At 63.0% G+C, this 57,671-nt stretch carries 47 protein-coding genes, 1 tRNA gene and 1 other RNA gene (2 of these 49 running past the window's edge); 22 read left to right on the forward strand and 27 right to left on the reverse strand.

The window, feature by feature from the left end; translation table 11 throughout:
• The 3 genes from AYX22_RS03800 to AYX22_RS03810 all read right to left on the reverse strand — a co-directional run.
• Positions 1 to 3,036, reverse strand: the 5' portion of a protein-coding gene (locus AYX22_RS03800) for a DNA polymerase III subunit gamma and tau (protein WP_207596184.1). The gene continues 213 nt to the left of window position 1, outside the view; the window shows 3,036 of its 3,249 coding nt (coding positions 1-3,036); its start codon is at positions 3,034 to 3,036; the stop codon falls past the left edge of the window.
• A gap of 33 nt (positions 3,037 to 3,069) precedes the next feature.
• Positions 3,070 to 3,166, reverse strand: an RNA gene (gene ffs / locus AYX22_RS03805) — signal recognition particle sRNA small type.
• 88 nt (positions 3,167 to 3,254) lie between these two features.
• A complete protein-coding gene (locus AYX22_RS03810) occupies positions 3,255 to 3,578 on the reverse strand; it encodes a hypothetical protein (protein ID WP_207596185.1) in 324 nt (107 codons plus the stop codon).
• A 304-nt stretch (positions 3,579 to 3,882) separates the two neighbouring features.
• On the opposite strand from AYX22_RS03810, the gene AYX22_RS03815 reads away from it, so the two are divergent.
• Positions 3,883 to 3,967, forward strand: a tRNA-Ser gene (locus tag AYX22_RS03815).
• A gap of 59 nt (positions 3,968 to 4,026) precedes the next feature.
• Here AYX22_RS03815 and AYX22_RS03820 read toward each other — a convergent pair.
• On the reverse strand, positions 4,027 to 4,956 hold the full coding sequence (locus tag AYX22_RS03820) for a LysR family transcriptional regulator (protein WP_207596186.1): 930 nt from the start codon (positions 4,954 to 4,956) through the stop codon (positions 4,027 to 4,029).
• A 123-nt stretch (positions 4,957 to 5,079) separates the two neighbouring features.
• Between AYX22_RS03820 and AYX22_RS03825 the strand changes: the two genes are divergently transcribed.
• Positions 5,080 to 8,553, forward strand: coding sequence for a bifunctional proline dehydrogenase/L-glutamate gamma-semialdehyde dehydrogenase (locus AYX22_RS03825; protein ID WP_207596187.1), 3,474 nt, complete (start codon positions 5,080 to 5,082; stop codon positions 8,551 to 8,553).
• 196 nt (positions 8,554 to 8,749) lie between these two features.
• Here the strand turns inward: AYX22_RS03825 and AYX22_RS03830 are convergent, their stop codons facing one another.
• Both AYX22_RS03830 and AYX22_RS03835 read right to left on the reverse strand, forming a co-directional pair.
• On the reverse strand, positions 8,750 to 9,673 hold the full coding sequence (locus AYX22_RS03830) for an oxygenase MpaB family protein (RefSeq protein ID WP_207596188.1): 924 nt from the start codon (positions 9,671 to 9,673) through the stop codon (positions 8,750 to 8,752).
• 98 nt (positions 9,674 to 9,771) lie between these two features.
• On the reverse strand, positions 9,772 to 11,214 hold the full coding sequence (locus AYX22_RS03835; protein ID WP_207596189.1) for an MFS transporter: 1,443 nt from the start codon (positions 11,212 to 11,214) through the stop codon (positions 9,772 to 9,774).
• A gap of 115 nt (positions 11,215 to 11,329) precedes the next feature.
• Between AYX22_RS03835 and AYX22_RS03840 the strand changes: the two genes are divergently transcribed.
• Both AYX22_RS03840 and AYX22_RS03845 read left to right on the forward strand, forming a co-directional pair.
• Positions 11,330 to 11,707, forward strand: a complete 378-nt coding sequence (locus AYX22_RS03840) for a MarR family transcriptional regulator (protein WP_172324606.1) — start codon at positions 11,330 to 11,332, stop codon at positions 11,705 to 11,707.
• Positions 11,708 to 11,964: 257 nt separating this feature from the next.
• On the forward strand, positions 11,965 to 13,617 hold the full coding sequence (locus tag AYX22_RS03845) for an ABC-F family ATP-binding cassette domain-containing protein (protein WP_207596190.1): 1,653 nt from the start codon (positions 11,965 to 11,967) through the stop codon (positions 13,615 to 13,617).
• Here AYX22_RS03845 and AYX22_RS03850 read toward each other — a convergent pair.
• On the reverse strand, positions 13,600 to 15,030 hold the full coding sequence (locus AYX22_RS03850; RefSeq protein WP_242703514.1) for an MFS transporter: 1,431 nt from the start codon (positions 15,028 to 15,030) through the stop codon (positions 13,600 to 13,602). The genes AYX22_RS03845 and AYX22_RS03850 overlap by 18 nt on opposite strands.
• A gap of 95 nt (positions 15,031 to 15,125) precedes the next feature.
• Here AYX22_RS03850 and AYX22_RS03855 point away from each other — a divergent pair, with 95 nt between their 5' ends.
• The 4 genes from AYX22_RS03855 to AYX22_RS03870 all read left to right on the forward strand — a co-directional run bounded on the left by AYX22_RS03855 (position 15,126) and on the right by AYX22_RS03870 (position 19,292).
• Positions 15,126 to 15,683, forward strand: a complete 558-nt coding sequence (locus AYX22_RS03855; protein WP_207596191.1) for a TetR family transcriptional regulator — start codon at positions 15,126 to 15,128, stop codon at positions 15,681 to 15,683.
• Between the two features lie 270 nt (positions 15,684 to 15,953).
• Positions 15,954 to 17,564: a M23 family metallopeptidase gene (locus AYX22_RS03860; RefSeq protein WP_242703515.1), complete on the forward strand. Its 1,611-nt coding sequence runs from the start codon at positions 15,954 to 15,956 to the stop codon at positions 17,562 to 17,564.
• A 120-nt stretch (positions 17,565 to 17,684) separates the two neighbouring features.
• Positions 17,685 to 18,167, forward strand: coding sequence for a glutathione peroxidase (locus tag AYX22_RS03865; protein ID WP_207596193.1), 483 nt, complete (start codon positions 17,685 to 17,687; stop codon positions 18,165 to 18,167).
• Between the two features lie 141 nt (positions 18,168 to 18,308).
• Positions 18,309 to 19,292: a phosphodiesterase gene (locus AYX22_RS03870; protein WP_207596194.1), complete on the forward strand. Its 984-nt coding sequence runs from the start codon at positions 18,309 to 18,311 to the stop codon at positions 19,290 to 19,292.
• On the opposite strand, the gene AYX22_RS03875 is transcribed toward AYX22_RS03870, so the two are convergent.
• The 3 genes from AYX22_RS03875 to AYX22_RS03885 all read right to left on the reverse strand — a co-directional run bounded on the left by AYX22_RS03875 (position 19,270) and on the right by AYX22_RS03885 (position 22,279).
• On the reverse strand, positions 19,270 to 20,814 hold the full coding sequence (locus tag AYX22_RS03875; protein ID WP_242703609.1) for a stealth family protein: 1,545 nt from the start codon (positions 20,812 to 20,814) through the stop codon (positions 19,270 to 19,272). The two genes, AYX22_RS03870 and AYX22_RS03875, sit on opposite strands and share 23 nt — an antisense overlap.
• Positions 20,815 to 20,907: 93 nt before the next feature.
• A complete protein-coding gene (locus AYX22_RS03880; protein WP_207596195.1) occupies positions 20,908 to 21,828 on the reverse strand; it encodes a hypothetical protein in 921 nt (306 codons plus the stop codon).
• 127 nt (positions 21,829 to 21,955) lie between these two features.
• Positions 21,956 to 22,279: a hypothetical protein gene (locus AYX22_RS03885; protein ID WP_207596196.1), complete on the reverse strand. Its 324-nt coding sequence runs from the start codon at positions 22,277 to 22,279 to the stop codon at positions 21,956 to 21,958.
• A gap of 355 nt (positions 22,280 to 22,634) precedes the next feature.
• Between AYX22_RS03885 and AYX22_RS03890 the strand changes: the two genes are divergently transcribed.
• Both AYX22_RS03890 and AYX22_RS03895 read left to right on the forward strand, forming a co-directional pair.
• A complete protein-coding gene (locus AYX22_RS03890) occupies positions 22,635 to 22,934 on the forward strand; it encodes a type II toxin-antitoxin system VapB family antitoxin (RefSeq protein ID WP_011773432.1) in 300 nt (99 codons plus the stop codon).
• Positions 22,935 to 22,995: 61 nt separating this feature from the next.
• Positions 22,996 to 23,643, forward strand: coding sequence for a LytR C-terminal domain-containing protein (locus tag AYX22_RS03895; protein WP_026541840.1), 648 nt, complete (start codon positions 22,996 to 22,998; stop codon positions 23,641 to 23,643).
• A 33-nt stretch (positions 23,644 to 23,676) separates the two neighbouring features.
• On the opposite strand, the gene AYX22_RS03900 is transcribed toward AYX22_RS03895, so the two are convergent.
• Both AYX22_RS03900 and AYX22_RS03905 read right to left on the reverse strand, forming a co-directional pair.
• Positions 23,677 to 24,414 (reverse strand): TetR/AcrR family transcriptional regulator, encoded by a 738-nt coding sequence (locus AYX22_RS03900; protein ID WP_207596197.1) that lies wholly within the window; start codon positions 24,412 to 24,414, stop codon positions 23,677 to 23,679.
• Between the two features lie 43 nt (positions 24,415 to 24,457).
• Positions 24,458 to 25,465 carry a LacI family DNA-binding transcriptional regulator gene (locus AYX22_RS03905; RefSeq protein WP_207596198.1) on the reverse strand — a complete coding sequence of 336 codons (1,008 nt, stop codon included), beginning with the start codon at positions 25,463 to 25,465 and terminating at the stop codon, positions 24,458 to 24,460.
• A gap of 107 nt (positions 25,466 to 25,572) precedes the next feature.
• Here AYX22_RS03905 and AYX22_RS03910 point away from each other — a divergent pair, with 107 nt between their 5' ends.
• The 7 genes from AYX22_RS03910 (at position 25,573) to AYX22_RS03940 (ending at position 33,654) form a co-directional block, all read left to right on the forward strand.
• The gene (locus tag AYX22_RS03910) at positions 25,573 to 26,694 is read left to right on the forward strand and encodes a Gfo/Idh/MocA family oxidoreductase (RefSeq protein WP_207596199.1); all 1,122 of its coding nucleotides are present in this window, start codon (positions 25,573 to 25,575) and stop codon (positions 26,692 to 26,694) included.
• Entirely contained in the window at positions 26,691 to 27,482 is a 792-nt protein-coding gene (locus tag AYX22_RS03915; RefSeq protein ID WP_207596200.1) for a TIM barrel protein, read from the forward strand. The genes AYX22_RS03910 and AYX22_RS03915 overlap by 4 nt, the downstream gene beginning before the upstream one ends.
• Positions 27,483 to 27,639: 157 nt before the next feature.
• Entirely contained in the window at positions 27,640 to 28,641 is a 1,002-nt protein-coding gene (locus AYX22_RS03920) for a LacI family DNA-binding transcriptional regulator (RefSeq protein WP_207596201.1), read from the forward strand.
• A gap of 230 nt (positions 28,642 to 28,871) precedes the next feature.
• Positions 28,872 to 30,206, forward strand: a complete 1,335-nt coding sequence (locus tag AYX22_RS03925; RefSeq protein ID WP_207596202.1) for an extracellular solute-binding protein — start codon at positions 28,872 to 28,874, stop codon at positions 30,204 to 30,206.
• Between the two features lie 36 nt (positions 30,207 to 30,242).
• Positions 30,243 to 31,163, forward strand: a complete 921-nt coding sequence (locus AYX22_RS03930) for a sugar ABC transporter permease (RefSeq protein ID WP_089593642.1) — start codon at positions 30,243 to 30,245, stop codon at positions 31,161 to 31,163.
• Between the two features lie 3 nt (positions 31,164 to 31,166).
• Positions 31,167 to 32,066 (forward strand): carbohydrate ABC transporter permease, encoded by a 900-nt coding sequence (locus AYX22_RS03935; protein ID WP_207596203.1) that lies wholly within the window; start codon positions 31,167 to 31,169, stop codon positions 32,064 to 32,066.
• 49 nt (positions 32,067 to 32,115) lie between these two features.
• On the forward strand, positions 32,116 to 33,654 hold the full coding sequence (locus tag AYX22_RS03940) for an alpha-N-arabinofuranosidase (protein ID WP_207596204.1): 1,539 nt from the start codon (positions 32,116 to 32,118) through the stop codon (positions 33,652 to 33,654).
• A gap of 98 nt (positions 33,655 to 33,752) precedes the next feature.
• Here AYX22_RS03940 and AYX22_RS03945 read toward each other — a convergent pair whose 3' ends face one another.
• Positions 33,753 to 34,451 carry a DsbA family oxidoreductase gene (locus AYX22_RS03945; protein WP_207596205.1) on the reverse strand — a complete coding sequence of 233 codons (699 nt, stop codon included), beginning with the start codon at positions 34,449 to 34,451 and terminating at the stop codon, positions 33,753 to 33,755.
• Positions 34,452 to 34,598: 147 nt separating this feature from the next.
• On the opposite strand from AYX22_RS03945, the gene AYX22_RS03950 reads away from it, so the two are divergent.
• Positions 34,599 to 35,672, forward strand: coding sequence for a glycosyltransferase family 4 protein (locus tag AYX22_RS03950; RefSeq protein WP_207596206.1), 1,074 nt, complete (start codon positions 34,599 to 34,601; stop codon positions 35,670 to 35,672).
• A 41-nt stretch (positions 35,673 to 35,713) separates the two neighbouring features.
• Entirely contained in the window at positions 35,714 to 37,849 is a 2,136-nt protein-coding gene (locus tag AYX22_RS03955) for a glycogen debranching N-terminal domain-containing protein (protein ID WP_207596207.1), read from the forward strand.
• Positions 37,850 to 37,853: 4 nt separating this feature from the next.
• On the opposite strand, the gene AYX22_RS03960 is transcribed toward AYX22_RS03955, so the two are convergent.
• The 5 genes from AYX22_RS03960 to AYX22_RS03980 form a co-directional block, all read right to left on the reverse strand.
• The gene (locus AYX22_RS03960; RefSeq protein WP_207596208.1) at positions 37,854 to 38,384 is read right to left on the reverse strand and encodes a GNAT family N-acetyltransferase; all 531 of its coding nucleotides are present in this window, start codon (positions 38,382 to 38,384) and stop codon (positions 37,854 to 37,856) included.
• Between the two features lie 77 nt (positions 38,385 to 38,461).
• Complete coding sequence (locus AYX22_RS03965) at positions 38,462 to 38,854, reverse strand: universal stress protein (RefSeq protein ID WP_207596209.1); 393 nt, start codon at positions 38,852 to 38,854, stop codon at positions 38,462 to 38,464.
• Positions 38,851 to 40,440, reverse strand: coding sequence for a tripartite tricarboxylate transporter permease (locus AYX22_RS03970; protein ID WP_207596210.1), 1,590 nt, complete (start codon positions 40,438 to 40,440; stop codon positions 38,851 to 38,853). The genes AYX22_RS03965 and AYX22_RS03970 overlap by 4 nt, the downstream gene beginning before the upstream one ends.
• Positions 40,440 to 40,943, reverse strand: coding sequence for a tripartite tricarboxylate transporter TctB family protein (locus AYX22_RS03975; protein ID WP_207596211.1), 504 nt, complete (start codon positions 40,941 to 40,943; stop codon positions 40,440 to 40,442). The genes AYX22_RS03970 and AYX22_RS03975 overlap by 1 nt, the downstream gene beginning before the upstream one ends.
• Positions 40,940 to 41,947 carry a tripartite tricarboxylate transporter substrate-binding protein gene (locus AYX22_RS03980; RefSeq protein WP_089593660.1) on the reverse strand — a complete coding sequence of 336 codons (1,008 nt, stop codon included), beginning with the start codon at positions 41,945 to 41,947 and terminating at the stop codon, positions 40,940 to 40,942. Before AYX22_RS03980 ends, AYX22_RS03975 begins: the two co-directional genes overlap by 4 nt.
• Positions 41,948 to 42,221: 274 nt before the next feature.
• On the opposite strand from AYX22_RS03980, the gene AYX22_RS03985 reads away from it, so the two are divergent.
• Positions 42,222 to 43,820, forward strand: coding sequence for a sensor histidine kinase (locus tag AYX22_RS03985; RefSeq protein WP_207597459.1), 1,599 nt, complete (start codon positions 42,222 to 42,224; stop codon positions 43,818 to 43,820).
• On the forward strand, positions 43,817 to 44,485 hold the full coding sequence (locus AYX22_RS03990) for a response regulator (protein ID WP_207596212.1): 669 nt from the start codon (positions 43,817 to 43,819) through the stop codon (positions 44,483 to 44,485). The genes AYX22_RS03985 and AYX22_RS03990 overlap by 4 nt, the downstream gene beginning before the upstream one ends.
• A 54-nt stretch (positions 44,486 to 44,539) precedes the next feature.
• Here AYX22_RS03990 and AYX22_RS03995 read toward each other — a convergent pair whose 3' ends face one another.
• Both AYX22_RS03995 and AYX22_RS04000 read right to left on the reverse strand, forming a co-directional pair.
• Complete coding sequence (locus AYX22_RS03995; RefSeq protein WP_207596213.1) at positions 44,540 to 47,065, reverse strand: hypothetical protein; 2,526 nt, start codon at positions 47,063 to 47,065, stop codon at positions 44,540 to 44,542.
• A gap of 96 nt (positions 47,066 to 47,161) precedes the next feature.
• On the reverse strand, positions 47,162 to 48,451 hold the full coding sequence (locus AYX22_RS04000) for an MFS transporter (protein ID WP_207596214.1): 1,290 nt from the start codon (positions 48,449 to 48,451) through the stop codon (positions 47,162 to 47,164).
• 228 nt (positions 48,452 to 48,679) lie between these two features.
• Between AYX22_RS04000 and AYX22_RS04005 the strand changes: the two genes are divergently transcribed.
• Entirely contained in the window at positions 48,680 to 49,684 is a 1,005-nt protein-coding gene (locus tag AYX22_RS04005; protein WP_207596215.1) for a LacI family DNA-binding transcriptional regulator, read from the forward strand.
• A 112-nt stretch (positions 49,685 to 49,796) separates the two neighbouring features.
• Here AYX22_RS04005 and AYX22_RS04010 read toward each other — a convergent pair whose 3' ends face one another.
• The 7 genes from AYX22_RS04010 to AYX22_RS04040 all read right to left on the reverse strand — a co-directional run.
• Positions 49,797 to 51,284, reverse strand: a complete 1,488-nt coding sequence (locus AYX22_RS04010) for an aldehyde dehydrogenase family protein (RefSeq protein WP_207596216.1) — start codon at positions 51,282 to 51,284, stop codon at positions 49,797 to 49,799.
• Between the two features lie 33 nt (positions 51,285 to 51,317).
• On the reverse strand, positions 51,318 to 52,682 hold the full coding sequence (locus AYX22_RS04015; RefSeq protein WP_207596217.1) for an aromatic acid/H+ symport family MFS transporter: 1,365 nt from the start codon (positions 52,680 to 52,682) through the stop codon (positions 51,318 to 51,320).
• A gap of 100 nt (positions 52,683 to 52,782) precedes the next feature.
• Positions 52,783 to 54,387 carry a benzoylformate decarboxylase gene (mdlC, locus tag AYX22_RS04020; protein WP_242703516.1) on the reverse strand — a complete coding sequence of 535 codons (1,605 nt, stop codon included), beginning with the start codon at positions 54,385 to 54,387 and terminating at the stop codon, positions 52,783 to 52,785.
• A gap of 192 nt (positions 54,388 to 54,579) precedes the next feature.
• Positions 54,580 to 55,473, reverse strand: coding sequence for a LysR family transcriptional regulator (locus AYX22_RS04025; protein ID WP_207596218.1), 894 nt, complete (start codon positions 55,471 to 55,473; stop codon positions 54,580 to 54,582).
• A 4-nt stretch (positions 55,474 to 55,477) separates the two neighbouring features.
• Complete coding sequence (locus AYX22_RS04030) at positions 55,478 to 56,380, reverse strand: LysR family transcriptional regulator (protein WP_207596219.1); 903 nt, start codon at positions 56,378 to 56,380, stop codon at positions 55,478 to 55,480.
• Positions 56,381 to 56,425: 45 nt separating this feature from the next.
• Positions 56,426 to 57,403 carry a hypothetical protein gene (locus tag AYX22_RS04035; RefSeq protein ID WP_207596220.1) on the reverse strand — a complete coding sequence of 326 codons (978 nt, stop codon included), beginning with the start codon at positions 57,401 to 57,403 and terminating at the stop codon, positions 56,426 to 56,428.
• A gap of 109 nt (positions 57,404 to 57,512) precedes the next feature.
• Positions 57,513 to 57,671: the end of an MFS transporter gene (locus AYX22_RS04040; RefSeq protein WP_207596221.1), read on the reverse strand. The gene runs 1,188 nt beyond the window's last position; the window shows 159 of its 1,347 coding nt (coding positions 1,189-1,347); its start codon lies beyond the right edge, outside the window; it ends in the stop codon at positions 57,513 to 57,515.

The following is a 57,671-nucleotide window of genomic DNA, read 5'->3' on the forward strand; positions in this document are numbered from 1 at the left end:
CCGCTGGTACAGGCTCTGGCGGCCATTCGGATTGCCCGACGGCGCGGCCTCCTCCAGCGTCGCGACCGAACCATGCGCTTCCTCTGGTTGGGTCGCCAAGGAGGGCCAGGTCGGCGCGGCGGCGTTGCTGCTTCCTGCGGGGGCGCCGCTGCTGACGGGCTCGGGCATCGATTGTGTTGCGGGCCAGCTCGACGCCGGTGCGACGTCCCAGCTTGAACTTGGGTTCTGTTCCGCGTTGGTCGGGTGGCCGTAGGTGCCGGTGGTTGCTTCCGGAACCTGGGCTGCGGCCGGCTCGTAGTCGGGAGCGTCCGGCGCCGTTGCGGTTTCTTCGGCCGCTTCGGCGGGTTTCTTGCCCACGTTGGACTCTGTGCCCACGACCCAAGTACCGGGCGCTTGCTCGACGGCCCTGGACCACGGGTCGTCGGACGATGCTGTGGGCTTGGCGGTGCCCGCTGATGGCGAAGATGCAGCCGTAGTTGCGCTGCGTGCTGGGGCCGACGTGGTGGCCGCTGACGGCGCCGAGGCACTCGAAGGGGAAGCGGGGACACTGGGTGTCGGTGCCGCAGTTGCAGGCGCCGCGGGTGCAGTACTCGGTTGGCCATAACCCGACGGGGGCTCCCAATCCGCAGGTGGCTCTTCGTCCAGGGGCGGAGCGTCCTCGTCGAGCGGCGGACCCCAATCGTCGTCAGGGTACGAGTAGTCGCCGGAGGGCTCGGGAGTCGGCGCTGAGGCGGGAGTCGGCGTGGTCGGTGCTTGCGTTGAAACAGCCGGTTCCCGAATGTGGGCAGCCGGCGTTGGGACTGTGGGTGCCGGTGCTGTGGGTTCTGCCTGGGCAGGGGTGGCCCTCGCTGGCACGGATGCTGCTGCCGGAACAGATGCTGTTGGTGCGGCAGCAGGTGCCAGACCCCACGCGGAGTCGACAGCTGACACCGGTGCCGGCACCGAGGCTGTTTCCGCAGGCGACGACGTGACGTTTGCGGCTGCTGCCTCGGGGGATTCAGCACGCGCCGACGCCAGGGCGCCCGCTGGTGCTGCAGCAGCCGGAGATTCCCGGCTAGTAGGCGCTTTTGGGTTTGGCTCAGAGCTCGCTGAGCTGTTGCCGCCAGCGACTGCCACGATCTGGCAGTCGATGCCAAGGGTCTTGTGGATCGCTTGGCGAAGGTTCTCGGCGTGGTCTGCGCGGCCGAAGGCGCCCGCAAGGCCGCCCGTTGTGAATGCCAGAGTCAGGACCTGGCCGTCGAACTGGGCAACCTGGGCGTTAGGCTCCACCAGCGCCCACGTGCTGCGCTTGATCTTGGTCAGGGTCTGCAAGACGTCGGGCCATGCGCGACGCAGAGCCTCCACATCTCCGCTTCCTCCAGAACCAGCAGGTCCTCCCGCGGTAGCGGGCCGCGGAGCTTGGGGCGCCGATTGCGCTGGGGCTGCCTGCGGTGGGGCTTGAACAGGTGGTGCTGCCGGGGACTGTTCTGGCGCCGGCGCTTGAACAGGACTGGGCTGCGAGGTGGGGGCCTGGACGCGATCAGCCGGGGCGGGGGCAGCCTGAGGTGCAGCAGCCTGCGGAGCACGACCGGAAGCCTGGCGGTCCTCAACAGGCCAGTCGCTGGTGGACACTCGTGGTGCTGTGATGGCGTCGCGCGACCCGGCGTCAGCGGCCGGCGCGGGAGCGGCAGGTGCCGAAGCAGGCGTCCGCGGCGAAGCAGCCGGCGCAGCAGGTGCCGATGCAGCGGGTGCCGGCACGGAAGGTGCGGGCTCAACGGCAACCGGTGCCGCGGGCGCAGAGGCGGGGGCCGGCGTCGGCTGTGCAACAGGCGCAGCAGCCGCCGTAGCAGGCGGGCCGGCAGCAACGGCCGGCGCGCCGCCGTCGCCCGCGTAATTCAGGCGACGTTCCACGCGGTCGATGCGGGCAGCGATGCCTCGCTCGGTCTGCTCAGCGCTGGGCAGCAGGATTCGGGCGCACAGCAGTTCAAGGTGCAGCCGGGGCGAGGTGGCGCCCGTCATCTCGGTGAGGGCGGTGTTGGTGACGTCGGCCGCCCGGGAGAGTTCGGCAGCGCCCAGGTTGGTGGCCTGGTTGCGCATGCGGGCGATCTGGTCCGCGGGCATGCCACGGAGGATCGCCTGTGCGCTCTCGGGCATCGCCTGGACGATGATGAGGTCGCGGAAGCGTTCCAGCAGGTCTTCAACGAATCGCCGGGGATCGTGCCCGGTCTGGATAACGCGATCCACGGCCTTGAAGACCACCGCGGCGTCGGAGGCTGCAACGGCATCCACGATGTCGTCCAGCAAGGAAGCGTGTGTGTAGCCGAGCAGGGCCACAGCGAGTTCATAGTCCAGGCCATTCGGTCCGGCGCCAGCCATGAGCTGATCCAGCACCGACAGGGTGTCGCGGACCGAGCCGCCACCGGCGCGGATGACCAGCGAGAGCACGCCGGGAGCCACCGGCACGTTCTCCTGTTGGCAGAGAAGCTCGAGGTACTGCATCAGGGGTTCGGGTGGCACCAGCCGGAAGGGGTAGTGGTGCGTGCGGGAGCGGATGGTCCCGATGACTTTGTCCGGCTCCGTGGTGGCGAAGATGAACTTGATATGTTCCGGCGGCTCTTCGACGATCTTCAGAAGCGCGTTGAAGCCGGCCGACGTGACCATGTGGGCCTCGTCAATGATGAAAATCTTGTAGCGGTCGCGGACCGGGGCGAAGGTTGCGCGTTCGCGGAGATCCCGCGCGTCGTCAACGCCACCGTGGCTGGCGGCGTCGATCTCGATGACGTCCAGGGAGCCGGAACCACCACGTGCAAGTTCGATGCAGCTGGGGCACTTGCCGCAAGGGGTGTCGGTGGGTCCCTCGGCGCAGTTCAGGCAGCGGGCAAGGATGCGGGCAGAAGTGGTTTTGCCGCAGCCGCGGGGGCCGGAGAAGAGGTAGGCGTGGTTCACGCGGTTCTTGCGGAGCGCCGTCATCAGCGGCTCCGTGACGTGTTCCTGCCCGATAACGTCCGCGAAAGAGTCCGGGCGATACCTTCGATACAGGGCAGTTGTAACAGTCACAAGTGAAACCTACCTATAGAGACTGACATTTAAATAAGTGACCCCTCATGCACCCGCCAGAGCCCATCTACCCTTGCTACCTTCCGGTCCTGGGGGAGTTCAACAGGATGACGCCACATGAGGGGCCGTCGACAAGCTTACCCGAACTTGGGTTGGGGTTCGAATCGGCCTGAAGGCCTGTGGATAAGGCTCGACGGCGGGTGGCTGGGTTGCGTGAATCACCGCCACCCATTCACCGGCCACGTCATGAAAGCCGGTTCCTCGTAGGGGTGGGCGGCCCGCAGGGCCTGCACCACGCCGTCGAGCATGTCCTCCTCCACCACGCACTCGACCCGGGTTTCCGGCACCTGCTCCTCAATCCCCACCTCACCTACGGAGGGTCGCGCTCCGGGCAGGGGCGTGAAGCGGCCAGTACCTGGCGACGTAAAGGCGCAGTGGGAGTAGTTGCCGATCCGCCCGGCGCCGGCGTCGCCAATGGCCAGGAGGACTTCTTCGATATGCGTCTCAGGAACGTAAACGACCAAGGCGTGGAGCTGCGTCATGGGAACATCCTGTCAATAAACTTCGGCTACAAACAGGTCTCAACCATTGCAAAAGCCGGTATCACAGCGGACTATGGGTATGTACACCGATTGGGGCAATCTCAAGATTGTGAGCTGCGGGGCCTGGGAGCGAGGGGCCGGACCCGGCAGCTCAACGATGTACCGCAAGAATGGGCGCGTTGGGGGCGTCCATTTTTCCGTTAACGGACGTGTTTCCGAGGCCTTCCAGGGGTGGTCATTCGGCCCGATTACACGTTGCCGAAATTCTCAGGTACAGTAGTATCTGCTTTCGAATCGGAAGCAAGGAGAATTCGCCTAGCGGCCTATGGCGCACGCCTGGAACGCGTGTTGGGTTAACGCCCTCGGGGGTTCAAATCCCCCATTCTCCGCGGTTGGCCCCAGTCCTTGGACTGGGGCCTTTTGCGTTTCCTGAAGCTAGTCCGCGGCCTCAGCCCGCGTCCGCGTGCTGCTCGGCGTCCTGTTGTTGCGCCGCTGCCACCCTTTCCAATACTTCGCGGCAGGCCGCGGTTGCGGGGTGGATGCGGCCTGCTGTCCTGGTGGAGGTGAACACGGTGCGCTTTGGCAGGGCCGGGAGATCCAGCAGTTGAACGGTACGCGAGCGCCCGGTCCACACAAGGTCCGGCATGAGTGCCACGGCATTCCCGGATTCAATGAGCCGGATCTGCGCTTGGAGATCGGCCGTTTCGTATCTGACGTCGGGTTCGAAGCCCGCGGACCGGCAGGCTTGCTCTGCCCAGTGCCTTGAGGCTGCGCCGCGGGGTTCCATGACCCACGGCATCAACGCGGTGTCCGCGAGCGTCGATACCGTTTCGCCGCCGAGTCCCACCGGGGGAGTGGCCAGGCGGATGGCGTCGCTGGTGAGGGTGACGCGGTCCAACCCGCTGTGGTGCGGAGCAGCGTGGCCGGGGTATTGCTCGGCCACCACAAGGTCGAAGTCCCGTGCCCATGTTTCGTAGAGGGCAGTCTCGGGCTCGCGTTGGGTCATTTCCACGCGCACCTCGGGATACTCGTGCCGCATGATGGTGAGGAAATCCGGCAGCAGGGCCAGGGCCGCGGACTGGAAGACGGCCAAGCGAACCGTTCCCGTGACCATGGAAAGCGAGGCGGCGAGCTCGGTTTCCGCACGCTCCAGCGTTTCCAGCAGCGCCGCCGTGTGTGCCACGAGGATCTCTGCCTGTGGCGTCAGCTGCACGCGACGCCCCGCTTTGCGCAGCAATTCCACGCCGGCTTCCTTCTCCAGGAGAGTCAACTGTTGGGACACCGAAGATGGGCTGTACTGCATGGCATCGGCCACCTCCGCGAGGGTCCCGCGGATCTTCAACTCGTGCAGTAAACGCAGCCTGCGGACGTCCAGCACGGGGGCCTCCAAAAGATCGGGATGGGTAATCAATATTCGTCAGAAAAGATCGCTTTTCCTAACGTGATTGTAGATCCATACTGATGGAAACAAACAAACTTCTCCGTCCCAGAAGGAGCCCCCATGACCAGCACCATCCCGGATGCCACCGCCCCGAGCAGCCAGGATTCCGGACAGTTCGATGCTTTGGCGCAGGAAGCCATCGCCTTGGTCCGCCACTGGCTCACAGAAGCCGGCAAGATCCCCGTGGATGTCTCCGCCCAGCGCCTCGCCGGCGTTTTGAAAGACCCCAATGGCCTGGACTTCACGGTTGGATTCGTCGACGGCGTCATCCGCCCCGAGGACCTGTCGGTCGCCGGCCGTAAACTCGCAGAGTTGGCACCCAAGGTCCCCAAATTCCTCCCGTGGTACATGCGCAGCGCGGTCCGCGTAGGTGGCGTCATGGCTCCGATCGTCCCGCAGGTAGTTATCCCGATCGCCCGCCGCGTGCTCCGCGAAATGGTGGGCCACCTGATCGTGGACGCCACTGACGCCAAGCTCGGCCCGGCCATCGCCAAGATCCGCCAGGACGGTGTGCACTTGAATGTGAACCTCCTCGGCGAAGCCGTCCTGGGCGAGCACGAAGCGCAGCGTCGCCTGGAAGGCACCCTGAAACTCCTGGCCCGCGATGACGTGGACTACGTTTCCATCAAGGAGTCCTCCACCGTGGCACCGCACTCCCCGTGGGCCTTCGACGAAGCCGTCGACCACGTGGTGGAGAAGCTCACCCCGCTGTACCGCCTTGCCGCGTCCTTCCCCAAGCCCAAGTTCATCAACCTGGACATGGAGGAATACAAGGATCTCAGCATGACCATCGCGGTGTTCAAGCGCATCCTGGACATGCCGGAGTTCAAGAACCTGGAAGCCGGCATCGTCCTCCAGGCCTACCTCCCCGACGCGCTCGGTGCCATGCAGGAACTGCAGGAATGGGCCACCGCACGCCGCGCCCAGGGAGGCGCCCCCATCAAGGTTCGTGTGGTCAAGGGCGCCAACCTTCCCATGGAGCAGGTTGAAGCTTCCCTTCATGACTGGCCGCTGGCCACGTGGGGCACCAAGCAGGACTCGGACACCAGCTACAAGAACGTCATCAACTACGCCCTCACTCCGGAGCGCATTGACGCGGTCCGCATCGGCGTCGCAGGCCACAACCTGTTCGATGTCGCCTTTGCGTGGTTGCTCGCCAAGCAGCGTGGGATTGCCCAGCAGGGACCGAAAGCCATCGAATTCGAGATGCTCCTGGGCATGGCAACCGGCCAGGCCACCGCAGTCCGTAAGGACGTCGGCAGCCTCCTGCTCTACACGCCGGTGGTCCACCCGGGCGAGTTCGACGTCGCCATCGCTTACCTGATCCGCCGCCTCGAAGAGGGCGCCAGCCAGGAAAACTTCATGTCGGCCGTTTTCGAACTGAGCGAAAATGAAGCCCTGTTCGAGCGCGAGCAGCAGCGCTTCCTGGACTCCCTCGCCGGAATGACGGACGAAGTTCCCGGCCCTAACCGCAAACAGGACCGCCGCCTCCCGGCCGAGCCTGCCCCTCTCGAGGGCTTCAGCAACACGCCTGACACCGACCCTGCCCTCCCGGCCAACCGTGCCTGGGGCCGCGACATCCTCAAGCGGATTCCCGGTTCCACCGCAGGCAACAAGATTGTCGAGTCCACGAAGGTTTCCGACGCAGCCGAGCTGGACCGCATCATCGCTACCGCCGTGGAATATGGCAAGGCATGGGGCGCCCGTCCCGCCGCGGAGCGTGCAGCGATCCTGCACCGCGCCGGCGACATCCTTGAAGCCCGCCGCGCTGAACTCCTGGAAGTCATGGCGTCGGAGACCGGGAAGACCATCGACCAAGGCGACCCCGAGGTCAGCGAAGCAATCGACTTCGCGCACTATTACGCCGAGCGCGCCAAGGACCTGGAAACGGTCGACGGCGCCACGTTCGTCCCAGCCAACCTCACCGTGGTGACCCCGCCGTGGAACTTCCCGGTGGCGATCCCCGCAGGCTCGACGCTCGCAGCGCTCGCCTCAGGCTCCGCCGTCGTGATCAAGCCTGCAAAGCAGGCCCGCCGCTCCGGTTCCGTCATGGTGGATGCCCTCTGGGAAGCCGGCGTGCCTCGCGACGTGCTGGCCCTGGTGCAGCTCGAAGAGCGTGACCTTGGCACCCAGCTGGTCTCGCACCCGAGCGTTGACCGCGTCATCCTCACCGGCGGCTACGAAACCGCCGAGCTGTTCCGCTCCTTCCGCCAGGACCTGCCGCTGCTCGCGGAGACCTCCGGAAAGAACGCCATTATCGTCACCCCGAGCGCTGACCTGGACCTCGCTGCCAAGGACGTTGTGTACTCGGCGTTCGGTCACGCGGGCCAGAAGTGCTCCGCCGCATCCCTGGTGATCCTGGTGGGCTCGGTTGCCAAGAGCGCCCGCTTCCACAACCAGCTGATCGACGCCGCACGCTCCCTGACCGTGGGCTACCCGGAGGACGCCACCACGCAGATGGGGCCGATCATCGAACCGGCCAACGGCAAACTCCTCAATGCCCTCACCACCCTGGGCGACGGCGAAACCTGGGCCATCAAGCCCGAGCGCCTCGACGAAACCGGCCGTTTGTGGTCCCCGGGCATCCGCTCCGGCGTCAAGCGCGGCTCCTACTTCCACCTGACCGAGTTCTTCGGCCCGGTCCTGGGTGTCATGACCGCAGAGACCCTGGAGGAAGCCATCGCCATCCAGAACGAGATTGAGTACGGCCTCACCGCCGGCTTGCACTCCCTGGACTCCGCTGAAATGGGCGTCTGGCTGGACACCATCCAGGCCGGAAACCTGTACGTCAACCGCGGCATCACCGGTGCAATCGTGCAGCGCCAGCCGTTCGGTGGATGGAAGAAGTCGGCAGTCGGTGCCGGAACCAAGGCCGGTGGACCGAACTACCTGATCGGCTTGGGCAGCTGGCTCCCCGCCGAAGCCAAGGCCAAGCGCGGCACGGTGCTCCAGGGCGCAGCCGCTCAGCTCCTCGCTGCTGCAAAGTCCGCCGACGTTACCGCTGAAGAACTCCAGACCCTGCAGCAGTCGCTCTTCAGCGACGCCGCAGCCTGGGAATCCGAGTTCGGCACCCGCAAGGACGTCTCCGCCCTCTCCGCAGAGCGCAACGTCTTCCGCTACCGCTCCCTCCCGGTCACCATCCGCCTCTCCGAAGGTGGGCGGCTCGCTGACCTGCTGCGCGTGGCAGCAGCCGGAGCAGTGGCGGGCTCGGCCCTCAAGGTGAGCTCCGCCGTCGTACTTCCTGATGCCGTTGTGACCGTGTTCGCGAACCTGGGCGTCAGCGTCCGGATCGAGGACGACGCCGCGTGGCTGGGCCGTGCGGCCAACTTCGACGCCGGCCGGATCCGCCTGATCGGTGGCGATTTCGCAGCGCTGAGCGCAGCGATGGGCGGCCGTCCGGATGTGGCTGTCTACCACGGCGCGGTGACCCAGGCAGGCCGGATCGAGATGCTGCCGTTCCTCCGCGAGCAGGCCGTTTCCATCACGGCCCACCGCTTCGGCACACCGAACCACCTGTCGGATCACCTGATCTAGTTTGTGCGCCGAGGGGTGACCTCTCGGCACTAAGCACGCACCAAAAGGTTGAAAGCCAGCCCCTCGGCGAAGTCCCCACCACGGGGGTCCCCGCCGAGGGGTTGGCTTTCGCCTTTATGGGAGGCTCAAAGGGTTGAGATCTGACCCCTCGGCGAAGAGCGAAGGGTTGAGAGCCAGCCCCTCGGCGAAAGGCACTTCAGGCCTCGGCGTAGCCCAGCCTTTGCAGCCTGCGCAGCGCTGCTTGCTCGCTGGGACCGTGGGAGCCCAGGGCGAATCGGACCATCCCCAACACGCCACGCGCCGCCAGGATGGCCGGCAAGGGCACGGGGCCAAGCCTGGCGGGCCGGAGGCCGAGCAAGTCCCGGTACTTGGGCTCAAGGCTTGCGACGGCGGCCGCGAACAGTATGCGGTAACCGGGCTTGAGGAGTGGGCTCAGGGGAGGATAGCGGATGAAGGACACCGTCTCGGCAAGCCGCTCATCGGCCCGGAGTATCCCCGAGGCGTACCACTGCTCCAGTTCGTCACGGACCTGGGCCTCGGTGAGTGGCGGGTCCAGAACTCCCATGAGTCGTCCTGCCGCTGCCCATTCGCGGACGTAGGCATCGGGGCCGCCCGGGATGGCCCTGCCCCAGATCCGGTTGGCAGTGAGGAAGGAGTCCGCGTAGGTGACGTGGACCCAGCGGAGGAGTTCGGGATCGTTGGCGGCGTATTCGCGCTCCACGCCCTGTCCGTCACGGTAGGTTCCCCGGACACGCTCATGGATCTTCCGGACCCGGGCGGTCGCGGCTTCGGCGGCCTCCGTGGAGCCGTACGTTACCGTGAAGATCCACCGCACGGTGTTCGCGAGACGCCCCAAGGGGTCCTTCTGGAAGCCGGAGTGTTCGTAGACGCCAGCGAGCGCGCCGGGATGGAGGGCCTGCATCAGCAGGACGCGGATGCCCGCCACGATGGTGGCCACGTGGCCGTGCACCGCCCAGACGGCCGACCCCGGGAGGTGATATCCGGCGTCGTTGCCGTCTGCGAGCCGCGGCACCCACTCCGGAGGCGTGCCCGACGTTCCCGTGAAGGTGCGCTGCAGTTCGTGCCTGTACTCCGTGAGGTAATTCCTCATAGATCCCATGAGACCTCCATTTGGCGGAGGTGTACAGAGCAGATTGTGGACAGATAAAGCCCTGATGACGGATGCATCAGGGCTTTATCTGTCCACAAACCCGGGGCTCAGGCGCGGATGCGGCGCCGGGAGGGAGCCGCTGCCACCAGCAGGGCGGCGATGGCGACGGCGGCACTAAGGATCAGTCCCGGCCGGTACTGTTCCAGCATGGCTTGGGCGCTGACAGTTCCGGCGGCTTGGCCGTGGCCGCTGACCAACGCTGTGGTGACTGCCAGAACCAGTGCGGCTCCAACTTGTGTGCTGGTCTGGATCAGGCCAGCCGCCAGTCCCTGTTCTGAATCCTTGATCCCGGCGGTCGCTTGTACGTTGATGGACGGGAAGGCCAGCGCAAACCCGACTCCCAGCAGGACCACCGACGGCAGGATATCCAGCACGTAATTGGGCGTGGTGCCGACGCGGAGGAACAGGACGTAGCCCAATCCCAGGGCTGTGAGTCCGGTGAGGATGAGTTGGGTGGCGCCGAACTTTTCGATGAGCTTGTCCGCGAACGGCGCGCTGGTCGCAACCAAGAGCCCGGCGGGCAGCAAGGCCAACGCCATGCCCAGCGGCGTCCAGCCGAGCACCGCCTGCAGGTACATGGTGACGATGAACTGGAAGCTCAGGTAAGACCCGAACAACCCCACCGCGCTGAGGTTGGCCCGTGCCACCCAGCCTTCTTTAAGGATGCTGAAGCGGATCAGCGGGTGCTTGACCTTGTTCTCGATCACCGCGAAGGCTGCCAGCACGGCAACGGAAACTGCGAATCCGGCGATTGTTGCCACAGATCCCCAGCCCTGTTCCGGTGCTGAAACCAAGGTGTAAACGAGGCCAAGCATGCCCAGTGCGAGGGTGACGGCGCCCCAAACGTCGTGCCCGCTGTCCTCAACGGAGGGCTTGTCCTTGGGGATGAACTTCATGCCCAAGAGGACAACCACCACCGCGATCGGCACCGAAACCAGGAACGTCCAGCGCCAGCTGAGGCTGGTCATGAGGCCACCCACCACCAAGCCCAACGAGAAGCCGCTGGCACCGAACGTCGTGAAGATGGACAGCGCCTTGTTGCGCTCGCGTCCCTCCGCGAAGTTGGTGGTGATGATGGAGAAGCCGGTGGGCGCGGTGAAGGCAGCCGCAAGTCCCTTGATGAACCGGGTGGCGATCAGGATGGCGGGGTCGTCCACCAGCCCGCCCAGGAGCGACGCCGCGGCGAAAACGGTCAAAGCAATAAGGAAGATGCGACGGCGGCCCAACAGGTCCGCGAGCCGGCCGCCAAGGAGCAACAGGCTCCCGTAGCCCAGGACGTAGGCGGAAACGATCCACTGCAGGGAATCGGTTCCGAGATTGAGTTCCTGTCCAATGGACGGCAGGGCAACGCCAACCATGGAAACGTCCAGCCCGTCGAGGGCCAAGACGGTGCAGACAACCATCAGCAGCAGCCACTGCGCCCGGGTCCAATGGACGGCTGAGACCAAGGGTGGCTCGGCGGAAGTTTTGAGGGTGGTGGGTGATGTCATGCGCCTCAATCTATATGACGCGTCATACAATGACAAGGACTACGATGACATGTCATTGGATGACGCAGAATTTTATGACGTGGATTCAAATCGCGTAATGAACTAGAATCGGCACATGGCAACGACGCGTGACCGTCAACTGGTTGAGCAGTGGCGCAGCATCCAGAACTCCTACTTCCGAACCGCGGGAGCTATCGACCGCGCGCTGGAAGCCAAGTTCGACATTGGCCTTAACGAGTTCGAAATCCTGGATCTCGTGGCTGAAAGCGAAGAATCGGCATGCCGGATGAAGGCACTGGGAGAGCGCACCCCCATGACGCAGAGCGCCGTCTCCAAGGTGGTGGACAGGCTCGAAAAAGCAGGCCTGGTCTCGCGCCAAACCTGCGTTGACGACCGCCGCTCCCTGTTCCTGGAATTGACGGACGCCGGCCGCGCACTCCACTCAACTGCCGCCGTCGAGCACCGTGCGTTGCTCAAGGAAAACCTCGGCTGATCGGCCTGGCGGTCCAGGACGTCACGACGCCGGTGGTGACGTGCGCATCGGTGGCGGCGAAGGAGCCTGCGGGAGGCAAGTTGCCTTCATTGAGGGCTTTTGCAAGACTGTAGTCCTCTATTCCCCAGTGTTAGGCCGATGTTTTGACGGGCATTACAGGTTTCACGACGCCAACCGTGCGCTGACCTTGCCCTGATGCCCTCGTGGGCCGGTGGTTGCAGCGCATTCGCTGAAACCACTGGAGCCTTCGGAGCATCATGTCTACAACAAAAAACCCGTCCATCACCCTTACCGACGTGCGCCTTCAGTGGCCCGACGGTACCACTGCCCTTGCCGGGATCTCCGGAACATTCGGATCGGGCCGTACAGGCCTTGTGGGGTCCAACGGTGCCGGAAAATCAACCTTGCTGCGCCTCATTGCCGGGAGCCTTGCCCCTACGGGTGGCAGTATCACCACGAACGGTGATGTCGGATACCTTCCGCAGACTCTCACCCTCGTGACTGACTCGACGGTGGCGGACCTGCTGGGTATCGGCCCTCAAGTGAAAGCACTGCGGGCCATCGAAGCCGGTGACGTTTCGGTGGAGAACTTCGATGCGGTGGGCGATGACTGGGATATCGAAGCCCGGGCTGACAAATCCCTGCGCCATATCGGCTTTTCGGGGGAGGACTTGGAGCGCAAAGTAGGTGAAATTTCGGGAGGCGAAGCGATGCTTGTTGCCATCACGGGGCTCCGGCTTCAGGGGACGGCAATCACGCTCTTGGACGAGCCAACGAACAACCTGGACCGGGACGCTAGAACCAAACTGTCCGCTCTCCTGTCCACGTGGCCGGGAACGCTGGTGGTGGTCAGCCACGACCTGACACTGTTGGAGATCATGGACAACACAGCGGAACTGCATGGTGGTGAACTCGAAGTGTTCGGGGGTCCGTACAGTGCTTGGCGGTCGTATGTTGATGAGCAGCAGGCCGCTGCGGTTCAGGCTGCCCAAGCTGCCAAGCAGGCCGTCAAGACTGAGAAGCGCCAGCGCCAGGAAGCTGAGATGAAGCTGGCGCAGCGTGCCCGCACCGGTCAAACCAGCTATGACAACAAGAAGGGCTCCAAGATCCTTGAGAATCAGCGGGCCTCCGATGCGCAGGTGTCAGCGGGCAAGCTTCGATCAGGATCGGATGACAAGGTGGACGCTGCCCAGGCTGCGCTGGATGTGGCCTCTTCCAAAATCAGGGAAGACGAACGGATCAGCGTGAACCTTCCGGATCCGGATGTTCCCCGCAGCCGGCGGATCGCCGAGCTGCGGGGAACCAATCGTGCTTTTGTGGTGGAGGGACCGGAACGGGTGGCCATCATCGGCGTCAACGGGGTGGGAAAAAGCACCTTGCTCGAACGTTTGGTCAGCGGGGAACCGTGGACAGAGGATGATGACGACGTCGAATCCGGCACCGCAGGTGGTTGGCTCCTGACCGAGCGGTCCGGGTATTTGCGGCAGCGACTCGACGGCCTGGACGAGGCCGCGACAACTTTGGAAAATGTCCAGGCGGCCGCACCAAGTGTCCCTGTCGGGGAAATCCGCAACCAGTTGGCCCGGTTCCTGCTACGGGGTGATAGCGTCTACCGTCCCGTTGGGACTCTCTCCGGCGGTGAACGGTTCAGGGTCTCCTTGGCCAAGCTTCTCTTTGCCGATCCGCCGCCACAGGTCCTGATTCTCGATGAGCCAACAAACAACCTCGACATACAGAGTGTGGACCAACTCGTGGAAGCGTTGAATGCCTACCGCGGTGCCGTCATCCTGGTCAGCCACGACGACGGGTTCCTGGCCCGCCTCGATCTGGACCTGGTGCTGAGCCTGGACCATGACGGGGCACTCACCGAGCTGCCCTCCCTGCCCGTTGGGTCATGGTCGGGTAGCTGACGCGTTTCCTGCCGCCCTGCGTTGGGCGAGGTAGATCAGTGCAGCGCACGGGACGGCCAGGGCGTAAAACCAGGTGGCCGAGGTGAATACTGCTCCGTAGGCCTCGGCTCCTGCCATCCCTTGGGCTGTTCCGCCGGAGCCCGCGAACACCACCGTCAACAGTGCCAAGCCGGTGGACCCGCCGAGCTGATGTGCCGTGTTGACCAGTCCGGAGGCGGCGCCGTTATCCGCAGGCGCCACGCCTGACATGCCAAACTCGGTCAGCAGGATGATTGCTGTTCCTTGGCCGATTCCGAGCACGATCAGCGGAAGCAGGACGTCCGGGAAATACGCGGTGCCCGGGCCTATGGAGCTGAGCCACAGCATGCCCAGGCCGGCGATGACCAACGAGGCCACCAGCAGCGCCGGCTTGCCCAGCAAGGCGCTGAGGGGTTTGATCGCGTAGACCATGAGGAAGAACAGGAGCGTGAGCGGAATGTAGGCGATTCCGGCCGCGAACGCGCTGAAGCCCAGCACATTCTGGAGGTACTGGCTGAGGAAATAGAAGGTGGAGAACATGGCCCCCACGATCAGAATCCGGATGATATAGGCACCCGACCGGGTCATGTCCTTGAAGAGACGCAGGGGAGTGATGGGCCGCTCGGCATGACGCTCGACGAGTACGAAAGCCAGAAGCATGAGCACGGCTGCCGCGAGTGAAACGATCGTCGTCAGGTTCCCCCACCCGGCCTCACCCGCGTTCACGAGGCCATAGACCAAGGCGGACATTCCTGCTGTAACTGTCAACGCGCCCGCGATATCCACACTGCCTTTGACCCTTCCGGTTTCCGGTAGGAAACGTGGGCTCAGCAGCAAGACGACAATTCCGATCGGAACATTGATCAGCAAGCCCCATCGCCACGACAGCAGGTCTGTGAAGACGCCGCCGACGATGATGCCCACGCTGCCCCCGGCCCCGATCACGGCACTGTAGATGCTGATCGCTTGGGACCGTTCCCCGGGCTGGGGGAAGGTCTGCACCAAGAGCGCCAGGGTTGCCGGGATGGCGAAAGCCGATGCGGCGCCTTGGAGTACGCGGGCACCGATCATGACCTCGGCGTTGAAGGCGACCCCGGCCAGCAGGGATGCGAACGTAAACACTCCTACGCCAACCATGAAGACCCGGCGCCTGCCCAGAAGGTCTCCGATACGGGCGCCCAGCAACAGCAGCCCTCCGAACGCCAGCGCATAGCTGTTCTGGACCCACGAGAGCGTTGTGCTGTTGAAGCCAAGTTCGCGTTCAAGGTGCGGCAGTGCCGTGGTGACGATGGACGTGTCCAACACCATCATCAGCTGGCAGCCCAAGATGACCGCCAAGGTTACGGTTCTGGACAATCGCGTGGCAGGGGTTGTTTCCATGTGCGTTGCTGACATGTCGGACCCTTTCTAAGTAACTAACTGGTTGGTTTTTAACCATGCTCTTGAAATGCATCGCTGTCAACTAACCAGTTACTTGCTATGGTGAGGGCATGGCGAGAGATGCAGAAGCAACCAGGCAGCGGATCCTGAAGGCGGCAGAGGAGGAGTTTGCCAGCCATGGCATAGCCGGGGCGCGGGTGGACCGTATTGCTGACGAGGCACTGGCCAACAAGGCGATGCTGTACCGGTATTTCGGCAGCAAGGAACAGTTGTTTGACGAGGTCTTCTCCCGACGGGTGGTCGCAGTAGTGGAGGAGACCGAATTCGACGCACTGGACTTGCCGGCGTACGCGGCCCGTGCTTTTGACCTTTACCAGAAGGATCCCAATGTCCTGAGGCTCACCAACTGGTACATCCTTGAACGCGGCCAGGCGGCGGACCTTGAAACCCTGGTGACCTCACACCAGGAAAAGCTTTCCCGGATCGAAAGCGCCCAGAAAGCCGGCCACCTTCGCTCTGATCTCACACCCATCGAACTGCTGGCAAGCGTGCGTGCCCTGGCCATGACTTGGCATACGCTCACTCCCGAGATGGCCCGGTCCAAGCTTCCGAGCCTCAAACGGCGTCGCGAAACCATCATGGAAAACGTACAGAGGCTCGTCGGCTAGTCCGCCCGTCCAGTGTTGCCTGCTGTCTAGATGAGGCGTGCCTGTCGTACAACTCCCCAAAGGCAGCCGGGCCTACGGCTGCCTGACCTCAGGCTCAAGAATCTTGAGCAAAAACTGATGGAACCTTTCTTCGGCAACGACGCAGTAAGGCTTTATTTCTGTTGTGATTCCCGCAACAATGGTGCTTGCACGCCAGGCTGGGGTTTGGTGCCGCTGGCTTTTGGGGAGTGTTTTGTGGGCAAGCATCATGATTCAGACCGGGCAATAAACTTGATCCGAGCATTAGGTTTCCATCGCGTCCTGATCGCGGGAAGCCTGGCCATCCTGGCCTTTTTCGCCTTCGGGTTCCAGCCTCTCAGTGCCGTTTCCACCAGTGGTGTGGGCGGTTCCTTGGCGCAGGGCGTGGTTGAACCGACGGCATTGGGCACCCTGGTGCCGCCGGAGGCCGAGACACTCGTCATCGATCCCATGCCCGAACCTCCGGAACAACTTCCCGGAACGCCCATGGTCTACTTTGACCGCGCCATGGTCCGAACCGTCAGCAAAGACGGTTCCACTGGCCTCACGGTAGCTTCCGCCGGGTTGTCCCGTCCGCCCACCGGTGCCCTGTACGCACCCCTAGAGGTCCTCAATCTGAGTTCCAACTATGGCTACCGCTACAGCCCCCTGACGGGCTTGGCAGGCGAGTTCCACTGGGGCCAGGATTACGCCGCCGCCTGCGGAACGCGCGTTTACGCGGCCGACGCCGGTGTGGTCCGGGCCGTCGGCTGGCACTTGTGGGGTGGCGGAAACCGCGTGGAGATCGAACACGGCAACGGCTTGGTCACCACCTACAACCATCTGCAGGCCATCGGCGTCACCAAAGGCCAATCAGTCCGGGTTGGCGAGGTCATCGCCCAGGTTGGCACGACCGGCTGGTCCACGGGCTGCCATCTCCACTTCGAGACAATCGTGAACGGCCTGCACACCAATCCCAACGGCTGGACCTACCTGCCCATGCGGCAGATTGATCCGCTGCAGAACATCTCCATGGTCAACTACCAGCCCGGCGTTGGAACGGGAACGTCCGCGGCTCCGGAATGGGCCGTTCCGGTGGCCGACGGCACCAACCGCGCCGTCATCGGTGGAGAGCACGAAGAGCACGAGCCACTGCCGGTGGTGGTTCCGCCTACCACCACGACTCCGGGTACCACCACGCCGGGCACCACGACTCCGGGTACCACCACGCCCCCGGTGCAGACGCCGGCGCCAACGCAGAGTCCGACGGCGACCGCCTCACCGTCCGTGACGGCGACGCCGACTCCGACCCCGACTGCAACGCCTACGCCGACCGTTACACAGACTGCGACGCCGACTGCTTCACCCACGGCCGCACCTACGCAGACAGCTACCCCAACTCCGACGCCTTCGCCGACCACCACGGCGCCGGCTCCGACCACGGCTCCGACCACGAAAACTGTTGCACCGCCAGTGACGTCGTCGGACGCTTCGGCGCCGACCGCCGTCGTGCCTCCTGCGGCACCGGCTCCGGCCGCTCCAGCGCCGGCAGCGCCCGCTCCTGTGGCACCAGCGCCGGCGGCACCTGCGGTGGTTGCCCCGGCCGCGCCCGCTCCGGCAGCGCCGGCCGCAGTAGTCCCGGCTCCTGTAGTGGTGGCTCCAGCACCTGCTGCGCCGGCCGTGACGCAGGCCGTGGCTCCGGCTCCGGCTCCCGTTGCGCCGGTGGCTCCTGTGCCTGCTCCGGCGCCCGTTGCTGTATTGCCGTCAACGCTCCCAGTGGTGGTTCTTCCGCCCGGATATGTCCTGGTAGCACCGGACAAGGTCCGGCTGCCCAACGGCACGGTGGTGCTGTTGTCCACTCTGGTCCTTCCTCCGACGCCCTAAAGGTCCCCACGCTGAGGGCACGCGAAACGCCGGCACGTCTGCGTTTCGCGCCCCCAAGCCAGCTCCCGTAAGCTCGATGGCGGCAAGCCCGCCAGCCGACGTCGTCAGGAAGCGAATCCCATGACCAGCCTGTACAGCATTCCCCTCACCTTCAACGATGGCTCAGAAGCGGACTTCGGCCGGTTCGAGGGGAAAGCGGTCCTGGTGGTCAACGTGGCGTCCGAGTGCGGCTTCACACGCCAGTACGCCGGGCTCGAAGCGCTGTACGGCAAATACCGCGAACAGGGCCTGGAGATCCTCGGCGTGCCCTGCAATCAGTTCGGGGGACAGGAACCCGGCGCGGATGAGGAGATCGCGGAATTCTGTGAGCGGAATTTCGGCGTAACGTTCCCGCTGACCAGCAAAGCGAACGTCCTGGGGAAGCAGCAGCACCCCCTGTTCGCGAAGCTGACCCAGGATGAGGACGGCCAGCCTGCCAAGGTGAAGTGGAACTTCGAGAAGTTCGTCATAAACCGGGGCGGAGATCTCGTGGCAAGGTTCCCATCCACAGTGGAGCCTGACTCCGAAGACCTTGTGAAGGCAGTGGAAAAGGCGCTGGCGTAAAGCCATCAATTTTGAAGGGAGGAAAGTAATTTTCCAACATTCCGCCGGATGTTAGCCAGTTGTTGGCTAGTTGTCTGGTTGGATTGGCCCTACTGGATTGATACGGGAGACGCCGTCTCCCACCAAACGCTAAGGCAAGCTATGGAGCTCATCGAGGCCGAGTACCCCAAACCAGGTCATGTGCTTTTGCACCTGAGCGATCTGCACCTGGTGGGTGGTCCGGGCACGCTCTATGGCTCTGTGGACAGTGCCACCAGGCTCCAGGAGATCTGCGACCAGATCATCGCCTCCCGGATCAGGCCGGAAGCCATCATTTTCACCGGAGACCTCGCGGACAAGGGTGAGCTGGAAGCCTACAAGCGGCTCCGCGACATGATCGAACCAGTCTGCGACGCGCTCGGGGCCAAAGCCATCTGGGCCATGGGCAACCACGACAACCGTGCCAACTTCCGTTCCGCCTTTGTGGATGCCTCCGAGGCCAGCAAGCCCCACGACCCGGTGGACCGCAGCTACTTCGTCAACGGGCTCCGCATCATCACGTTGGACACCACCGTCCCTGGCCACCACTACGGTGAACTGTCAGAGTCCCAGCTCGAATGGCTGGCTGCCGAACTGGCCACCCCTGCACCCGACGGCACCATCCTTGCCTTGCACCACCCTCCAGTCCCGTGCGTCCAGGACCTCGCCGTTTTGGTGGAGCTGCGCGGCCAAGCCGCACTGGCCGCCGTCGTCCGTAATACTGACGTCCGCACCATCCTGGGTGGACACTTGCATTACTCCACGACGGCGGGCTTCGCCGGCATCCCGGTATCGGTGGCCTCGGCCACGTGCTACACGCAGGACCTTGGTGTCCGCGCAGGCGCGCAGCGAGGCAGGGACGGCGCGCAGTCGTACAACATGATCCATGTGTACGAGCACACGATTGTGCATTCGGTGGTGCCAATGTCCGGCGGCGTCACCGTGGGCGAGCCCGTGGACGCTGACGAGGTTCAGCGTCGGCTGGCTGAAGCCGGCATCCGCATTCCCCACGAATCGCGGGTGGGTGCCCACACATCGCCTGGCACACACACCTCGTCGATGCCGCTTGTTGCTCCGGGTGTCTCTACTTCTCCCAAGGCGCCTTAACCGGGAAGTACTTCTCCAGGAAGTCCGTCACCAGGTCCGCGCGCTCGTTGGCTTCAACCTCCGGGAAGCTGCCGTCGTTCAGGCAGAAGAAGTCCATGTGGCGCTTCGCCAGGAGCTTGGGCAGGTAATGCAGGCCTGCCCACATGGTGGAGTCCACGTACCTGACCTTGGCGTTGGTCTGCGTGACGGCGCGGCCCGTGAGCAGTGCGTAGTAGTGGTAGAACGAGTTGGTGACCGAGATGTTGTCCGCAGCGCGGAAACGGCTCCCGGCGGTCTTGGCGAATTCCGCCGGAAATTCTTTCTCCATGCGGGCCACCACGCTGCGGCGCAGGGGAGCTGCGGTGTGTTCGAGGTGCCGGGTGGTGATCCGGCCAAAGCGCTCCCAGAGCAGCTTCCGGTTGACGCGTGCCGCGTTCTCGAAGCCGCTGCGTTCGGCGTCGTTCTCGCCCAACCCGATCCGGGTGTCAGCCTCGATGAACTTGGTGATGCCGCCGGGAGTGAAGAACATGTCCGGGCCCACGGGGCGGCCAAAGAACATGTCGTCGTTGGAGTACAGGAAGTGCTCGGAAAGCCCCTCGATGTGGTGGAGCTGGCATTCCACGGCCTGCGAGTTGTGCGTGGGCAGGACTGAGGTATCGGCGAAGAACTCCTCGCTGCGAACGATCGTGACCGACGGATGATCGGCCAGCCACTCCGGGGCGGGGGAGTCCGTGGCGATGAAGATCCGCCGGACCCAGGGCGCGAACATGTGCACCGAACGCAGCGCGTATTTCAGTTCGTTGATCTGGCGGAAGCGGGCCTCATGGTCGTCACCCTCGCCCAGAACTGCCCCGGCCTGCTGCGCGCGCCGCCTGGCGATGTACTCGGGGTCGCTGCCGTCCACCCACGAGAAAACCATGTCGATATCAAAGTCGATGTCGCTGGCGTGGTCCGCGAACATGTTCTCGATGGTGGGCCAGGTCAGGCCGTGCCGCTGGACGGTTCCACGGACAGCGTCTTGCCGCAGCATGGTGCGGCGTGTCAGCGAGTTCTCCACGGGCAACTCAAGATGGTCGCCTTCAAACCGCCACAGTTCCAGCTGCACACCCAACGCCGGGCCGTACCACAGGCCACCGCCCGTTTCGACACGCGGGCGGTACAGGCGGAAGATGCGGGCTTTCCGGTTGGCGGACAGCTCGCCGTCAGCCACCAGGACCGAGGTCTTCTTCTTGGCGTCCACTGTCATGGAGTAGAAGGGCTCGTTGCGGAACGCTGACACCAGCGCCTCACGGACCTCTTTGCGCGACTCCCAGTCGACAGCGACAACCGGCCTCTCGTCATTGCCGCGTACAAGGATAAAATCGACGCCGGCAGCGTCCAGTGCCGCCCTGACAGCCAGGAGATCGGACACCATGGCCTGTTGCGGGGTGAGGTCGGCGTTGATCAGGGCGTACCGCCCACGGTGACGGACGACGTCGGACCGGTGCTTAAGGTGCGCGACGACGGCAGGCGAAATCGCCTCAGCAATCGTGTCCTCTTCAATGGACGGGCTGCCGTGGTAGATCGGATCGACCTGTGCTTGTGTGATGGCTGTATCTCCGGGATCGTCGGTGCGTGAAACTGGACTCGCTGGTTGTTAGATGGAAAGGGCCTCGCGCCAGCTGCGGAGGAAAGCGCCGCCGGCTTCGTCGTGGATGACGTCGTCCGCCAGTTGGAGGTCCGAGGCCGTCAGGATGGTGTAGGGCTTCACCGGTACGCCGTCTGCGGGCCGGACATCCACGTGCTTTACGTCGTGATCGTTGTGGTGAAGCCAGTCTGCCATGGCATAGTCCGTGCGGGAATCACCCACAGTCCGCCACGAGAGCGGAGTAATGCCCTGGGCCGCGAGCAGTTCGACGGCGCGGCTCGCGCCGAGGTCTTTGCCGAGGCGGACGGATTCGATGTCCGTGGAGATGATGGTGGGGTCCAGGCGGTAGTCCGCCGTGTCATCGGATTCCGGCGCGTGGTGGTCCAGGATCGCCGCGTTAAGGCCGTGCCGTCCCATAATTTCCAGGGCGTCGGCGTCGAAGAGTTTCTGTTCGGCCAGGTAGTCCGCGCTGGCCACGTCCAGGTGCTGCTCCACGGAAACCATGGCGCGCTTGGTCTCGTCAAAGAACATGTGCGCCGAATAGTCCTCGGCAACCAATCGGCGGATATCGTCGCCGTAGGCCTTGGGTACCGCGAGTTCGTGGTCCACATGGATGGGACCGGGGCCTTCCGAAGTGTAACTGAACCACACAGCACCCTTCTCGCAGATGGCGTGGATGACGGTGTTGGCCGGCATTCCGGCGGCGATCATGGGCTCCATGACCTGCTCGCTGATGAACGCGTCAGAGCGGCCTGTGTTGAAAATGACGGGAATGCCCGCCGAGGCCAGCGCCACCATGTCCGCGATGATGTCCGGCTTGACGTCGCGCGTCACAGGGCTGGCAATGGGGCCGTCGACATCCAACAGCAACGCCAAGGCGGGCGTGGCGTGGGCAGCGGTCCGGTCAGTACCTTGGAGCGGTTGAGTCATGACCCTATTCTGTCAGTCCCCGCGGCCACCCTCACAGCTATGACGTCTGTGACGCCCCACGAAGGATTTAGACGGCACTCGTGGAAAGTACGCGCCAGTACCGGCGGACCTTGCTGGTCACTGCTTCCTACCGGAATTTGCCCTCGGGATCCGGAGCGCATCGAGTGTTGCCGCCGAGCGTGGTGCCGAGGCTGCTGGTTCCAAGCTGCGTGGAGAATTTGCCATCGCCAAAGCCAGTGGTGGTCTGGTCTCGGCTGGCCCCCGAAGGCTGGGTTTGAACAACGCCGCCGTGCATGCTGTCGAAGCTGAATTTAGTCCCTTCCATGCCCAGAGGCAGATGGCAGACGTCCCCCGGAGCCTCTGGAGTGACTTTTGTCCAGTCGCCGGGGGCGAGGGCTTGAATCTTGTTGAAGACGTCGAAGTACTCTGTGCGGGCTTGTTCTGGGTCCATGGTCTGCTCCGCGGTGCTGGTAGGTGGGTTGGTGCCAGGCGTTGTCCCACACCCTGCAAGGGTGAGAAGAATGATCGCCGCGGCGGGAAGGTCGCGCCTGGACCTAGACGGCATCAGCAGTCGATTCAACGTTTCTTGATTCCCTCTTTGGCCGCTGTAACCATTACCGTGCCCGTGGAGAGGCTATTTTGCTACCCCCGGGAACCAGATCAGGGCCTTGCTCAAGTCAGGCGATCTGCGGGCGTCCAGGTCCGGGGCCGTAGGAGCAGAAGCCGGAAGTCACCTTTTGGCTACAACCTGCCTGTGCCGCGGGTCACAAGTTCCGTTAGGGCGCCAACTTCCATAGGCTTGCAGGGTGATCTTCAAAGCTGTGGGCGAGGGACGCCCGTACCCTGACCATGGATACTCGGCGCCGCGGGACTGGGCTGCCTTGCCCCCGCGCCCTATCCGCCTCGATGAATTGGTAACCACCAAACGGACCTTGGATTTGGAGGCATTGTTGGCTGAGGACTCAACCTTCTTTGGCGACCTGTTCCCGCACGTTGTCCAGTACCAGGGCGTCATGTACCTCGAAGACGGGCTCCACCGGGCCGTCCGCACGGCGCTCCACCAAAGGACCGCGATTCACGCACGTGTATTGGTGATCGATGGCTAGGCGGACGGGTCCCACCAGTCCGGAGGCGTCCCCAGCAAAAAAACGTAAGCGTCCCAAGGATGTGACGCTGCTCCATGGCCACCACGTGGTCACCGGCCCGGAGCTCCGGGCCACCTTTGCCGAGGATGCCGCGGCCCAGAAGAGCCGTTTCCGGCGCCGGCTGCTTCACGGAATTGTCCTGGTCCTGCTGGTGGGTGTGATCGCTGCCGGGGCCGTAGGCGCCTGGGCGATCATGAATGGCGTGATCAAAGTCCCCACCGCGATCGCCAGTAAAGCCCCCGTCAGCCTGTGCCCCACCACCACGTTCGACTACGTTCCGAACGAAACAGTGAACCTCAACGTCTTCAACGCCACCTCCCGCGGCGGCCTGGCAGGTACCGTGGCTGAGCAATTTACTGCCCGGGGCTTCAAAGTGGCTTCGGTGGACAACAGCGAGACCGCCTACGCCGGAGTGGCCGTAGTAGTTTCCGGCGTCAAGGGCCAGGCGGCTGCGTTCAACGTCCAGCGCAACCTTGCCGGCACGGATTACTTCCAGGACAACCGTGAGGACGAGTCCGTGGATGTCATCCTCACCTCAGGCTACGAAGGCCTGGTGGAGCCCGAACTGGTGGATCAGACCCCTGGAAAGCTGTTGTGTCCGCGCGAAGACCTGCGTATCGCTGACAACTCCAAGTGGCCGATCATTCCGACGCTTCCGGCGGGGCAATAACGGCCGCAGCAAGACCAGCGCCGCGCGCCTGTACTAGCCCGCCAGGGCGTCGTGGATGGGGGCGTTGTGGACGGGTGCTTCCAGCCGGATCGGCCGGCCGTCGTCGTCGAAGCGTGCTCCTGCCCCGAGCTGGATGAAGTGCACCGTCTGCGCTGTGTGCGCTTCAACGGCCGTGTTTGCTTCAGTAGCCGTCCGGACTTCGACGTCGGTGGCCGGGGCCGCTGGGGGAGTCTCGCCGTCGGGCGTTCGGTTGCGTCGTGCGGCGCTGGCAGACAGCGTTCCGTGAATGAGTCGCGCCAGCTGGGCAACATCGACGTCAGGGAGGTAGCCCTGGTGGACACCGTCTTGAAGGATGTCCTGCAGAAGGATGTTGAGGTCGCCCACGTGGTCCGCGAGTTTCGCGAAGGAGCCGGGGGAGAGGACAGCGGCCATGGCCGGCCCCGGGGGCAGATGGCGGCGGCTGAGGTCCTCCACTTGCGCACGGACGTAGAGGGCCAGCCTGTCCACGGGGTTTTCCAGCGCGGCCAGTGACTCCCGGAGATCAACAATGAAGCGCTCGGTCTCGTCCAAGGCGTACGCGATCAGCAGTTGTTCCATGTCCGCGTAATAGTTGTAGACGGCGGTACGGCCCACCCCCGCATGCCGGGCGACGTCGGTCATGGTCAGGCCGGGGAGGCCGTGGGTGAAGAGGAGCTCACCGAAGGCAGTGAGAATCCTCCGTTGGGTCTCGGCGCGTTGGGCAGCATTCGTGGCGGCCGTGATCCTGGGCATATAGACACTTTACAGTGATCTGTCACTAAGAGCTGCGGTTAGGTCAGGTGTCGCTGTTTCCTTCAGGAGCTCGGGCCGTGGTTTTGCGGATGACCAAGTGCGGGGTCCGGACCACGCTGCCCGGCGACTTTGCCCCTTCAATCCGGTCCACGGCGCGGCCGACGGCGGCTGCCGCAAGGAGCGGAGCGTCCTGGCTGACAGAGGATAACTGGACGTAACTCAGCTTGGCGAAGTTGCTGTCGTCATAGCCCAGCACCGATACATCTGAGGGGATGCTGATTCCCGCAGCCCTGAAGCTTTCCATGATTCCGAGGGCCGACCTGTCGTTGAAGGCGATGACTGCCGTTGGCAGATCAGCCTGAAGGATCGGCCCCGCGCTCATGCCGTCCTCTTCCCCGGGGCCGCCGGAAACAACCACAGGTTGCAGGCCGTGCCGGACCATTTCAGTGCGGTACGCCTCCCGGCGTTTGTCCGAGGAGACAGCCTCGCCGCCATCCACGTGGACGATCCGGCGATGACCCAGACCCACCAGATGGTCAACGGCCAGTACGATGCCGGCGTGATCGTCGCTGCTGACCGAATCCACGTACTCGCCCACATCCTCGCGCAGGAGGCTCACTACCGGCACCTGTCGGGCGTGCCGTGCCAGATCATCCACGCTGAGGGTGGGGGCGATGATGATCAACGCCTCGGCGCCAACATCCAACAAGGTCTCGATGGCGCGCGCCTCGGGTCTGCCGCCGGCCACGGCGCTCAGCGTTATCTCATATCCCCTGGCGGACGCCTCGGCGTAGGCGGCGTCGACGATTTCAGCGTGAAACGGCTGTGAGCTGGAAAAGGTGAGGCCCAGGAGTTTCGTCCTGCTGCTCCGCAGCAGCCTGGCGCGGGAGTCTGCCCGATAACCGAGATCGCTGGCCGCCTGCAGGACTCTTTGCCGGGTGGATTCCGCTGCACCGGGGGCGCCCCGCATCACGATGGAAACCAAGGCCCGCGAGACGCCAGCCGCCTCGGCTACGTCCATCAGGGTGGGGCGGCGCTGCAGTTCTGACATATTTCCTCCAATTGCAATCAGTGTATAGAACGATCTAGACGGGACGTGAACCGCATGTCAGTATGGTCTGACTAGAACGATCTAGAAGACATGCGTCAGGAGCTCCCATGGTTTACCTTCAGCACCAGGTCAGTGAAGACCGACCGGTTCGTATTGCTCTGATCGGAGCGGGATGGATTGGCAGTTTCCACGCCGAATCCGTTGCCCAGCGGATCCCCAATGCCCGGCTGGAGGCCATCGTGGATCCGGCCCTCCCCGCCGTCCAGACGCTGGCTGGCCGACTGGGTGTCCGCAAGATCAGTACTGACCCGGAGGATGTACTGAACGATCCCGAGGTGGATGCTGTCCTGATCTCCGCGCCGGCCCGCTTTCATTCCGGGCTGATCTCGGCGGCCGCACGTGCAGGAAAGCATGCCTTCTGCGAAAAGCCGGGCGGCCGTACCGTGGAAGAACTTGACGCGGCACTGGAAGCAGCAGAGGCCGCGGGTGTGGTGGTCCAGTTCGGTTTCAACCGCCGCTTCGCTGCAGATTTCGCTGCCGCCCGCCAACTTATCGATGATGGCGTTGTGGGAACCCCGCAGTTGTTGCGGTCCCTGACACGGGACCCGGGCAGCAGGGACGGGATCGCCAATCCGGAGAGGATTCCGCCGGGCACCATTTTTCTTGAGACCCTCATCCACGACTTTGACACCTTGAACTGGCTGAACCCCGGCGCGGTCCCAGTGCGAGTCCATGCCGTGGCTGACGCACTGGTTGCTCCTGAGGCAAAAGAGGGCGGCCTGTTGGATACCGCTGTGGTCACCGTGACCTACAGCAATGGGGCCATTGCCGTGGCCGAGGCCAACTTCAATGCGCTGTACGGCTATGACGTGCGGGGAGAGGTATTTGGATCTGCGGGTATGGTGACGGCGGGTGGCCCGCAGGCCAGCTCGGCCACGAGCTACACTCCTGCCGGCATCAATGCCGCCACCGTCCGCCTGAACGTGGATCTCTTTCACGATGCCTACACGGCTGAACTCGCCCACTTTGTGGATGCGGTGAAGGCTGGCCGCGATGGTACCCAGGCTCCCGTGGCCCAAGGTGCCGGCGGAGCGGACGCGCGGAATGCTTTGGCTGTTGCCCTGGCTGCCACCCGTTCGGCCCACACGGGGCTGCCTGTTGATGTGGCATCGATTGCCGCACTGCGCCCGGCGGAGCCCGCGTTGCTCACTGTGGGGGATAAAGCATGAGCTTCCGCTTGGCCGTATGCGCTGAAATGCTCTATGGCGAACTGCCCTTGACGGAGCGGGTGAAGAGGATCCACGGGCAAGGGTTCGAAGTGGAGCTGTGGGACACCCGGGGCCGGGATATCGCGGCCCTGGCAGCAACAGGAGCCCGGTTCTCGTCGATGAGCGGCTATTTCGGCGGCAGCCTTACTGATCCCGGTAGTGCCGAGGAGGTGCTGGCTTCCGCGGAGAAGTTGATTCCCGTGGCGCTTGAGCTTGGTGTCGAGCGGATGGTGGTCCACCCTGCGGAGCTCGGGGAGGGCGGCCATGCTGTCCGACCGGTTCACCGGTCTACCGGCGAGATGTGGCTGACCGGGCGAAGCACCCTCGAGCGCCTGGGCGCGCTGGGCGAGAAGCACGGAGTAACCTTCGCGCTGGAGAACCTGAACACCATCCTGGACCATCCCGGGATCCCTTTGGCGCGGGCCAAAGACACCCTGGCGTTGGTCTCCGCGGTTAACCACCCCAACGTCAGGATGATGTTGGACCTGTATCACGCCCAAATCGGTGAGGGAAACCTGATCCAACTTGTCCGGGCCGCGTTGCCCTGGGTCGGAGAAATACAGGTGGCCGACGTCCCGGGCCGCCGCGAACCCGGCACCGGGGAAGTCAACTATCGCGGAGTCGCAGATGCTCTTCAGAAGGCCGGATACGCGGGGGTAGTAGGCCTCGAGGCGAAGGCCGCCGGGGGAGACGACCTGGAATCAGGGGATGCCGCGCTGGCGGCGTTCCGTGCGGCCTTTGAAAGCTAGCTAAGAGCGGCCCGCCCGCGGGTCAGGGATGGCACCCTACGCTCCCGCGTTGGTCGGTACCTGCGCGGGAGCGCTGCATCCACGGGTCAAAACTCGCGTAGCATCAAGGAAAACCGGTCAATCGCATCGCCGGTCAACACTGTAGCTAGGGGGCGTATTGCGCGCAACGGTCAAGGACGTGGCGCGCCGTGCAGGGGTATCGCCCAAGACAGTCTCGAACGTGATGAACGGCGTCGTGCCGGTCAGTGGACCCACCCGGCTCAGGGTTGAGCAGGCTATGGCGGAGCTCGACTACGTCCCAAATCTTTCGGCGCGCGGACTGCGGAATGGCCGCTCAGGGGTTATTGCCCTCGCTTTGCCGGACCTGGCAACACCGTACTCGGCGGAGGTTGCCCACCATATTGTGGAGGTGGCCCATGAGCAGGGCTGGATTGTCCAGATCGAGGAAACGGGCTCGGACCCTGACCGCGAGCAGGAGCTGATGACGCGGGCACGCTCCAACCTGATCGACGGATTGATCCTCAACCCCGTGGTGTTGGATGAGAGTGCGGTCAAGGTTGGAGTTGCTCTGCCTCCAGTGGTTCTTCTGGGCGAGGTGACGCAGCAGCTGGCCGATCGGGTCTTTGTCAACAGCCTGACGGCGGCCCGGGACATGACGCTGGCACTGGCCAAGCCCGGGCGGAGGCGCATTGCGGTCCTTGGAACCACCCAGGGACGAGGATCTGCGGCAGCTATCCAGCGTACTCAGGGGTATGAGGCCGCTTTGGACATCCTCGGTATCCCCAAAGATGAGTCACTGCTGATTCCTTGCGAAAAGTGGACGCCCGAAACGGCCGCCAAAGCCCTGGACGCCTACCTGGATCAGCACCCTGTTCCAGAAGCTCTCTTCTGCTTCACCGACTCCATGGCGATTGGTGCCCTGAGCGTTCTCTGGAAGAGAGGCTTGCGGATACCCGAAGATATCGCCGTTGCGGGTTTCGATGACATTGCCGATGGCCGCTACGCCGTCCCTTCGCTGACTACGGTTTCCTTTGATAAGCGAACCATTGCCAGCGAAGCCCTGCGTCTGCTGACGGAGCGCATGGGGGACAGGGCCCATGGGCAGCGGGTTGTCAGTGTGGATTACAGCATCGTGGAGCGGGGCAGCAGCAAGGCCTGAAACGAGAGCCGTGCACTAAATTGTGTGCGCTAACAATTTTCTCTTGCCCCGCTCATTACATCGATGTAATGTGAGACCTGCGTCACCCCGGGCCACCATATACCCGAGTGTGGAGACGCGCCGGAGCCGGACTTCAAGCGGTGCAGCAGCTATGCAGCGCAGCAGCAACAACGCAGTAACACCGCAGTGCAGCAGTGACCTTTCAGCGGACCCATCCAAAGGAGTGACGGGTGAAGCAGTTTGAATCTTTGACCGGGAAACAGTTGTCCCGGAGACAGTTATTGACAGGATCGGCCCTCCTTGGCGGGGGACTCCTGGCCACCAGCCTCACGGGTTGTGGAGGGGCGGCCCAAGCCGCCGCGGTCCAGGACATCGGGTTCTGGCACCTTCTTTCCGGCGGTGACGGGATCAAGATGCAGGCGATGATCAACGCGGCAAACCAGGCCAACCCCGGCTTCAAGGTGCACCCCACAGTCCTGGCCTGGGGTCCGCCTTACTACACCAAACTGGCCATGGCGTCGGCGGGAGGCCGCCCTCCTGAGGTAGCCATCATGCACGCCAGCAGGGTGCCCGGTTACGCGCCAGGGGGACTCATTGATCCTTGGGACCTGGACCTGCTCGCCGAGAATGGTGTGACGGCCTCGGATTTCGCCCCGAGGATCTGGGAGAAGAGCCAGCATGGCGGCAAGGTCTTCTCCATTGCCTTGGACTCGCACCCGTTCGTCATGTTCTACAACACGGACGTAGCAGCCAAAGCGGGCGTCCTGGGCGGCAACGGGCTGCTCCAGGAAGTGAGCTCGCCGGACGGGTTCAAGGCAATGGCCTTGGAAATGCAGAAAGTGACCAAGGCCCATGGACTGTCCTTCGGCTATCTGGGCAGCGGATCGCAGATGTGGCGCTTGTTCTACACGCTTTACAAGCAGCACGGCGTGGACATGGAACTGACGCCAGGGCAGCCTATGAAAGTGGACCGGGACGCGGCCATTGAGTCGCTGGAATTCATGGCCTCCCTGTTCGACGACACCATCGCAGCCCAGGCCGGTGACATCAGCACCGGTATCGCCGAGTTCGCCCGTGGCGGTTCCGGGATGCTGTTCAGCGGTGTTTGGGAACTGCCCACCATGAAGAAGGCCGGCATTCCCGTTGACGCGGCCACCATTCCCACGCTGTATGGGACGCCGGCCTCTTACGCTGACTCGCACTCGTTCGTACTCCCACGGCAACTCAACGTCAACGAGGACAAGCGCCGGGACGTCTACAAGTTTGTCACCGACGTCCTGAAGGGATCACTGTCCTGGGCAGAAGCCGGACACATCCCCGGCTACCAGCCCGTGGTCCAATCCCAGGCGTACCGCGAACTGACCCCGCAGATCCACTACGCCAACGCTGCGGACATCATCGCCTACGATCCCGAGGCCTGGTTCAGTGGCTCCGGCTCGGACTGGCAGACCTACTTTGCGGAGAACGTGCAGAACGTCCTCTTGGGCAGGGACAAGGCCTCCGCCGGATGGGATGCCTTTGAACAGCGCACCAACACCCTCCTCTCCCGTCCCAACCCGGTCTAACCGGCCCACGTACCGAGCGACCAAAGGAGTTCTTGAATGAGTACCTCTACGCTGTCCCGGCCGAGGCCGGAGAGTCTGCGCAAACCCGGGAGCCGCACCCGCAGCAACCTGAGCGGCTGGGGATTTGCCGCCCCGTTCCTGGTGTTCTTCCTCGTTTTCCTCGTCTGGCCCATCCTCTACGGCTTTTACATGAGCCTCACGGGCAAGTCCCTCACCGGGGCCAACGACAGCCTGATCGGTTTCGCCAACTACGCCGAGGCCTTGGCCGACGCAGACATGTGGCGGTCCTTGGGCAACACCCTCTACTTCACGGTGATCAGCACCGTGCCCCTGGTCCTCGTAGCCCTGGTCATGGCAGCCCTGCTCAACGTGGGACTCCCGGCCCAATGGCTGTGGCGGCTCTCCTACTTTGCGCCCTACCTGCTGGCTTCCACTGTGGTTTCGCTGTTCTTCACCTGGATGTACAACCCGCAGCTTGGCCTGATCAACGAGTTCCTCACCGGCATCGGCCTCCCTCGGGTTGCCTGGCTGAACGACCCCAACGTGGCCATGTGGGCAATTGTCATCGCCACCCTCTGGTGGACCGTGGGCTTCAACTTCCTGCTCTACCTGGCCGCCATGCAAAACATCCCGGCCCAGCACTACGAGGCAGCATCCTTGGACGGCGCCGGAGCCTGGCGCCAGTTCTTCTCCATCACGCTGCCGCAGCTCACCCCCACCACCGTGATGATTGTGCTCCTCCAGATCCTGGCGTCACTGAAGATCTTCGACCAGGTCTACCAAATGACCGCAGGCGGCCCGGCAGGGTCCACCCGCCCCGTGGTGCAGTACATCTTTGAAACCGGGTTCACCGGCTACCGGCTGGGCTACTCTGCAGCCATCTCCTACATCTTCTTCGGACTGATCGTGGTTGTTTCCGTCATGCAGTTCGTCATCACCCGCCGCAGGAGTGCATAAGCAATGGCAACCCCTACCCTGACACGTCCCGCACCCAGCACCACCACAAACAGCCCGGAGATCCGCCAACCCCGCAAGAAGCTGACGGTGGGCAGGATCGCGGCCGTCGTGGTCGCCGCTATTATTGCCGTTCTGTGGCTGATCCCGTTCGCATGGGCCACGGCGACCGCTTTCAAGACCGAGACGGATGCCGCCGCTCCGGACGTCACCTGGCTGCCGCCGTCGGGATTCACTCCTGAAGCGTTCGTCAAGGTGTTCCAAGACGGCAACATCCCGCTCTGGACCTGGAATTCGCTCTACACCTCGGCTGCCATCACGGCCATCACCCTGGTCATCTCGGCACTGGTGGCCTACGCGCTCTCGAGGATCGACTTCAAGGGCAAAAAGGTGCTGATGACCGTGATCATCGCGTCCATCATCATTCCGCCACCCGTGCTGATCATCCCGTTGTTCTACCAGATGCTGGCGCTGAACCTGATCGATACCTCGTGGGCCATCATCCTGCCGCAGGTCATCCACCCCGCCATGGTGTTCGTGCTGAAGAAGTTCTTCGACCAGATCCCGCGCGAGCTCGAGGAAGCGGCTGTGATGGATGGCGCCAGCCGCTTGCGGATCTTTACACAAATCATCCTGCCGTTGTCCCGGCCCATCCTGGCCGCCGTCGCGATCTTCGTGTTCATCGGCGCGTGGAACAACTTCCTGTGGCCGTTCATCGCCACCAACGACGGCAACCTGCTGACCCTCCCCGTGGGCCTGCAGACCATCAAGAGCGCCTACGGCATCCAGTACGCGCAGAACATGGCGTCCGCGCTGCTGGCCGCGCTGCCGCTGATTGTGGTCTTCCTCTTCTTCCAGCGCCAAATCATCAAAGGCGTTGCGACGACGGGACTCGCCGGAACCTGACCGGCACCCACCGCTTACTACCAGACCTGAAACACAACCAAGGAGATACATGTCCCGCGCACGCATCACCCTCGATCGCGACTTCACCATTGGCGAGGTACCCCGACGACTCTTCGGCTCCTTCGTGGAGCACATGGGCCGCTGTGTCTACACCGGCATCTACGAGCCCGGACACCCCGAGGCGGACGAGAACGGCTTCCGCCAGGACGTCATGAAACTCGTCAAGGAACTGGGCGCCACCGTCATCCGGTACCCCGGCGGCAACTTCGTTTCGGGCTACAACTGGGAAGACGGCATCGGCCCCCGCGAAAACAGGCCGCGCAGGCTTGACGGTGCCTGGCACACCGTAGAGACCAACGCGTTTGGCCTGCACGAGTTTGTGGACTGGTCCAAGCAGGCCGGCACGGAAATCATGGAAGCCATCAACCTGGGCACCAGGGGAGTGGACGCAGCCCGCGAGATTGTGGAGTACGCCAACCACCCCGGCGGCACGTACCTGTCCGACCTCCGCGCCAAGAACGGCCACAAGGACCCGTTCAACATCAAGCTCTGGTGCCTCGGCAACGAGTTGGACGGGCCTTGGCAGATTGGCCACAAGACCGCCGACGAGTATGGCCGGCTGGCACAGGAAGCCGCCAAAGCCATGCGGTTCGTGGATCCCTCGCTTGAGTTGGTGGCCTGCGGCAGTTCCAGTTCCAGCATGCCCACCTTCGGCGCGTGGGAGCAGACGGTCCTGACCCACACCTATGACGAAGTGGATTACGTTTCCCTCCACGCCTACTACCAGGAACATGAAGGTGACGTGGGCAGCTTCCTGGCCTCCGCCGTCGATACTGACTACTTCATTGAGTCAGTGGTGGCCACCGCGGACGCTGTGCGTGCCAAGGGCAAGCACAAGAAGCACATCAATCTGTCCTTCGATGAGTGGAACGTTTGGTACCAGCGCGGACTGGACACCGAGGACCAGCCGCACAACGTGGCCAAGGCAGGCTGGCGTGAGCACCCCCGGGTGATCGAGGACAAATACAACGTGACCGACGCAGTGGTGGTGGGCACGCTGCTCAACTCGCTCCTCCGCCACGGTGACCGCGTGAAAATCGCCAATCAGGCGCAGTTGGTCAACGTGATCGCGCCGATCCTTTCGGAAGAGAACGGGCCAGCGTGGAAGCAGACCATCTTCCACCCGTTCGCGCGGATGGCCGAGCTCGCCAAGGGGCAGATCCTGCGGCTGTCCGTGGACTCGGACAAGTACTCGAACAACCGTTTCGGCGACACGGACCTGGTGGATGTCAGCGCTACGTGGAACGAGGAAACGGGGCGCGTGGCACTGTTCTTCGCCAACCGCGGCTTGGAAGAAGCGGCCGACGTCGAGGTCGCCCTGCGCGGTTTTGACGCCCGCCAGGTGCTCCGCGCCGAGGTTCTGGAGATCCCGGAGGGTGGCGACCGCTTCACCATCAACAGCCAGGAGCAGCCGGGCCGTGTTGGCCTGACGGCACTGGAGGGCGTGAAGGCGACTGGTTCCGAGCTCCGCCTGACGCTGCCCGCACTGTCCTGGGCCGTCGTCGAGCTTGACGTGGTGAAAGGCTAGCCGCTGACCCAACTGAGTAACAGCAAACGTCGCAATGAGCACTCATAGCGACGTTTGCTGTTACCTACTTGGGTTAAGGTACGACGGCGGTTGGCTGGCTAGATCGCGCAGCCGTCGGGCCCGCAGGCCTCGGCGTCCGAGGCGCCCACCGGGATCAGGGGATTGGCTTCCTGCCAGGCCTGGTTCAGTGCCTCGCTGAAAAGTTCGGCGGGCTGGGCGCCGGAGATGCCGTACTTGCGGTCGATGACGAAGAACGGGACGCCGGTGACGCCTATGGCGCGGGCCTCATTGATGTCCTGGTTGACCTCTTCGGCAAACTTGTCGGAAGTGAAGAGCTCTGCCACTTCATCGGACGGCAGCCCGAGCGTCGCGCCGAGTTCCGTGAGGTACTCCTGGTTGCCGATGTCCTTGCCGTGCTCAAAGTGGTCGCTGAGCAACTGCTCCTTGGCTGCGTCCTGGCGGCCATGGGAGGCGGCAAGGTGGATCAGGCGGTGGGCGGTGAAGCTGTTGGCCACCACCACCTTGTCGAAGTGATAATCCAGGCCTTCGCCCTTGGCAGTCTCGGTGACGTGGGCGAACATCTGCTTTACCTGCTCAGGAGCCATACCCTTGCGCTTGCTCAGGTAGTCCAATTCGGTGCCGTCGTAGTGCTCGGGTACGGAGGGGTCCAGCTGGTAGCTCTTCCACTCGATGTCCACCGAATCGCGGTGCGGGAACTGTGCCAGCGCGGTCTCGAAACGGCGCTTGCCGATGTAGCACCACGGGCACGCGACGTCTGACCAGATCTCAATCTTCATGCTCTGGACAACCCGTCGGGCCGGCGGGGCATTCCTCACACGGCTGTTATTTTGCTCACCCGTTGCCGTCCGGTCCCAGGCCCCATACTCTTGGAATGGGTTATGAAGCCAGCCCTTGGACTGGGGGTTTTGCGCGGAGGCTCCAGCATGCGCATCGGACTCATCGTTGGCCCGTGGTTTACAGTGCCACCGGAAAAATATGGTGGAACAGAGCGTGTAGTGGATGCCCTGGCGCGGGCGTTGGCGGACGCGGGACACGATGTCCTGCTGGCAACCGCCTCGGACAGCACCTGCCCGGTGCCCCAAGTACCCGGCTTTGGCCCCTCAGCCCCGGAGGAACTGGGACAGACCGCCAGCGAACTTGGGCACGTCATCAGGGCCTATGCACAGATGCAGGACATGGACGTCATCCACGATCACACTCTTGCTGGACCCCTCTACGCGCATCGGCCAGCTGGCATCCCCGTAGTCACCACCATCCACGGGCCGTTGTCGCCCATCTACTCGCCCCTTTACCGTGCCATGGCACAAGATACCGCCATCATCGCGATCTCCCACGATCAATGCAGCAGGACCCGGGATGTACCGGTCACAGCCGTGATCCACCACGGAATCGATCTGTCAGCGGTGAGCATAGGGAGTGGAGCCGGAGGGTATGCCTGTTTTGTAGGCCGCATGTGCCCGGACAAAGGACTCCTCGAAGCCGTGGCCGTTGCCCGCGAAGCCGGCGTCCCACTGAAGATCGCGGCAAAGATGCATGCCAAGGACGAGCAAGAGTATTTTCGTGACGTGGTGCGGCCGGCCCTGGGAAATCAGGAGGAGTTCCTGGGAGAACTGTCGGACCCGGAAAAATTCGAGCTGATGGGTGATGCTCTCGCCCTGATCAACCCCATCCAGTGGCATGAACCTTTTGGGTTGGTGATGATCGAAGCACTCGCCACGGGTACCCCTGTCCTGGCCACCCCAATGGGTGCTGCCCCGGAGATTGTTCGGCACGGGATCACTGGCTTTGTGGGTTCCCCCAGTGAGTTGGCGGCCTGCGTTGAACGGGTTCCGTTCCTCAGCCGGGATGCCTGCCGACGATCAGTGGAGGAGTCCTTCAGTTCAGCGCGAATGGCTGCGGACCACCTGGACCTTTACGCCAAAGTCATCGAACAATTTTCGGCTGGACCTCTTTCCGGAGGGAGTCTATTGCAAGAAAATCAGAGGCAAGCCCTGTAGGGACTGCCCTCACGGAAGACTCCCGAGGAGGCCTGTTGGCCATGACTGCTTGGAACGAAGACACTGAAGCCGGAGCGTCAGAGCTCGGCGCCGTCACCGTCGTCGAAGGTTCGTCCTTCTGTATTTCCTCGCACTCGGGTGACATCCATGGAGGCGGATCCCAGGGTGCCTACTACCAGGACACCAGAATCGTGTCTCGCTGGATCCTGCGGGTCAACGGGGCGCTGAGGGAACCGCTGGTGGCGCGGAATCCCACTGCTTTCCAGGCAGAGTACGTGGGTCGGGCGTGCTCGGCCGACGGCAGGTTCGACAGCCCCTTGGTAGTCCACCATCAACGGCATGTGGGTGCCGGCCTGCGGGATGACATCACTATCAGGAACTACTCGGGACAGGACGCCCCCTGCGGAATTGAACTGCTGCTCGACGCCGACCTGGCGGACCTCTTTGACGTCAAGGGCGGCCGGACCAACAAAGCCGGAGCACCCACCAAGAAGGCTCACAAGAAGGAACTTCACATCGATTCCCTCCACTCCAGCGGCCAACGCCGGGGAGTGGCTTTCCGGGCCTCCGGCGCCAAGGTCTCCGATGATGGATTGACGTTCCAGATCACCATCCCGGCCCGCAGCCAATGGAGCACCAGCATCATCGCGCTCCCCCTGGTCAATGGGGAGGGCCCCCACGACCCCTTTACCGAGACCACACCTTTGCACCACACCCCCAGCGTCCGGCGCCACGCTGCCTGGGAAGAGCACGTACCCCGGATCGCTGTGACTGATGCCAACGTGGAGGAAGTCCTGGAGCGTAGCCAACGCGATCTGGGCTCGCTGCGGATCTTCGACCCCGCCCATCCAGGACGCGCCGCCGTGGCCGCCGGAGCACCGTGGTTTATGGCGTTGTTCGGACGCGACTCGCTCCTGGCCTCTTATATGTCGCTCATGGTGGATCCCAACCTTGCAGCGGGAACCTTGCAGACCCTGGCAGGGCTCCAAGGCAGCACAGTGGATGTGGACTCCGAGGAGGAACCCGGACGCATCCCTCACGAGGTCAGGCTCGGTGTCACTGCCGGACTCTCGCTGGGCGGAACTGCCTACTACGGAACGGCCGACGCGACACCCTTGTTTGTCTCCACGCTCGGTGAGCTCAGCAGGTGGGGCCTTGGGGCGGACATCATCGAATCCCTCCTCCCGCACGCCGACCGTGCCATCGAATGGATGGAGCAGTACGGGGACCGCGACGGCGACGGCTTCATCGAATACCAGCGGCCCAACGAGCACGGGCTGGTGAACCAGGGCTGGAAGGACTCCTGGGACGGCATCAACTTTGCGGACGGCCGCATGGCGGAGACGCCCATCGCGCTCTGCGAAGTGCAGGCCTACGCCTACGCGGCCTATGTGGGGCGGTCGCTGTTGGCGCGGGCGGCGGGCGATACCGCCGTCGAACGCCGGTGCGCGGACCGCGCCGAAGCGCTGAAAGCCGCCTTCAACGAGGCCTTCTGGCTACCGGACCGCGGCTACTTTGCGCTGGCGCTGGACAAAGACAAGAAGCCCGTGGACTCCTGTACCTCAAACATGGGGCACTGCCTGTGGGTGGGCATTGTGGACGAGGACAAGGCGCCGCTGGTGGCCGAGCGGCTGATGTCGCCGGAGATGTTCACGGGGTGGGGCATCCGGACGTTGGGTTCGGACATGGGCGCGTACAACCCCGTCAGCTACCACAACGGCTCCGTCTGGCCGCACGACACCGCGCTGGTCGCCACCGGCCTCATGCGGTACGGCTTCGTGAAGGAAGCCAGCCGGATTGCGAGCGGATTGTTCGACGCCGCCGAGCACTTTGGTGGTCGACTTCCGGAGTTGTTCTGCGGCTTTGACCGCAGCGACTTTGCGGAGCCGGTTCCGTATCCGACGGCGTGTTCCCCGCAAGCGTGGGCGGCTGCGGCGCCCGTCCAACTGGCCCGGATCCTGCTGCGCTTCGATCCGGACTTCACCCGGGACGTGTTGCACCTGGCGCCGATACTGCCCGACGCTTATGGGTCGTTCCGCGCGGACAACGTGCTGCTGGGGCGCTCGCGGATCACGGTGCAAGCCTCTGGTTCGTCCGGGACCGTGACCGGGCTGCCGGCCGGGCTCGAACTGCGTTCCGATCCCCGGCCGCCTCTGGCAGGGGACTTGTTCGGCTAGCGTCCTAGAGTTCGTGCTCCATGACGAAGTCGTGTTCCACCGCGGTCCCGAGTGTGAAGGACTTGGTGCCGACGCGCTGGAACCCGCTCTTCTCGTAGAAACGGATGGCTTTGGCATTCTCGCTGTTGACACCCAGCCACACCCCTGATGCGCCCTTATCCGCCGCATCAGCCAGGGAAGCTTTGATGAGTTGTGATGCGGCGCCCTTGCCGTGGTGGTCGGGGTGGACGTAGCACTTGCTCAGCTCCGTGGAGGGGAGGGCGGACAGCACAGAGGCGACGTCAGGGTCGGTGGCCGGCTTGGCGATGAGCATGGTGTACCCCAGGAGCTGCCCGTCGTCGTCGAGCACCATGATGGTGATGTTGGCGTCGGCGAGGTAATCCTCGAAGTTGGCCTCGCTGAGCGTCTTTTCGAGGTGGGCTTGGATATCAGCCGGTGACGACCCCGGCGGGCACGCCAGCGGGAAGGTGGCGGCCGCAAGCTCAGCCAGCTTCCCGGCGTCGTGCGTTGTTGCGGTGCGGATGGTTTCAGTCACGTGGCCCCCTTGGAAGTTTCTTGGACAGCTAATGCCCCTAAGAACGAATCTTAGGGGCATTGGCTGTACGAAAACTCCTAGTCGGCTTTGACCGCCAGCACCGGGCAGTCCGCCTCCAGCAGGATCCGTTGGGAAACGCTGCCCATGATGAGCTTGCCTACGGGGCTGCGGCGGCGAAGGCCGATGACAATAAGGGCGGCGTCGTTTTCGTCGGCGGCGTCCAGGACTTCGGCAGCGGCATCGTGACCACGGATCGGCTGCTTGATGATGTGCTGGATGCCCTGTTCGGCCAGACGCTCCTCGATGCTCTGGATGTCCGGTTCCTGGGCGTACCGGTTGTCCACCAAGGCGTCGCCCTTGGACGAGTTGATGACCAGGAGGGTGTCGTTGCTCTTCTTGGCCTCGGCGATGGCCTGCGTCAGTGCTGCTTCGCCTTCTGGTGTGGGGACGTATCCCACCACGATGGTCATGGTTTCTCCTGTTTCTGGTGGGTCGGGGTGGTTGACTCGGTGGGAGCTGCCGCCTCCGGTTCTGCGGGAGTCGCCTGCCCGGACGGTCCTGCGGGAGCTACTGGACGGTTGCGGCGGATGAGCTTGAAGATGAATGGCCACACCAAGATGATTGCCACGATGATGTAGACCACGATTGCAATCGGTTCGCTGAAGAGGCCTGCGGGGTCGCCGGCGCTCAGCTGCAACGTCTTACGAAGCTGCCCTTCGATGCGCGGCCCGAGGATGACGCCCAGGATCAGCGGCAGGACCGGAAGCCCGAAGCGCCGCATCATGAAGCCAAGTGCGCCAAGTACCAGCAGGATCACAAGATCGAAGGCCTGCAGGTTGACCGAGTAGGCGCCCAAGGTGGCGAAGAACAGGATGCCTGCATAGAGGTAGGGGCGGGGAAGCTGCAGAAGCTTGGCCCAGACGGGTGCCAAGGGCAGGTTGATGAGCAGGAGCAGGAAGTTGCCAATGAAGAGGCTGGCGATCAATGCCCACACCAAGGGGCCTTGGCTGGAGAACAGCTGCGGGCCGGGCTGGATGCCGTAGGACGTGAACGCGGCGAGCATGACGGCGGCTGTTGCGTTGGTGGGGAGGCCGAGTGCGAGCAGCGGCGTCATGGTTCCGGCGGCGGCAGCATTGTTGGCCGCCTCGGGTCCTGCCACGCCTTCGATGGCGCCCTTGCCGAATTCTTCCGGGTGCTTGCTGAGCCGCTTCTCCGTGACGTAGGAGAGGAACGTGGGGATTTCCGCGCCGCCAGCCGGAAGCGCTCCGAAGGGGAATCCGAAAGCCGTGCCGCGAAGCCAGGGCTTCCAGGAACGTCCCCAGTCCTTCTTGCCCATCCACGGACGGCCAACGGGAATGACATGGAGAGGAGTGCGGCGCAGGTGGGCAGCAACCCAGAGGGCTTCACCCACGGCGAAGATTGCGACGGCCACCACCACGATGTCCAGGCCGTCCACCAGCAAGGGCTGGCCGAAGGTCAGGCGGCGTTGGCCGGTCACCGAATCGATGCCCACCAGGCCAATGGCCAGGCCAAGGGCAAGCGACGCGAAACCGCGGAGCCTGGAAGAGCCCAGGACCGCGGTGACGGCCAGCAGCGCGAGGACCATGATGGCGAAGTAGCTCGGAGCGCCCAAACTCACGGCGAACTGCACCACAATGGGCGCGAACACTGCCAGCAGTGCGGTGCCGATGGTACCGGCGATGAACGAACCGATGGCCGCGGTGGCAAGCGCCTGCGCGGCCCTGCCCGCCTTGGCCATTTTGTTGCCTTCGATGGCCGTCACTACTGACGACGATTCACCCGGTGTGTTCAGGAGGATGGAGGTGGTGGAACCGCCGAACATGCCGCCATAGTAGATGCCGGCGAACATGATGAAGGCGCTGGTGGGTTCCAAGGCAGCGGTCACCGGAAGCAGCAGTGCCACGGTCATGGCCGGGCCCAGCCCGGGAAGAACGCCGACGGCGGTACCCAGGAGCACGCCGATCACGGCGAACAAGAGGTTCATGGGGGTCAGGGCGGTGGCGAAACCGTCCATCAAGGAGGACCAGACGTCCATTAGAGGATTCCTTCCAGGAGCCCGGCAGGAAGGGCGATGCCCAAACCGAGGTAGAAGCCGTAGAAGGTCAGCAGTGACAATGCGACGGAGATGAGGCCGTCCCGGATGTAGCGGCGGCTGCCAAGTGCCAGCACGCTGCCCCAGAAGAGGACCGTTCCCGAGATAACCCACCCGGCCCAGTCGATGAGCAGGATGTTCAGGATGAAAGCTCCGGCCAGCGGGAGGACGGTCTTCCAATCGGCGGGGTGTGCCAGGTCAACGTCTTCGCCGCCTTCGGCTTCGCCCTTGCCGCCGCGGAGGACGTTGATGGCAAGGAGGATGGCGCAGATGATCAGCAGCCCGGAAACAATGAACGGAACAGTCTTCGGACCCACGGGGTCCGACTGGGAGTACGGGGTCACCAGGCCGTTCGCGTCCAGGAAGACCAGGACGCCCACCGCGCCGAGCAGGAGGGCTACCCCCAGCTCGGCGCGGCCTTTAAGGCCTGTGGCTGTGGAGCTCACGCCAACCCGAGCTTGGTGAGGACATCCGCAACGCGCTTGTCCTGGTCCGTCAGGAAGGTCTGGAACTCGTCACCGGTGACAAAAGCGTCCGTCCAGCTGTGGGTCTTCAGGGCTTCCTTCCAACCGGCAGATTCGTGCATCTTCTCGAGGGCGGCGATCAAGGATTTCTTGTCGTCCTCGCTGATGCCCGGAGGGGCCACAATGCCGCGCCAGTTGGTGAAGACCAAGTCAATGTTGGACTCTTTCAACGTGGGAGCATCCACGCCCTCCAAACGGTTCTCGCCACTGGTGGCAAGGACGCGGATCTCGCCGGACTTGATCTGCTGGAGGTACTCGCCTGCGCCGGAAGCGGCGAAACCAAGCTTGTTGCCGAGGATGGCGGGCAAAAGGTCGCCACCGCCGTCGTACGACACAAAGTTGACCTTGGTAGCGTCGATGCCAACAGCGCCCGCCAACTGCATCGGCAGGAGGTGGTCCGGGCCGCCAGGCGAGGAGCCGCCGCCAACCGAGATGGAAGCCGGGTTGGCCTTCCAGGCCTTCACCAGATCATCAATGGTCTTGTACGGGGAGTCCTTGCCCACCATGATGGCGCCGGGTTCTTCGATCAGCTTTGCCAACGGGGTGGTCTCGGTCAGCTTCGACTCGGACTTGTTGGTGTAGCTGGCTCCCACAACGCCCAGGCCCATGAGCATGGTGAGGTCACCGTTGCCCTTTTCATTGACGATGCGGGCCAAGCCAACTGTTCCGCCGGCGCCGGCAAGGTTGAATACCTCGGTGTTGGTGGAGATCTTCTCGTCGTCCAGTACCTTGGCGGCTGCCCGGGCGGTGGTGTCGTAGCCGCCACCGGGAGTGTTGGGGACCATGATCTGGAGACCGGTGATGGGCCCCGCGGCAGCGCCGGAGCTTTCAGAACCTGTGGACTTACCTGTGGCACCGCAGCCGGTGGCCATCAGGGCGATGCCGGCGGCGACGGCGGCGACTCGCAATGCGCGGATCTGGCGCATGGTGTTCCTCTTCTCATCATTGAAAATACGGTGCAGGGCGATCAGCGTTATGCCCCGTTCCTTTGATGCTAGGCGTGTACGTGACGACGATCACTCTTGTGTTCGCAGTGATCTTTAAGTTCATTGCGTTCACGGTTTTTGGCCGTTTGATCTGGCCTTACGTACCGCTGGGGTATAGTTCCGGTACGCCACGGGGGAAGCTGCAATCCACCCTCCCGCTCACTGGCACCACCAAAGGAACCCAGCAGTGACTCGACTGTCTCGAAGAAGAGGAATGTCCCTGGCGGGGCAGTACCTTGTGCTGCAGTTGCTCATTGTCCTGGCTGTTCTTGTGGCGGTGGTGGCCATTTCACTCGCCCAATCCGCTGCTGTTTTCGAACGGACAGAGGGGCGTCGGGCACTGTCCGCTGCCGAGGCTTTGGGCAACAACCCCACCGTGCGCGCGTTGCTGCCCACAGCCGAACCCCGCGCCGGTTCCGCACTTCCCGCCGTGGCCGAATCCGTCCGCACCGTGTCGGGATCTTCCCACGTGGCCCTCGCCAAGCTGGACGGTACGGTGGTGGCCTCGTCCGATCCCAGCCTGGTAGGACAATCGCTGCCCCTCGGTGAAAGCAGGGTCATGGAGGGCCGGGCGTGGACCGGCGTCCTGCCGACCGGTGGAGGGGCCGTACTTTCCGCCCATGTCCCCGTCCTGGATGACGCCGGAATCATGATCGGCGTAGCTTCCGTCAGCAGGAACTACCCCTCCACCATCGAGCGCCTGGGCGATGCCGTGCCCAACCTCCTCACCTACCTGGGTGTTGCCAGCGTCCTGGGCGTCGCCGGATCCCTCCTGTTGTCACGCCGCGTCAAACGGCAAACCCTTGGCATGGAACCGCGGGAGATCACGGGACTGGTTGAAAACAGGGAAGCGATGCTGCAGGGCCTGAAGGAAGGGGTGGTGGCCCTGGATCCCCATGAGCGCATCACGGTGGCCAACCAGAGTGCCCGCCAACTCCTTGGACTGCCCGCGGACTGTGTGGGAAAGAAGCTGCGATCCCTCCACGTCGACCCGGCCTTGAAGATCGTCCTGACCCGTGAACAGTCCGACCCCGACCAGCTGGTGCTCGTGGGGGAGCGGCTGGTGGTCATGAACCGCGTGGCACTGCGCTCGCGCGGCCGCGACATCGGTTCGGTGACAACGCTGAGAGACCGGACCGAGTTGTCCTCTTTGGAGAGCGAACTCGGCGCCACCCGCACCGTCACTGACACCCTAAGAGCTCAAGCGCACGAGTTCGCCAACCAGCTCCACGTCATCTCCGGGCTCATCCAGATCGGCGAATACGACTCCGTGGTCCAGTTCGTCAACGGCGCCACCGTGGACCGCACCCGGCTCAATGACGACGTCACCAGCCGGATCGAGGACCCTGCGCTCGCCGCCCTCCTGATCGCCAAAGCCAGTCTTGCCACCGAACGGGGCGTGGAACTGCAACTGGATCCGGACTCTGCGCTGCCACGCGTCAAAGAGGAACTGTCGCGCGACCTCACCACCGTGGTGGGCAACCTGGTGGACAACGCGTTCGACGCCGTCACTGGCCGCACCGGGGCTTCGGTCCGCGTGTTGGTGGTCAACTCGCCGGACGGTGTCACGGTTACCGTCCGGGACAACGGACCGGGTGTTCCCTCCGGCTCCGCGGAAGACATCTTTCGTCAGGGCTTTTCCACCAAGGACCCGGGGCCCGGTGATGCGAGGGGATTTGGCTTGGCGCTGTCGCGGGTGATCTGCCGGCGGTCGGGAGGGGACCTCACTGTGTCCAACGACAACGGAGCCGTGTTCACAGCGCGGTTCGGAAAGCACGAACCAGATTCAAGCGAAGGGGCAGCGAAGCCGTGATCAAGGTACTGATTGTTGACGACGACTTCATGGTGGCCAAGGTGCACGCCGGATTCATTCAACGGACCCCAGGGTTCGGGGTGGTGGGCGTGGCGCATACGGGTGCCCAGGCCTTGGCGGAGACGCAAAGGCTCCAGCCCGACCTTGTGTTGTTGGACATCCATCTTCCCGACATCAATGGCTTGGACCTCATGCACCAGCTGCGGGACGTCGCTCCCGACCTGGACGTGCTGGTGATCAGCGCGGCCCGCGAAGTGGAGACCGTGCGGAAGGCCTTGCGTGGCGGGATTGTGCACTACCTCATCAAGCCGTTCTCCCAAGCTGACCTGCAGGAACGGCTGGAGCACTACCTCAGTGCTTACCAAGGGCTGGATGCTTCGAAACAGGAGGCCGAACAGTCAGACGTCAATCGGGTCTTTGGCCTGGGTGTTTCCGAGCGGACGCTGCCCAAAGGGTGCAGCGTGGAGACCCTCGAATTGGTTGAGTCCGCGCTGAAGTCGGCCCCGGGTGACCTTTCCGCTGCTGAGCTTGCCGAGCAACTGGGGACCTCACGCGTCAGCGCCCGCCGTTACCTTGAGTACCTCCACGACGAGGGGGCGCTGGACGTCCGACTCAAGTACGGCGTCGGACGTCCTGAAAGGCGATATGTGCTGAAGGGGCGGTGAGGCCACACCAGCCCTGGCCGTTCCGCAGCGCCTTTCGGACGCGGGAGGTCGTCGTCAGTTCCCACCGGACAGTGCAGCTGCGGTACGTTCAGCCCTGCCCGCTGGGTGGTGGGTTTCCCTGCCGTCGGCATGTACGAGCGTGTATTGAATCGGGCTGTTTACGGTGACTGCGCTGCCGCTCAGCGTGATCTCGATGCTCCCGTACGGGGTGGGTGTGCTGGCTTCCAGGCGGTCCACGGTTCCATAGGCGGGAGAGATCTTCGCGCGGGTGAAGCCCGGTTCGGCCGGGGCTACTCCAGCGATGTGTTGGATAAGGTCGCGTGTGGGTGTTGAGCTCCAGCCGTGTGCCGGCGTTCCCCAGCCCCAGCACTCACCGAAGGTGTCCCATCCGTCCTGGAGGAACGTCGACCAGCGGCGGATGCTGCTGAGTATGAGGTCGGGCCGTTGAGCTTTGGCGTATGCGTCGTGGACGAGGAAGGATGCGAATGGCTGGGCTACTACTGTCTCGCTTTCAGTGTTCCAATCAACGAGGCGGTCTCCTTTGATTTGGCGGGCTATTTTCTCCTCGTCGTACGTGCCGTTGCCGCCGATCCAGGATCTGGTGACCTGACGGACTGGGTTGCTTATCCAGTCAATGACCCGGGAAATCCGGTGTGCAGGGGCAAGGCCGCTGGTGATGGGGGCTCCGGAGATTTGGGATGCCGCGGGCTGAGGCGTCCCGTCGACTATGTGGTCGATGTAGGTCCCGCGTCTTTCGTCCCAGAAGATCTCGTAGCCTGTGCGGACTTTGACGTACAAAGCCTTTGCCCATGAGGCATCGCCGGCGTTGCCAAGAAATTCTGCGATGTCTGCGTATTCGAGCAGTCCCGCTGCCCAGAAAGCGGTATCTATGGAGCTTTCACCGTTGAGGAAGATGCTTGACCAGTCAGTCAGGGTCCATTCGGGCAAGTTGGCCAGTAGCCCGCCGTCTGTCAGGTAGGGTACGAACCATTCCAGAATGCGGCGGGCGGTGGGAGCAGCTGCTGTCAGCGTGTCGCGGTCGGCGGTGTAGCGGAAGATATTGTGCAGGCCGTGGACCCAATAGAGGGACCACTCCGGGATCGTGAATCCTTGGCTGTGTTCAAGGTCCCCCACAACGCTCATCGGGAGAATGCCGTCCGGGCGGGGCGAGTTGGCGAGTTCGATGTACCAGTGGGGCAGTCGCCAGTCCTCGGAGGTGGTGAGGTTTACCATCTGGTGTACCACTGCGTCGCCGACCCATGAACGTTGTTCCCTGGTGGGGCAGTCAACGTAGGCATCCAATGAGTTGAGTGCCACGGTACGGATGCCCGCCAAGTAGAGCTTGTCCAGTTCGGCGTCACTGGATCGGAAGTACGAGGTGCCTGTTCGCTGTGACAGGTACTCGCGGACCCGGAGATTGCTGAGCCGGACCGTGCCTGCGTGGGGAACAGTGATGATCATGCTGATCCAGCGGAGGCCGTTGATTTCCTGGGCAACGAAAGTATCGTCCCTGCCCCTCGCGATGTATCTGGCGCCGGTCCTTGGCGCATGGTGTCCGGCGGTTTCGGGAGTGGTGTCGGGCGCTTCACGGTAAAGGATGTCGATGGTCGTTCCGGCAGGCGCTTCCAGCGAGAAGGCCGTGTGTCCGGCAACGATGCGGCCGAAGTCGAAGGAGATGGCCCGGGTTACCGGGCCGGTCACGTCAAAACCCACGTCACCGGGTTGCACCTCAGCCATCGCGGAAGTCAGGCCGTGCCAGAGGGTCCGGACATTGTCTACGGGGTCTTCTGCCGCAGTTGCCAGGGGTCTGCTGTTGCCCATGGCAGCGGCAACTGGTGCTACTTCGTCGCCGCCGCAGGCGCCGATGGGGCGGGGAAGCAGGGCCCCGAAGGGGTCTGAAGGCGGTCGCGTCGCTCCCAGGCCCGAGAGGTGAACAACCGGCTGGACGTGCGCTGCGCTCCAGGTTCCTCCGGTTCCCTCCTTCCATTCGGGTTCCAGGAGGCGGGCGTCGAAGACCTCGACCGGGACTCCTCCGGCGAAGCCTCTGCGGGGAGGTTCGGACCATGCGGTCGCATGTTGGACTTCCCAGTCCGCGCCGCTCACGAACCAGTCCTGCCCCAGCTGCATCTCTAAAGCCAGGACACCAGTGGAACCGAAGTTCCCGGTGCCTGCTGCTGGTTGCCAGAATGAATTGGCGGCACCGTAGTAGGTAACCAGCACAACCACTTGGTTGCTGCCCTCCTGGAGGAGGGCGGCGACATCGTAGGAGTCGTAGTGCAGCTTTCTTGGCTGGGAGCGGACGGGGCCCCGGCCCGCTTCTTCACCGTTGACGTACAGGACGTAGCGGGAGTCTGCGGTGAGGCGCAGCGGGGCTGTGGTGGGAAGGGTGTCGACGGTCAGGGTTGACCGGTAGAGATGCCGGGAAAAAGGGGCGGTGCGCGCACCCCGCGCCATCCTGTCCTTCGAGGAAGGCACTGGCTTTTGGCCGATCCATTCGCCACGCCACTGACGGGCCCATGGATGGTTTTCCAGCAAGTACTCCGGGGTTCCGGTCAGGGTTGCGGCGGCGGTTCGCGTCACTGGGGTTCTCCTTTTTGGTAACGCCCAGGGCCCGCCTGGTGAAGTTCTCGACCGTGGCGGGCCGTGGGCTTATTGGTACGGATTGGCAGGCGGCTGCTACTTCCGAGGGGTGCTGTAGGCAGCCTCGTCCACAACCGGGTCATCGGCTTCTGCAAGCCCTGCCTTCGGCAGCCGTGAGACCCAGAGCCCGAACCCGCCGGCGATGATGACGAGACCTGAGAGCGCCGCAAGGAGCGCGTTCGGGCTCACGGCGAGCAGGCCTGGGGCGAAGAGGGCGGCCACTGCAGCAATGACGCGGGCGACGGCGACAATGGTTCCCTGCGCGGTGCTCCTGAGCAATGTCGGGAATGATTCCTGGGTCCATACCTTGAGGATTCCTTCGAACGCGAAGGCGAGCCCGATGGTTCCGAAGGCGTATCCGAAGGCCAACGTCCAGACGGTCACGCCCAAGGTCGCCGGGATGGCGAATTGGAGCGCGGCGAAGAGGATACCCAGAATGAACAACCGGATACGGTGCGGGCCATCAACAAGTCGAATGAAAAGGATGGCAAATGCGATGCTCACGAAAAGCAGTGCAAGCGAGATCGCCGAAGCTGTTTGTACGTTGGTTCCAGCGACGGTGACATACATGTAGATGCCAAACTGGCCTTTCGTGTTGGCCGCAATGTTGAACGTTGAGTAGAACAGCGTCAGGGCGATCAGTGAACTGAAGAGGGGCTTCTTGAAGAGCTGGCGGAAGGCCGCCGGGGCCTTCCCTGTGACGCCGGTATGGGCTTTCAGATCGTCCCGCGCTGTGATCCATTGCCGGGACTCCGGGATCCGGAGCCGGAACAACAGCACGATAACAGCCATGAGAACGATGTGTGCATAGAGAAGACGTGCGCCTGTTTCGCCGAGGCCGCCAACAAACAAGCCCATGGTTTGGGCTGCAATCAAGCCCAAATACCAGAAGACCTGGCTGAACGCGACAAGCTTCCCGCGGGCGCCCTGGGGAGCGATCTCAGCTATCAGGGCCAGTGACACGGGCAGGTCCGCGCCGGCGGCAAGGCCCAGCAGCACCACTCCGAGATAGAGCAGTTGTTCGCTGGACGCCGTGGCCATGACCGCGGCGCCGATGACTAGCAGAATCATCGTCGCGGTGAATACCCGCCGACGACCAAAGCGGTCCCCGAGAGTGCCGCCGACGATCGATCCCACGGCGATGGAGATCGTCAGCAGAGAGGACAGCAACCCGATCGTCATCGGTGTGAGCCCCAGCGGTCCTTTGAACAAGACCAGAGCCGTTCCGGTGGAGACAATTGCAGCCGCATCCAAATAGGAGGCCATTCCGGCGACTCCAGCCCGGAACCATATTTTGCCCGCTATTGCGGGAGTCTTAGTAGCCATGTACTCGCCTTCGAGTATTAAGGGGATCCACAGGATCCAAAATGGTTTAGTGTATCGGTTCACTGCTACTGCAGCATGAAGCGCTTCGTATGAAGTGTATCGATTCAATTTAGTGGTGACAAGAGTTTTCCGCACCCCTGTTCAAGTGTCCGGCGGTAAGGCTGTGACAAGATTGCGTACGGGCGGTGCGACGGTCACACGCGCGCATGAAGCTTAGGAGTTATATCGATGGGAAGAGTGGCGATCACGGACGTGGCATCGGCCGCCGGCGTATCAAAAACCACTGTGTCCAACTTTTACAACGCTCCGCATAAGCTGTCCGAGCCAGTGAGGGCCCGGGTGGCTGCAGCCATCCAAAGTCTTGGATATGTTCGCAGTGACGCCGCGCGGCAATTGCGCGCAGGGCGCAGTACGGTCATCGGTCACCTGACCATCGACATTGGCAGCATGTGGTTTTCCGAAGTCGCCAACGAAGTGGAGAAACTGGCCGCCGACGCAGGGCTCCACGTCCTGGTCGCCAACACGGCAGGAAACAAGGCGCGCGAGCGACAATATCTTGAGTTGTTTGCAGCCCAGCAAGTCAGGGGTGTCATCGTTGCAGCTCAGGGAGATGTTGACGCTCAACTGGAAAAGCTGCAGGGCTTCGGTATCCCTTTCGTGCTCACCGGTCAAAAATCCGAGTCACCAGCCAGGGCCTCTGTCTCCGTAGACGACCGGGCAGGCGGATACCTCGCGGCAAAGCATTTGATTGACCGCGGAAAAAGACGCATCTGCTTCGTTGGCGGTCCCCTCGACATCCGTCAGATCAACGACCGGTTCCGCGGCGCATCGCAGGCGGTCCGGGAGACTCCGGATGCGTCACTGGAAATCGTCCTGGTCGAGGAACGGACACTCTCGGAGGGCAGAAATGCCGCGCAGGCGCTGCTGAGCCGGACGCAGGAAAGAGTGCCCGACGGGATCTTCGCCGCCAATGACCTCTTGGCGATCGGGTTGCTTGACGGAATACAGCGCGATGGCCGGCTGAAAGTACCCGAAGACATCGCCGTCATAGGTTATGACGATCTGGATATCGGCAGCACCAACTCAGTGCCCGTCAGCACGATCCACACGCCCCCCAGAGCCTACGGCCGCGCCGCCATCAACTTGCTCCTTCAACAGCTCGAGGGCCCTGTCAATGCCGAACAGCGCCACGTGGTCTTTGAGCCCCAGGTCATTGCCCGATCCTCGACATAAAGCACGGATGGGATCGGGAACGGCACGGAATGTGAGGTGCGTCAGGCGCCGAAGGGTTGGCCGTGTTGCCCGTCTCATGGGCCAACCCTCCGGCAAATGATGCCATTACGGGTTAGAACGGGTACCGGCGAGGCGTGTTCTGGATGCTGATCCACTGGTCGGTGGTAAATTCCTCAATGGCCCAGTCGCCATTGAAACGTCCAAGACCCGAGCTCTTTTCGCCGCCGAAGGCTACGTGCGGTTCGTCATTGACGGGTGTGTCATTGACGTGCGTCATTCCGGCTTTAATGCCGCGGGCGAAAACCACGCCGCGTTCAGCGCTGCCGGTAAAGACGGCACTGGACAGACCGAAGTTGCTGTCGTTGGCCAGTTCAAGTGCATGAGCTTCATTCTTGGCGCGGAGAATGCCGACCAAGGGTCCGAAGATCTCTTCCTTGGCAATCTCCATGTCAGGTGTGACCTCGGAGAAGATATGAGGCGGCAGGACGTTGCCTTGCACCTCGCCGTCGACGATAACCCGGGCGCCCTGCTCCCGGGCAGTCCGGATCTTCTCGAGGAGCCCGTCCAACTGTTTGCCGTTAATGACCGGCCCGATCACCGTATTCGGGTCTGCAGGGTTTCCGAATCCCAGTGTCCTGACGTGTGAAGCGAACTTCTCCACGAACTCATCATGGACGTCGTCTTCGACAATGATCCTGTTGATTGCCATGCAGATCTGACCCTGGTGCAGGAATTTCCCCATGGCGGCGGCCCTGACTGCCTGATCGATGTCGGCATCTGCCAACACCACGAACGGGCTGTTGCCCCCAAGTTCCAGGGCTACGTGTTTGAGGTGTTCGCTGCTGGACGCCAAACGCGCGACGTTTTGTCCTACCGGTGTGGAACCCGTGAACGAAATGAATGACGGGACTGGGTGTTCCACAAAGGCGTCTCCGATTTCCGAACCTGCTCCTACGACGACGCTGAGTGCGCCCGGCGGGAGTCCGGCTTCCTCGAACACTTTTGCCAGGATCAGCCCGCCAGTAGCAGGTGTATCACTGGCAGGCTTGATGACCACACTGTTTCCCAGGGCCAAGGCCGGGGCGATGGAACGCTGCGTCAAATGCAGGGGAAAGTTCCACGGACTGATGACCCCAACGACGCCCAAGGGCCGGCGATAGACCCGGTTCTCTTTGCCTGCCGTGTTCGACTCAAGAATCTTTCCGTGCACACGGTGCGGGAAAGAGGCGGATTCAACGGTTATGCCAATCGCCGCGCCCAACTCGATGTTGGCCTTCAGGACGGTGCTCCCGGACTCCGCGATGAGCCAGGAAACAATTTCCTCGCGCCGTTCCTCCATGATCCGGGCTGCTTTCAACATGACTTGCTGGCGAACTGCCGGACTCGTTGCGGCCCAGCTGCGCCCCGCTTCCTCGGCCGTCACGTATGCGTCATTAAGGTCGGCTTTATCGGCCTGTTGAATGGTGAGGAGTGTTTCGCCGGTGAAGGGATCCGTCACCTGCAGTTGCCGTGACGAGTTGCCGTCACGCCACGTGCCGCCGATGTACTGTTGGCCGGTGATCCAAACGTCTGTGGTGGTTTCCGCGATGTGCGTTGTCATGGTGTTCTCCTGATGATGGTGGTGGTTGATGGTTTAGTGGTTGGTTGACGTGTTGGTGACTGCAAGCTGTTGAACTTCCTTGCTGCGTGATTCCGTTCCGTCCTTCTTTGGCTTGAGGACCAGCAGCACTGCCACGATCGCCAGGAGGCCAGGTGCTGCAAATGCCATGAAATTCTGTGTTTGCGGAAGCTCCATCGCCAGGAGGTTTCCTCCGAGCACCGGTCCTGCAATGGCCCCGAGCCTTCCGATGGCAGAGCACCAGCTGACCCCCGTGGAGCGCATCGCAGCCGGGTAGAAGTCTGCGGCGAACGAATGGATCACGGCCAGGGTCCCCACAGTGGTTGCTCCGGCCAGCAGGAGCAGCGCGTTCAGGAGGATGGGTGCGGGATGCAGGCCCAGGGCCACCAGCGAGACTACTGCCAAGCCGAAGAAGGCGACAAGGACTTTCCTGTTCCCGAAACGGTCGCCCAACCATCCTCCGAGAAGCGCGCCCGCTGTGGCGCCGATGTTCAGGACAACAAGGAATTGCAGGCTGGACCCCAGATCATATCCGCCGGCGATCATGATCTTCGGCAACCAGGTGTTCAGGCCGTAGACCATGAGCAGGCACATCGCGAAGGCGATCCAGATCATGGGAGTGCCCAGGGCGCGGCCTGAATGGAAAAGACTGGCGACCGTTACAGCACGCAGCCCGGCTTCACGTCCGGCAGTCCAAGTAACAAGGGAAAGATCAGCGCCGGGACGGGCCCGGTGGATGAGCTTGCGGGCGGCGGCCTGCTGGCCACGGCTCGTGAGGAATTCCAGCGATTCCGGCATCTGCGAGTACAGGAACGGGAGCGCCAGCAGTGAGATTCCGCTGACGAAGAAGACTGCATGCCAGCTGAGCAGCGGCAGAATCCAGATGGCAACCAGGGTTGCCGCGATCGACCCCACCGAGTACATACTGAGCATGATCGTGGTCATGGTGTGCCGCTTGGCCGCGGGTGCCAGTTCATTCATCAAGGAAACAATGTTGGGAATGACGCCGCCCAGGAATACTCCCGTGGCGAACCTGAGGATCCCGAACATTTCCGGGCCTGTTGAGAACCCCGTGAGAACGGCAGCGATGGAAAACAGCAGTGTTCCGTGAAGGATGACAGGTCGCCGGCCGATGCGGTCTGCGAGCGAACCCAGGAACACTGCACCGCACATCATGCCTACCAGTGCCGCGCTGCCCAGCCAACCTGCTTGGTCGGGCGCCAAGTTCCATTCCTTCATCAGAGTTGGCAGAACTGATCCGTAGACGATCAGGTCGTAGCCATCGAAGAACATGATGAAGGAGCAACATGCCAGCAGGACCACGTGAAATTTGCTGAGGGGAGCTCCAGCCATGACGGAGCTGGGAGTGGATTGCGTCATTGCGATTCCTATCCGTGCTGTGAATTTTGAGATCGGCGGGCCGCCGGTCAGGGAGCGCCCGCCGTCGAGGCCTCCGGCCGGAAAAGATCCTGCGAAGTGATCAGCCGCCGACCACCCGCGCATCGATGAGAACCGGCCCCGTTGCGGCGAGTGCGCGCTTGTACGCGAGCTGGAACTCCTCGCGTGTCCGGGTTTTCTGAGCCGGTACACCGTAGCCTTCGGCGATGGATACGAAGTCGATCCCTCCCAGTTCGAGGCCGGGGACCGAGGGAACTCCCATCCGCTGGGCAAACGCAGCCAAAGCACCGTACCCACCGTTGTTGATAATCACGAAGATGGTCCGAGTCTGCCGTTGTGCTGCCGTGTAGAGGGCTGTGATTCCGTAGTTGGCGGAGCCATCTCCTACCGTGGCAACCACCGTCTTATCGGCGTCGCCTATCGCCATGCCCACAGCTACCGGGAGACCGAACCCCAAACCGCCTGAAGCCGGGAAATGGTAGCCTCCGGGCCGCTCAATGACGATGCGCTCGAGGTATTCCAAGTCCAAGGTGGTGGTTTCATTGACGTAAACCACGCTGTCCGTCACACAGTCGTTCAGTACCTCAAGAATCTCGGTTCCGGTCATGCCATCGGGCGAAGTCTTGGCCGCTGAGGGGATCCGCTTCGGTTTGTCGGTGGCAAGTGAATTGCCGCGGGTTGAGGAGGCCAGACGACGAATTGCGCTGGCAACGTCTGTAACAATGGCTCGACCGTACGGCGCGCGCGTCGCTTCACGGGTGTCCTGCGTGAGTTGCACTACTTCCGTACCTTCTGTCAGGTAGTTCCCTGGCTCCCATCGGTGGTACCGAAAAACTGCGGAACCAATAACCAGCACGACATCGTGTCCGGACAAGTGTTCACGCACCGATGAGATCCCCGGTACCAGGACGCCAGAGAAATTCGGGTGGGTGGTGGGGAACGGACAGCGGGACGGTGAAGGTGCGACATAGACCGATGCGTTGAGGTTCTCGGCCAGAGCAACAATGTTGGTGAAGACGGATTCGTCACGCACGGCTGCGGCATCGACCTGCGGCCCGAGAACCAAAGCCACACTCTTGGCGTCCTTGATGAGAGCTGTTAGTTCTTGCTCCAGTGAGTCGGGCAGTTCGCCCGCATAGGAAACTGAGCGGTCCGCCAGCAGCGAGTCATCGTGCAGGGCGGGTTCCGCCCAGTCGTCCAGTGGCACTGAGAGGTAGACGGGTCCACTGGGTTGGGTAGTCGTCTCAAGAATGGCTTGGGAAAGCGTGCGTGGAACATCGGCGGGCGCCAGTGGCTCGTGCGAGTACTTCACGAGGGGCAATGGCAGGCTTGCTGCGTCTGCGCTGGCCAACATCGTTTCCTGCCCGACCGTACGCCGGACTTGCTGCCCCGCCAGGATGACCATGGGGATGTGTCCGTAGCGGGCGTTGGTGAGTGCTCCCATTGCGTTGCCTGTACCCGAGGCAGCATGGAGATTCACCAGCGCAGGCCTTCCGGTCACCCGTGCGTAGCCCTCGGCCATGCCTACTACTACTTGCTCGTGGAGCCCGAGCACGAAGTCGAAATCACTGTCGAGCCCGGCGAGGAAAGGCAGTTCATTTGAACCGGGATTGCCGAAAATGGTGGTCATCCCGTGGGCGCGCAGCACATCCAGGCTCGATTCCAATACGGTCTTGTGGGCGTCCACGGGTCCTCTTTCAATGACGGGAGTTGTTGGGTCATTGGTGAGCTGCGCCTGTTCTCTCCGGCTTGGAGCAGTATTTGGCTAGTCCATATCAGCAGCACCAGCGGCAGTGTGTATCAGTAGCCGCTTTTTAAGGCTAGTGAGACAGATCACCGAGGTCTAATAATGGATTCTTGTGCTAAAGATAGGTCAGGCTTATGTATTGGAGGAATCAGTGGTGGGCGTCCTGAGTGTTGCTATTGCCCACTCCGCGAACCACGCCGACGCCGACGATGCTGCTTGGCTCGCGGTGTGGGCACGCACCGGGGCAGCGAACTCGTCGCCCAGAAGCGGCAGGACATCGAACCCCCATCTGGAGATCCACTCGGAGGTGACGACCTCCGGCACGAACGTCACCAGGTCCCGAACAGCCAGGACTCCGGGGATGGCGGCAAATCCGGACAGATGAACTGAGCCTGCCGGGGCCGGTGGCAACAGGGACTGCATGTAGGAGTGGCCCGCGCTGCCGCGGACGACAATCCTTGGCAGCCCGGTCAGGTCTTCCAACGACGGTGCCGGCTCTGGAAACGTTCCCTTTCTGGCGACGCAGCAGTACCGGTCCCAACGAACGATCGTTGCTTGGAGGTTGCCGTCCAGGAGGGTCGACGAAACGGCCAGGTCCAGCCGCCCCGATGTGAGTTCCTCGCCGGCCGATTCGGTGTCCAGGTCGACGACGTTAAGGCTGCAGCCGGGCGCTTCGGCCGCCAGTCCTGATACCAGAGTCGGAAGGAAAACCGCTTGGCCCAGGTCGGTCAGGGCGATGCGGAACGTTGTCTCCGCCCGTAGGGGATCGAACTTCGATAGCCGGCCCATCGCGTCGTCGACCAAATGTGGAAGTCTGCCGATTTCCTCAAAAAGCTGCAGCCCGGCGCGTGTAGGTACGATGCCACGCCCTTCCTTGCGGAAGAGGTCACAGCCTGCGATTCTGCGGAGTCTGTTGAGGCCTTGCGTGACTGAAGGTTGTGACAAGTTGAGGCGATAGGCTGCGGCCGTGACTGAGCCTTCTTCCATGACAGCCGTAAACACCCGGACAAGGTTCAGATCCATCATGAGGTCAGCCCGCCAGCGGTTGCTTCAGGGACGCCACGACGGTTTGCAGGAACCAAGTGCGCGAGGGCGGGACGGGCATGGCACCGTTCCAGTACAGCGAGACATTGAAGCTGGGCATCGTGAACGGTAGCTCGCGCAGGGTCACGGGCCATTGGGTTGCGAAGAGCTCGGCGACGCGAAGCGGGACGATGGCCGCGTAGTCATTGCTGGCAATGATGTAGGGGAGGACGGAAAAGTGGTGCAGCCGCAGTCCCACCAAGGGCTTCAAGCCCGTTTCTTCCATGTGCTTTTCTACTTGGTAGTGTCCTGCGGTCGGATCAATGGCGACGTGCCGGAGCGCAGCAAATTCATCCAGGCTTAGTTGGGTGGGTGACCCTGCGTAGGTTTCGGGCAGCACACAGACGTAGCGCTCCTGGTAGAGGACTTCGCGATGCTCAGCGCCTTCTATTGGGACGCTGGCAACTGCGGCATCTATTTCACCCTGGAGGAGCCATTGGGACACTGATTCAATCCTCATAGGGACAATTTCGAGGGTTGCGTGGGGAGCTTCTGCCGCGAACCCCTTCAGGATTGGGGAGAGGAACGCTACTTCCCCCAAGTCCGTCAGGCACAGCCGGAACTGCTGCCGGGTGGTCGCCGGGTCGAACACCCGGCCAGCCTCGACGGATGAGTCGATCGCGTGCACAGCAGCCTTGAACGTGGTGAACAATTCAGTCGCCCTGCGGGTTGGCACCATGCCTTCGGCATTCCGGAAGAACAATTGGTCCGCGAGTTGCTTGCGGAGCCTGGCCAGTGCATAACTGACCGAAGGCTGGGTTACTGAAAGCTCTTCGGCGGCCCGGGTGAGGCTGCCGCTTTCGTAGATACTGAGAAAAGTCCGGATCAGCTGCAGGTCCATACCGCTCATTTCCCCATCATAGGGCTGAGCCTGGCTTCACATCCTTGTCTCCCGCTACTTGGTCCCGTGGAGTCGTTCCAACGCCTCAGCCGATGCTGCTGCCACTGATTTTGCGGCGCTGATGAGACCCTCACGCTCTGTGGGATCGATACTTTCGAGCTCAGCTTTGGCCCTTCCGTGACTAAACCTCATTGGCAGAGACACGAAGCTATCAGGCAGTTCATCGAGATCATTCGTCCATGCCGTCGCAGGGTGTAGTTTTCCTTCCCCCATGTCCCTGATGATGCGGGCCACTCCCAGCGGCGTTGTCCAGCCGCTGCTTCGTCCGGGGTTAAGTTCGGACCACCGGGAAAACCAGCCAAGAATGTCCGCAGTCACCCCCTCGTGCTGCGCCGCGTCAAGCCGGGCCCGTTCTCCATCCACCGTGAGGCTGCTGAACAGGGGCACCTGGCCGTTGCCGTGTTCCCCGAGTACCACCCCTTCGACCCGTTCCGGGGCGATGTCCAGCTCGCGGGCGACAGCCGCACGGAAGCGGACGGAGTCATTGAGGCTGTACCCGACAATACGATCGGCGCCTATTTTGGAAAGCTCCCGCAGGGCTAAGGCAAGAACATCTACGGGGTTGGACAGAAGCATGACTGTTCCGTCGGTCCCGGCCAGACGCTCGATGTCCGGGATCAGGCGTTCAAGGAGTCTCAAGTTGTCCAAAAGGAAATCCCGCCTGTCGCCACCAGGGGTTTCCGGAGCAGACGCTGCGACAATGACGAGATCTGCTGTTTCCCCGTTCTCTGGATTCCCGACGACAAGCCTGGTCAGGGAGGTTCCGGCGATTATCTGTGCTTCCGAGATATCGATGGCGTGGGCTTTGAGGACATTGTCACGTAAATCGGTCATGTAGATGGTGTCGGCAAGGCCCTCGACAGCAAGGCGTTCCACCACTCCGGAACCAATAAGTCCACCTGCTCCGATGACCGCTACCGACTGAGGCCACGGCGTTCCGCTTCGGGTTGTCTTCCCGGTTTGTTCATTCATGATTGGACTCCTGTTGTTTGTTTCGCATCAGATGAAGGGCCCGCAATAGGCTGACGACGGGGTGATGGCCCGGTCGTGCAGCCTATTGCGGGGTAGACAGCACGTTTGGCTAGTCCACAACGGCTGCTTCGGAGACGGCCGGCGCTTCTTGCGTGGCCGCGAAGCCCTGGAGGTGACGGGTCCTGATAGCCAACAAGCACCCGAGGGACATTGCCATGAAGACAATGACGTAGGCCGCGATGGCGAGAGAGGTGCCTGTCGCCTGGTG

Origin of the sequence: Arthrobacter sp. D5-1 (genome assembly GCF_017357425.1) — a bacterium.
GTDB lineage: Bacteria > Actinomycetota > Actinomycetes > Actinomycetales > Micrococcaceae > Arthrobacter.

Bases quoted from the DNA above. Each gene is read 5' to 3' on its own strand.
- AYX22_RS03810 (WP_207596185.1), bottom strand. From the start codon at position 3,578: ATGACGCAGCTCCACGCCTTGGTCGTTTACGTTCCTGAGACGCATATC.
- AYX22_RS03825 (WP_207596187.1), top strand. From the start codon at position 5,080: ATGACCAGCACCATCCCGGATGCCACCGCCCCGAGCAGCCAGGATTCC.
- AYX22_RS03830 (WP_207596188.1), bottom strand. From the start codon at position 9,673: ATGGGATCTATGAGGAATTACCTCACGGAGTACAGGCACGAACTGCAG.
- AYX22_RS03835 (WP_207596189.1), bottom strand. From the start codon at position 11,214: ATGACATCACCCACCACCCTCAAAACTTCCGCCGAGCCACCCTTGGTC.
- AYX22_RS03840 (WP_172324606.1), top strand. From the start codon at position 11,330: ATGGCAACGACGCGTGACCGTCAACTGGTTGAGCAGTGGCGCAGCATC.
- AYX22_RS03845 (WP_207596190.1), top strand. From the start codon at position 11,965: ATGTCTACAACAAAAAACCCGTCCATCACCCTTACCGACGTGCGCCTT.
- AYX22_RS03850 (WP_242703514.1), bottom strand. From the start codon at position 15,030: ATGTCAGCAACGCACATGGAAACAACCCCTGCCACGCGATTGTCCAGA.
- AYX22_RS03855 (WP_207596191.1), top strand. From the start codon at position 15,126: ATGGCGAGAGATGCAGAAGCAACCAGGCAGCGGATCCTGAAGGCGGCA.
- AYX22_RS03865 (WP_207596193.1), top strand. From the start codon at position 17,685: ATGACCAGCCTGTACAGCATTCCCCTCACCTTCAACGATGGCTCAGAA.
- AYX22_RS03870 (WP_207596194.1), top strand. From the start codon at position 18,309: ATGGAGCTCATCGAGGCCGAGTACCCCAAACCAGGTCATGTGCTTTTG.
- AYX22_RS03880 (WP_207596195.1), bottom strand. From the start codon at position 21,828: ATGACTCAACCGCTCCAAGGTACTGACCGGACCGCTGCCCACGCCACG.
- AYX22_RS03885 (WP_207596196.1), bottom strand. From the start codon at position 22,279: ATGGACCCAGAACAAGCCCGCACAGAGTACTTCGACGTCTTCAACAAG.
- AYX22_RS03900 (WP_207596197.1), bottom strand. From the start codon at position 24,414: ATGCCCAGGATCACGGCCGCCACGAATGCTGCCCAACGCGCCGAGACC.
- AYX22_RS03905 (WP_207596198.1), bottom strand. From the start codon at position 25,465: ATGTCAGAACTGCAGCGCCGCCCCACCCTGATGGACGTAGCCGAGGCG.
- AYX22_RS03910 (WP_207596199.1), top strand. From the start codon at position 25,573: ATGGTTTACCTTCAGCACCAGGTCAGTGAAGACCGACCGGTTCGTATT.
- AYX22_RS03915 (WP_207596200.1), top strand. From the start codon at position 26,691: ATGAGCTTCCGCTTGGCCGTATGCGCTGAAATGCTCTATGGCGAACTG.
- AYX22_RS03930 (WP_089593642.1), top strand. From the start codon at position 30,243: ATGAGTACCTCTACGCTGTCCCGGCCGAGGCCGGAGAGTCTGCGCAAA.
- AYX22_RS03935 (WP_207596203.1), top strand. From the start codon at position 31,167: ATGGCAACCCCTACCCTGACACGTCCCGCACCCAGCACCACCACAAAC.
- AYX22_RS03940 (WP_207596204.1), top strand. From the start codon at position 32,116: ATGTCCCGCGCACGCATCACCCTCGATCGCGACTTCACCATTGGCGAG.
- AYX22_RS03945 (WP_207596205.1), bottom strand. From the start codon at position 34,451: ATGAAGATTGAGATCTGGTCAGACGTCGCGTGCCCGTGGTGCTACATC.
- AYX22_RS03950 (WP_207596206.1), top strand. From the start codon at position 34,599: ATGCGCATCGGACTCATCGTTGGCCCGTGGTTTACAGTGCCACCGGAA.
- AYX22_RS03955 (WP_207596207.1), top strand. From the start codon at position 35,714: ATGACTGCTTGGAACGAAGACACTGAAGCCGGAGCGTCAGAGCTCGGC.
- AYX22_RS03965 (WP_207596209.1), bottom strand. From the start codon at position 38,854: ATGACCATCGTGGTGGGATACGTCCCCACACCAGAAGGCGAAGCAGCA.
- AYX22_RS03970 (WP_207596210.1), bottom strand. From the start codon at position 40,440: ATGGACGTCTGGTCCTCCTTGATGGACGGTTTCGCCACCGCCCTGACC.
- AYX22_RS03980 (WP_089593660.1), bottom strand. From the start codon at position 41,947: ATGCGCCAGATCCGCGCATTGCGAGTCGCCGCCGTCGCCGCCGGCATC.
- AYX22_RS03985 (WP_207597459.1), top strand. From the start codon at position 42,222: ATGTCCCTGGCGGGGCAGTACCTTGTGCTGCAGTTGCTCATTGTCCTG.
- AYX22_RS04000 (WP_207596214.1), bottom strand. From the start codon at position 48,451: ATGGCTACTAAGACTCCCGCAATAGCGGGCAAAATATGGTTCCGGGCT.
- AYX22_RS04005 (WP_207596215.1), top strand. From the start codon at position 48,680: ATGGGAAGAGTGGCGATCACGGACGTGGCATCGGCCGCCGGCGTATCA.
- AYX22_RS04010 (WP_207596216.1), bottom strand. From the start codon at position 51,284: ATGACAACGCACATCGCGGAAACCACCACAGACGTTTGGATCACCGGC.
- AYX22_RS04015 (WP_207596217.1), bottom strand. From the start codon at position 52,682: ATGACGCAATCCACTCCCAGCTCCGTCATGGCTGGAGCTCCCCTCAGC.
- AYX22_RS04025 (WP_207596218.1), bottom strand. From the start codon at position 55,473: ATGATGGATCTGAACCTTGTCCGGGTGTTTACGGCTGTCATGGAAGAA.
- AYX22_RS04030 (WP_207596219.1), bottom strand. From the start codon at position 56,380: ATGAGCGGTATGGACCTGCAGCTGATCCGGACTTTTCTCAGTATCTAC.
- AYX22_RS04035 (WP_207596220.1), bottom strand. From the start codon at position 57,403: ATGAATGAACAAACCGGGAAGACAACCCGAAGCGGAACGCCGTGGCCT.